Origin of the sequence: Carnobacterium funditum DSM 5970, from assembly GCF_000744185.1 — a bacterium.
GTDB lineage: Bacteria > Bacillota > Bacilli > Lactobacillales > Carnobacteriaceae > Carnobacterium_A > Carnobacterium_A funditum.
Window position 1 is genome coordinate 2,261,043 of record NZ_JQLL01000001.1, and the last position, 57,671, is coordinate 2,318,713.

46 protein-coding genes and 2 pseudogenes (1 of these 48 only partly in view) are annotated in these 57,671 nt (G+C 34.7%); 40 read left to right on the plus strand and 8 right to left on the minus strand.

Annotated elements, in window-relative coordinates; translation table 11 throughout:
* Positions 1-1,115: 1,115 nt before the first annotated feature.
* The 8 genes from BR44_RS10570 to BR44_RS10605 all read left to right on the plus strand — a co-directional run bounded on the left by BR44_RS10570 (position 1,116) and on the right by BR44_RS10605 (position 14,160).
* Positions 1,116-1,382, plus strand: a complete 267-nt coding sequence (locus BR44_RS10570; protein WP_034552609.1) for a P-loop NTPase family protein — start codon at positions 1,116-1,118, stop codon at positions 1,380-1,382.
* 211 nt (positions 1,383-1,593) lie between these two features.
* Positions 1,594-3,573, plus strand: coding sequence for a 1,4-alpha-glucan branching protein GlgB (gene glgB, locus BR44_RS10575; RefSeq protein ID WP_051912695.1), 1,980 nt, complete (start codon positions 1,594-1,596; stop codon positions 3,571-3,573).
* Between the two features lie 53 nt (positions 3,574-3,626).
* Complete coding sequence (locus BR44_RS10580; protein ID WP_034552612.1) at positions 3,627-4,778, plus strand: glucose-1-phosphate adenylyltransferase; 1,152 nt, start codon at positions 3,627-3,629, stop codon at positions 4,776-4,778.
* Positions 4,765-5,940 carry a glucose-1-phosphate adenylyltransferase subunit GlgD gene (gene glgD, locus BR44_RS10585; RefSeq protein WP_034552613.1) on the plus strand — a complete coding sequence of 392 codons (1,176 nt, stop codon included), beginning with the start codon at positions 4,765-4,767 and terminating at the stop codon, positions 5,938-5,940. Before BR44_RS10580 ends, glgD begins: the two co-directional genes overlap by 14 nt.
* Before the next feature lie 6 nt (positions 5,941-5,946).
* The gene (glgA, locus tag BR44_RS10590) at positions 5,947-7,383 is read left to right on the plus strand and encodes a glycogen synthase GlgA (protein ID WP_034553316.1); all 1,437 of its coding nucleotides are present in this window, start codon (positions 5,947-5,949) and stop codon (positions 7,381-7,383) included.
* 169 nt (positions 7,384-7,552) lie between these two features.
* On the plus strand, positions 7,553-9,988 hold the full coding sequence (locus BR44_RS10595) for a glycogen/starch/alpha-glucan phosphorylase (RefSeq protein ID WP_034552616.1): 2,436 nt from the start codon (positions 7,553-7,555) through the stop codon (positions 9,986-9,988).
* Between the two features lie 25 nt (positions 9,989-10,013).
* Complete coding sequence (locus BR44_RS10600; protein WP_034552618.1) at positions 10,014-11,846, plus strand: glycoside hydrolase family 13 protein; 1,833 nt, start codon at positions 10,014-10,016, stop codon at positions 11,844-11,846.
* A gap of 634 nt (positions 11,847-12,480) precedes the next feature.
* Positions 12,481-14,160 carry a peptide ABC transporter substrate-binding protein gene (locus tag BR44_RS10605; protein ID WP_034552621.1) on the plus strand — a complete coding sequence of 560 codons (1,680 nt, stop codon included), beginning with the start codon at positions 12,481-12,483 and terminating at the stop codon, positions 14,158-14,160.
* 90 nt (positions 14,161-14,250) lie between these two features.
* Here the strand turns inward: BR44_RS10605 and BR44_RS10610 are convergent, their stop codons facing one another.
* The gene (locus BR44_RS10610) at positions 14,251-14,625 is read right to left on the minus strand and encodes a DUF4828 domain-containing protein (protein ID WP_034552624.1); all 375 of its coding nucleotides are present in this window, start codon (positions 14,623-14,625) and stop codon (positions 14,251-14,253) included.
* Positions 14,626-14,879: 254 nt separating this feature from the next.
* On the opposite strand from BR44_RS10610, the gene BR44_RS10615 reads away from it, so the two are divergent.
* The gene (locus tag BR44_RS10615; RefSeq protein WP_034552626.1) at positions 14,880-16,229 is read left to right on the plus strand and encodes an aspartate kinase; all 1,350 of its coding nucleotides are present in this window, start codon (positions 14,880-14,882) and stop codon (positions 16,227-16,229) included.
* A gap of 187 nt (positions 16,230-16,416) precedes the next feature.
* Here the strand turns inward: BR44_RS10615 and BR44_RS10620 are convergent, their stop codons facing one another.
* Entirely contained in the window at positions 16,417-18,312 is a 1,896-nt protein-coding gene (locus BR44_RS10620; protein ID WP_034552629.1) for a heavy metal translocating P-type ATPase, read from the minus strand.
* 512 nt (positions 18,313-18,824) lie between these two features.
* On the opposite strand from BR44_RS10620, the pseudogene BR44_RS11400 reads away from it, so the two are divergent.
* The 4 genes and pseudogenes from BR44_RS11400 to BR44_RS10645 all read left to right on the plus strand — a co-directional run bounded on the left by BR44_RS11400 (position 18,825) and on the right by BR44_RS10645 (position 23,295).
* A pseudogene (locus BR44_RS11400) lies at positions 18,825-19,888 on the plus strand (DUF871 domain-containing protein).
* A gap of 16 nt (positions 19,889-19,904) precedes the next feature.
* Entirely contained in the window at positions 19,905-20,792 is an 888-nt protein-coding gene (gene murQ, locus BR44_RS10635) for an N-acetylmuramic acid 6-phosphate etherase (RefSeq protein ID WP_034552634.1), read from the plus strand.
* A gap of 34 nt (positions 20,793-20,826) precedes the next feature.
* Positions 20,827-22,307 (plus strand): annotated as a pseudogene (locus BR44_RS10640) (PTS transporter subunit EIIC).
* 118 nt (positions 22,308-22,425) lie between these two features.
* On the plus strand, positions 22,426-23,295 hold the full coding sequence (locus tag BR44_RS10645; RefSeq protein ID WP_034552636.1) for a MurR/RpiR family transcriptional regulator: 870 nt from the start codon (positions 22,426-22,428) through the stop codon (positions 23,293-23,295).
* Positions 23,296-23,406: 111 nt separating this feature from the next.
* Here the strand turns inward: BR44_RS10645 and BR44_RS10650 are convergent, their stop codons facing one another.
* Positions 23,407-24,231, minus strand: coding sequence for an undecaprenyl-diphosphate phosphatase (locus BR44_RS10650; RefSeq protein WP_034552639.1), 825 nt, complete (start codon positions 24,229-24,231; stop codon positions 23,407-23,409).
* 280 nt (positions 24,232-24,511) lie between these two features.
* Between BR44_RS10650 and BR44_RS10655 the strand changes: the two genes are divergently transcribed.
* Complete coding sequence (locus tag BR44_RS10655) at positions 24,512-25,021, plus strand: PTS sugar transporter subunit IIA (protein ID WP_034552641.1); 510 nt, start codon at positions 24,512-24,514, stop codon at positions 25,019-25,021.
* 101 nt (positions 25,022-25,122) lie between these two features.
* Here BR44_RS10655 and BR44_RS10660 read toward each other — a convergent pair whose 3' ends face one another.
* A complete protein-coding gene (locus tag BR44_RS10660) occupies positions 25,123-26,157 on the minus strand; it encodes a lactonase family protein (RefSeq protein ID WP_034552643.1) in 1,035 nt (344 codons plus the stop codon).
* Between the two features lie 146 nt (positions 26,158-26,303).
* On the minus strand, positions 26,304-28,418 hold the full coding sequence (locus tag BR44_RS10665) for a CDP-glycerol--glycerophosphate glycerophosphotransferase (RefSeq protein WP_034552645.1): 2,115 nt from the start codon (positions 28,416-28,418) through the stop codon (positions 26,304-26,306).
* Positions 28,419-28,650: 232 nt separating this feature from the next.
* On the opposite strand from BR44_RS10665, the gene BR44_RS10670 reads away from it, so the two are divergent.
* Both BR44_RS10670 and BR44_RS10675 read left to right on the plus strand, forming a co-directional pair.
* Positions 28,651-29,019 carry a PTS glucitol/sorbitol transporter subunit IIA gene (locus BR44_RS10670; protein ID WP_342668077.1) on the plus strand — a complete coding sequence of 123 codons (369 nt, stop codon included), beginning with the start codon at positions 28,651-28,653 and terminating at the stop codon, positions 29,017-29,019.
* Between the two features lie 39 nt (positions 29,020-29,058).
* Positions 29,059-30,276 carry an AI-2E family transporter gene (locus tag BR44_RS10675; protein ID WP_034552649.1) on the plus strand — a complete coding sequence of 406 codons (1,218 nt, stop codon included), beginning with the start codon at positions 29,059-29,061 and terminating at the stop codon, positions 30,274-30,276.
* Between the two features lie 63 nt (positions 30,277-30,339).
* On the opposite strand, the gene BR44_RS10680 is transcribed toward BR44_RS10675, so the two are convergent.
* On the minus strand, positions 30,340-30,612 hold the full coding sequence (locus BR44_RS10680; RefSeq protein ID WP_051912697.1) for an NADPH-dependent FMN reductase family protein: 273 nt from the start codon (positions 30,610-30,612) through the stop codon (positions 30,340-30,342).
* Between the two features lie 319 nt (positions 30,613-30,931).
* On the opposite strand from BR44_RS10680, the gene BR44_RS10685 reads away from it, so the two are divergent.
* The 8 genes from BR44_RS10685 to manA all read left to right on the plus strand — a co-directional run bounded on the left by BR44_RS10685 (position 30,932) and on the right by manA (position 40,307).
* On the plus strand, positions 30,932-31,570 hold the full coding sequence (locus BR44_RS10685) for a TetR/AcrR family transcriptional regulator (protein ID WP_245592972.1): 639 nt from the start codon (positions 30,932-30,934) through the stop codon (positions 31,568-31,570).
* 14 nt (positions 31,571-31,584) lie between these two features.
* Positions 31,585-33,306, plus strand: coding sequence for an ABC transporter ATP-binding protein (locus tag BR44_RS10690; RefSeq protein ID WP_034552651.1), 1,722 nt, complete (start codon positions 31,585-31,587; stop codon positions 33,304-33,306).
* Positions 33,306-35,153 carry an ABC transporter ATP-binding protein gene (locus BR44_RS10695; protein ID WP_034552653.1) on the plus strand — a complete coding sequence of 616 codons (1,848 nt, stop codon included), beginning with the start codon at positions 33,306-33,308 and terminating at the stop codon, positions 35,151-35,153. Before BR44_RS10690 ends, BR44_RS10695 begins: the two co-directional genes overlap by 1 nt.
* A gap of 191 nt (positions 35,154-35,344) precedes the next feature.
* The gene (locus BR44_RS10700) at positions 35,345-36,538 is read left to right on the plus strand and encodes a GNAT family N-acetyltransferase (protein ID WP_034552654.1); all 1,194 of its coding nucleotides are present in this window, start codon (positions 35,345-35,347) and stop codon (positions 36,536-36,538) included.
* Positions 36,539-36,792: 254 nt separating this feature from the next.
* Positions 36,793-37,032: a VOC family protein gene (locus tag BR44_RS11745; protein ID WP_211249880.1), complete on the plus strand. Its 240-nt coding sequence runs from the start codon at positions 36,793-36,795 to the stop codon at positions 37,030-37,032.
* Between the two features lie 375 nt (positions 37,033-37,407).
* On the plus strand, positions 37,408-38,145 hold the full coding sequence (locus BR44_RS10710; protein ID WP_034552657.1) for a glucosamine-6-phosphate deaminase: 738 nt from the start codon (positions 37,408-37,410) through the stop codon (positions 38,143-38,145).
* Positions 38,146-38,239: 94 nt separating this feature from the next.
* Positions 38,240-39,262: a serine hydrolase domain-containing protein gene (locus tag BR44_RS10715; RefSeq protein WP_034552659.1), complete on the plus strand. Its 1,023-nt coding sequence runs from the start codon at positions 38,240-38,242 to the stop codon at positions 39,260-39,262.
* A gap of 88 nt (positions 39,263-39,350) precedes the next feature.
* Positions 39,351-40,307: a mannose-6-phosphate isomerase, class I gene (gene manA, locus BR44_RS10720; protein WP_034552661.1), complete on the plus strand. Its 957-nt coding sequence runs from the start codon at positions 39,351-39,353 to the stop codon at positions 40,305-40,307.
* A gap of 47 nt (positions 40,308-40,354) precedes the next feature.
* On the opposite strand, the gene BR44_RS10725 is transcribed toward manA, so the two are convergent.
* Both BR44_RS10725 and BR44_RS10730 read right to left on the minus strand, forming a co-directional pair.
* The gene (locus tag BR44_RS10725; RefSeq protein ID WP_034552663.1) at positions 40,355-41,032 is read right to left on the minus strand and encodes a type 1 glutamine amidotransferase; all 678 of its coding nucleotides are present in this window, start codon (positions 41,030-41,032) and stop codon (positions 40,355-40,357) included.
* Between the two features lies 1 nt (position 41,033).
* Positions 41,034-42,383, minus strand: a complete 1,350-nt coding sequence (locus tag BR44_RS10730) for a Mur ligase family protein (protein ID WP_034552666.1) — start codon at positions 42,381-42,383, stop codon at positions 41,034-41,036.
* Between the two features lie 620 nt (positions 42,384-43,003).
* Here BR44_RS10730 and BR44_RS10735 point away from each other — a divergent pair.
* The 16 genes from BR44_RS10735 to murA form a co-directional block, all read left to right on the plus strand.
* A complete protein-coding gene (locus BR44_RS10735; protein WP_034552668.1) occupies positions 43,004-43,573 on the plus strand; it encodes a thymidine kinase in 570 nt (189 codons plus the stop codon).
* A 114-nt stretch (positions 43,574-43,687) separates the two neighbouring features.
* Positions 43,688-44,764: a peptide chain release factor 1 gene (prfA, locus tag BR44_RS10740; protein WP_034552671.1), complete on the plus strand. Its 1,077-nt coding sequence runs from the start codon at positions 43,688-43,690 to the stop codon at positions 44,762-44,764.
* Entirely contained in the window at positions 44,754-45,596 is an 843-nt protein-coding gene (gene prmC / locus BR44_RS10745) for a peptide chain release factor N(5)-glutamine methyltransferase (protein ID WP_034552674.1), read from the plus strand. Before prfA ends, prmC begins: the two co-directional genes overlap by 11 nt.
* A gap of 79 nt (positions 45,597-45,675) precedes the next feature.
* Entirely contained in the window at positions 45,676-46,698 is a 1,023-nt protein-coding gene (locus BR44_RS10750) for an L-threonylcarbamoyladenylate synthase (protein WP_034552677.1), read from the plus strand.
* A 65-nt stretch (positions 46,699-46,763) separates the two neighbouring features.
* Positions 46,764-47,993 (plus strand): serine hydroxymethyltransferase, encoded by a 1,230-nt coding sequence (glyA, locus tag BR44_RS10755; protein ID WP_034552679.1) that lies wholly within the window; start codon positions 46,764-46,766, stop codon positions 47,991-47,993.
* A gap of 700 nt (positions 47,994-48,693) precedes the next feature.
* Complete coding sequence (upp, locus tag BR44_RS10760) at positions 48,694-49,323, plus strand: uracil phosphoribosyltransferase (RefSeq protein ID WP_034552682.1); 630 nt, start codon at positions 48,694-48,696, stop codon at positions 49,321-49,323.
* A gap of 794 nt (positions 49,324-50,117) precedes the next feature.
* On the plus strand, positions 50,118-50,831 hold the full coding sequence (atpB, locus tag BR44_RS10765; protein ID WP_034552685.1) for a F0F1 ATP synthase subunit A: 714 nt from the start codon (positions 50,118-50,120) through the stop codon (positions 50,829-50,831).
* A 41-nt stretch (positions 50,832-50,872) separates the two neighbouring features.
* Entirely contained in the window at positions 50,873-51,091 is a 219-nt protein-coding gene (atpE, locus tag BR44_RS10770; RefSeq protein ID WP_034552687.1) for a F0F1 ATP synthase subunit C, read from the plus strand.
* A 124-nt stretch (positions 51,092-51,215) separates the two neighbouring features.
* A complete protein-coding gene (gene atpF, locus BR44_RS10775; RefSeq protein WP_034552690.1) occupies positions 51,216-51,731 on the plus strand; it encodes a F0F1 ATP synthase subunit B in 516 nt (171 codons plus the stop codon).
* The gene (gene atpH, locus BR44_RS10780) at positions 51,718-52,260 is read left to right on the plus strand and encodes an ATP synthase F1 subunit delta (RefSeq protein ID WP_034552692.1); all 543 of its coding nucleotides are present in this window, start codon (positions 51,718-51,720) and stop codon (positions 52,258-52,260) included. The genes atpF and atpH overlap by 14 nt, the downstream gene beginning before the upstream one ends.
* Positions 52,261-52,293: 33 nt before the next feature.
* The gene (gene atpA, locus BR44_RS10785; protein ID WP_034552695.1) at positions 52,294-53,841 is read left to right on the plus strand and encodes a F0F1 ATP synthase subunit alpha; all 1,548 of its coding nucleotides are present in this window, start codon (positions 52,294-52,296) and stop codon (positions 53,839-53,841) included.
* 15 nt (positions 53,842-53,856) lie between these two features.
* Positions 53,857-54,774: a F0F1 ATP synthase subunit gamma gene (locus tag BR44_RS10790; RefSeq protein WP_034552697.1), complete on the plus strand. Its 918-nt coding sequence runs from the start codon at positions 53,857-53,859 to the stop codon at positions 54,772-54,774.
* 23 nt (positions 54,775-54,797) lie between these two features.
* On the plus strand, positions 54,798-56,228 hold the full coding sequence (gene atpD, locus BR44_RS10795) for a F0F1 ATP synthase subunit beta (RefSeq protein ID WP_034552700.1): 1,431 nt from the start codon (positions 54,798-54,800) through the stop codon (positions 56,226-56,228).
* A gap of 18 nt (positions 56,229-56,246) precedes the next feature.
* On the plus strand, positions 56,247-56,666 hold the full coding sequence (locus BR44_RS10800; RefSeq protein ID WP_034552702.1) for a F0F1 ATP synthase subunit epsilon: 420 nt from the start codon (positions 56,247-56,249) through the stop codon (positions 56,664-56,666).
* 138 nt (positions 56,667-56,804) lie between these two features.
* Positions 56,805-57,035, plus strand: coding sequence for a DUF1146 family protein (locus BR44_RS10805; RefSeq protein WP_034552705.1), 231 nt, complete (start codon positions 56,805-56,807; stop codon positions 57,033-57,035).
* 127 nt (positions 57,036-57,162) lie between these two features.
* On the plus strand, positions 57,163-57,671 hold the 5' end (the start) of the coding sequence (gene murA, locus BR44_RS10810) for a UDP-N-acetylglucosamine 1-carboxyvinyltransferase (protein WP_034552707.1). Its footprint extends 802 nt past the window's final position; the window shows 509 of its 1,311 coding nt (coding positions 1-509); its start codon is at positions 57,163-57,165; its stop codon lies beyond the right edge, outside the window.

Consider the following 57,671-nt stretch of genomic DNA (forward strand, 5'->3'; position numbering starts at 1 on the left):
AATTAGATTTCTCTATATAATAAATAGTAAAACAGGATAACATTTAGAAAGTCTTTTTTAGCATCTCAGAAGTAAAAAGATTTAAAATAGATACAAGCAGTTTACCATTCCTATAAAGATTATGCACATCTTTAGATTTTTTTTTTGATAAAAAGATAAAATGAGTAGTGAAGCTTTGATAAATAGCTTGATTCAGTCTCGTTGGTAAATCATTTGATGCATTTTTAGAGCCAATTGGATTTTAAGTAACTCGTCTGTATCTTTAAAATCAAGTAGATTAACAGGGCGGTTTTTCAATTTAATAAAGTAAGCCTTTGCGATGGATATAGAGTTATCTAGAGGTTTTGGTAATAGTAAATGGATTGTAAATCCTTCACTCAAGAGTCGCAATTAATGCATTATGAAACTTTTGTTATGGTCGTATAATGTACTCAATGTGTAGATGGAAATCTTTTGTCTTTCTTTTTGAAGCACATCGTTCTTTTAAAAAGGGTGAATGATAAAATCATCAAAGACATAAAAGGGTGATTGGTTAAATTTTGTGTGATTTTCAAAGCAATTAACAGTTTCAAAAAGGAAAACTAATCTAGTGCATCTAGATTAGCCATAATAGTAACACTAGAAATTTTATTAACTAGCCTTTTAAAACGGGGAATAACGTTAGATTATTTGAATGGAGCTAATTGTAAAGATTATAGACCGTCAGCATAGTATAGTCTCCTCATCTTATCAGATAATAATAGAAATGAAACCGCTTGCTATACGCATAGTATACCATTTTAATGAAGATAACCCTATATTTTTCATTCTATATAATGGCTAAATAGCTAAAAAATATAGAAAAATTTAATTTGGGTTTGGATAGATATTATTTATAGCGTGTTTCTTCAATTGACATGGAGTTGATTGATTAAGAATTATTATTCTACGTTACTAATTTAGGTTTCTCACATTGTAAAAGCAGCTGATTCATTAAAAACCAAAGTGTTTAATTTTGTAGCGAGCAGGGATTATTTCTATGGTCCTATATGGATGCTCTTATGTAAATGTGCATTAGATGCAGCAAATGGCATTGGAAAAATAGGGCAATGGTCCCTTTAGTTGGGAAGCAATGAATGATTTTGAAAGAAATGCTAAAAATCATAACAATAGAAAATCCTAACGTTCCTATTCTAGTTTTAGAATTTAGGGGTGTGCTAACAAGAATCGACGTAAGAAAGATGATAGCAACTGGGAAAGGTCCAATTAGTAATATAACTATTGCCCACAAAGATTTTGCTATCGCAGTGATTGGTGAAGGTATCCAGAATCCTCCATTTGAAACTTTCGAAAAAGCTACCAAAGCATTAAAAGAGACGAATCATCATAAAAAGATTAAATAAGTTAATGGAAAATGAGAGAAAATGAAAATAAACTCAGAAACATTAGAAAAAATAAAAAATTTTCACTTTAAGAAAACGTTGTCATTGCGGAGTTTTTTAACAATTAAACAGGAGAAAAATGTTGATAGAATTAGTGTTTGGGGAGGGTAACTAGTTAAATATGAGAGAAAATAGATATAGGGTGTCATTATGAAGGAAAAATGATAAAATAATGAGTGTAAGGTTTACTTATCATTCTTTTGTACAGAAAGGAGTCCGACAATTGGTTAAACAAGTGAATAAAGAATCAAATCTAGAATTATTAGAAAAGGAAATGTATTTTTTCAATACAGGCCAACATTTTGATAGCTACTTGGCGTTAGGTTGTTCTTGTGAAATTTACGAGGGAACTGAAGGTTTTCGATTTACTGTATGGGCACCTCATGCAAAAAAAGTTTCTCTGGTAGGAGATTTTTGTAGTTGGACTGATGGAATAGAAATGGAAAGAGTAGCCGAGACCGGTACGTGGACAGTTTTTACACCTGTTGCACAAGAAGGACAGTGTTATAAATATTTAATCGAACAAGCAAATGGAAAAATAAAATTAAAAATTGATCCTTATGCTTATGCGTTTGAAGTGCGTCCTAAAGACGCGTCAGTAGTAAAGGATTTGCCACAAAAGAAATGGAAAGATAGTTTATGGATGGCCAATAAAAAAAGATACAACAACACAACACGTCCGATGAACATCTACGAAGTTCATCTAAGTTCGTGGAAATGTCATGCCGATGGTTCGTGGTATAGCTTAGTAGAATTACAAGAAGAACTTATCCCATATGCAAAAGAAATGGGGTACACACATATAGAATTCATGCCGTTAATGGAACACCCTCTTGATGCTTCATGGGGCTATCAATTAACTGGGTATTACGCTGTTTCATCTAAATATGGAACGATGGAAGAATTTCAAAACTTTGTAGAAGCAGCTCATCAAGCACATTTAGGCGTCATTATGGATTGGGTTCCGGGTCATTTTAACCGCAATGATTATGGAATGGCTTATTTTGATGGGACGGCTCAATTTGAATACACAGATACAAATAAAGCTCAAAACTTTAGATGGGGAACCATGAATTTTGACCTTGGAAAAGCGCAACTACACAGTTTCCTAATTTCTAATGCTTTATTCTGGCTCGAACAATTTCATTTAGACGGATTACGAGTAGATGCCGTTTCAAGTATGTTGTACTTAGACTATGATGAAGGCCCTTGGACACCTAATGAAGATGGAAGCAACCACAATCGTGAAGGTGTGGACTTTATAAAAAAACTAAATACGACTATTTTACATCGCCACCCTCAAACACTGATGATCGCCGAAGAAAGTACAGCGTGGTCTAATGTAACTAGCCCTGTCGATCAAGGCGGATTAGGTTTTAATTACAAGTGGAACATGGGATGGATGAACGACACCTTAAAATTCTTCGAATTAGAACCACATCAAAGGAAATATCACTTCAACTTAATCACTTTTTCATTTATGTACGCTTTCAATGAACAATTTATTTTGCCTTTTTCTCATGATGAAGTTGTCCATGGAAAGAAATCACTGATGCATAAAATGCCAGGGGATCGCTACAATCAATTTGCCGGTTTACGAGTGATGGAAGTTTATAAGATGACTCATCCAGGTAAAAAATTAGATTTTATGGGAAATGAATTTGGCCAATTTTTAGAATGGCGTGTTCATTCTGAATTAGAATGGACGAGCCTAGAAGATGAGATGAACAAAAAACACCAGTATTTTACAAAAACGATCAATGAATTGTATAAAAAAGAACGAGCTTTATGGGAAATTGACCATGACTCATCAGGTATTGAAATTCTAGATGCTGATAATGCAGAGCAAAGTATTTTGACCTTTATCAGAAAAGGCCAAAAAACACGTGACTTCTTAATTGTACTTTGCAACTTTATGCCGATTGAGCGGCCCAGATTTAAAGTAGGGGTTCCTTATGAAGGAACGTACGAAGAGCTATTGAATACAGAAATGATTGAATTTGGAGGTGTATGGACAAAGAATCAAGGTCCTCTAAAAACAGTCAATGAGTCTTTTAACCGACAACAGAATCATGTTGAACTAATTCTTCCAGCTATGAGTGTAGTAATTCTAAGACCTAAAAGAATAAAAGGAGTTCCAAAAGCTAATTAGACTTAAAAAGGAGGGTAGAGGAAGAGTAGTTTAAAAATACTCTTCCAAGTGATATGAGTAAAATTGAAACATTAGCGATGATTTTAGCAGGTGGGCAAGGTTCGCGTTTAGGAAAATTAACGAAAGAAATAGCCAAACCGGCAGTACCTTTTGGTGGAAAATATCGGATTATTGATTTTGCTTTAAGTAATTGTGTTAACTCAGGTATAAAAAATGTTGGGGTAGTTACACAATATCAACCCAGAGAGTTAAATAAACATGTAGGAAATGGTGCATCGTGGGGGTTAAATATTCATAATGGTGGAGCGACGATACTCCAACCTTATGCCAGTGTCGACGGTGAAAAATGGTTTAAAGGAACCGCTAATGCGATTTATCAAAATATTAGTTTCATTGACCAACACAATCCTGATTATGTCTTAGTTCTTTCAGGAGACCATATTTATAAAATGGATTATCAAGAAATGCTGGACTTCCATAAACTAAAAAAAGCGGCTTTGACCGTTGGGGTAATACCTGTTCCTATTGAAGAAGCACCTCGCTTTGGGATTATGAATACGGATCAAACAGGTCGGATTATTGAGTTTGAAGAAAAACCAAAAGAACCAAAAAGTAATTTAGCTTCAATGGGTGTTTATATATTCGATTGGGCTTTATTGAAGAAATACCTCGTTGAAGATCAAGCAAAAAGAAGAGAATTAGAAGATTTTGGCAAAGACGTTATCCCAGCTTATTTAGGGAACGGTGAAAACATTTTTGCTTATGCCTTTACAGATTACTGGAAAGACGTTGGAACAATTGAAAGTCTATGGGAAGCTAATATGGAATTTCTAGATCCGACACATGCATTGAATATTCGAAATTCAGATTGGCGCATTTATTCTCAAAATCCATCAGCCCCACCTCAATTCCTGACAGAAACGTCAAAAGTAACGGATGCGATGATTGTTGATGGCTGTTATATAGCAGGAGAAATCACACATTCTATTTTGTCACATCATGTTAAAGTAGGAAAAGGATCGATTGTAGAAAATAGTATTGTTATGTCGGGTGTCACAATTGGAGAGAATGTTGTCATTAAATATGCCATTGTTGGAGATAACGCTCAAATACATGATGGAGCTTATCTTGTTGGAAAAGAAAAAGAAATTATGGTTATCGGGTATAACGAAGAGATAGGAGGACTAAAAGATGAAGAAGCATAAAATTAGTGCCATTTTAAATTTAAACGAGGATGATTTAAAACTGTTTCCTCTAACAGAAAAACGTTCAGTTGCATCCTTACCTTTCGGCTGTCGTTACCGCCTGATAGACTTTCCTTTTACTAGTCTTCACAATGCTGCAATTGATTCTGCTGCATTTTTCATAGCAGGGAGTGGACGCTCGTTACATGATCATATCCGTAGTGGAGCTTCTTGGGGTTTGGATTCATCCATTGGTGGGGGCTTGTTTCCTCATACACAAATGACGATAAGAGAAGCTGTAGAGAGGGAAAAAGGGGGTGCAATCAATAGTTTTTACCATGATCAAATTCATTATGTGATGCGTTCAAAATCAGAGTATGTTGTGATGATGGGCAGTAAAATGCTATGTAATATTGATATTCAGGCACTCTTACGCTACCATCAAGAAAAAGAAGCGGATATCACGGTTATGTACAAAAATATGAACTTACCTTCATACATTGGAAGTGATGATGAAACCTATCTCTTATTTGAAAATCAGACGACCGATAGAATAACGGATGTGGTTTCTTTCGATAAGTTAGAATCAAATGTACAAAAAGTAGCTGTAAATATGGATGTTGTGATTATGGATGCTGAGAAGTTTATTGAATTAGCGATACAAGCTCGTAAAAGTAAACTGAATAGTGAGACCATGCTCCTTTTCAAAGACCACTTAAAGGATGTTAAAGTATTTGGATATGAGTATACCGGTTATTTGAAAAATATTAATAGCATCCAAAGTTACTTTGAGGCCAATATGGACATGTTGAATGAGACAAATTACAACGCGTTATTAAACAGAGGAGATTCGATCATTACAAAAGTTAAAAACGGGGCTCCCACATTTTATTCTAAAGATGCGCAAGTTAAAAACTCACAATTTGCTAGTGATTGCTTAATCGAGGGAGAAGTTGAGAATTCATTGATTTTCCGTAAAGTGACAATCGCTAAAGGTGCTAAAATAAATCATTCAATCGTTATGCAAGGAAGTCGAATCGGTAAAGGCTCTTCTCTAGAATACGTTATTCTAGATAAAGGCGTGAAAATAGGTGAAAATGTGCATTTAAAAGGGACGGCAGATAATATTAAAGTGATCAAGAAAAATACGGTCGTTGAACCTGAGAAAGGAGTTAAAGCGTAAATGACAATGAAAGTACTTTTTGCAGCAGCAGAGTGCGCTCCTTTTTTTAAAACAGGGGGATTAGGAGACGTTGCTGGCGCTTTACCAAAAGAGCTCACCCAGCAAGGTGTTGATGTTCAAGTTGTTTTACCTTTCCATACTACAATGCCTCAAAAATTCAAAGATAAGCTAGAGGATGTATTGCAATTTGAAGTAAAAGTGGGTTGGCGAAATCAATTTTGTGGGTTAAAGCGCTTGGTTAAAGATAACGTAACCTATTACTTTATTGATAATCGTTATTATTTTGATCGTCCTAATCTATATGGATACGATGATGATGGAGAGCGGTTTGCTTTCTTTTCTCAAGCCGTCTGCGAAATGATGGAAAAAATTAATTTTATACCAGATGTCCTTCATTTAAATGACTGGCATACAGCCATCATTCCGGTGTTGTTAAAAGATAAATACCATTGGATAAAAGACTACCAAAAAATTAAAACCGTATTGACTATTCACAACCTTCAATTTCAAGGTATATACAGTCAAGCAGTTTTATCCGATTGGTACGGCATTGGTTATAATGCTTATCACGAACAAGGTTTGAAGTATTATGAGGATTTGAATGTACTAAAAGGTGGAATCTTCTTTGCAGACCAAGTAACAACTGTTAGCCCAACATATGCTGAGGAAATTCAAACACCGTATTTTGGTGAGAATTTAGATGGAGTCTTACGTCAAAACAAGTATAAGTTGAGTGGAATCTTAAATGGCATCGACTATGATGAATTCAATCCTGAAACAGACAAAAAAATTCAACATCATTTTACTGTTAAAGATTTAAGTGGAAAATCAAAAGACAAAGCTCTTTTACAAGAAAAAGTTGGGTTGCCGGTTGATCCGGATGTGCCACTTATATCAATGGTTAGTCGTTTAACGGCTCAAAAAGGCTGTCATTTATTGCGTGAACAAATGGATGAATTGATGAAACGTGATGTGCAGTTGTTGATTTTAGGAACTGGTGAAAAAGAGTATGAGGACAGTTTCCGTTATTTTAATTGGCGGTATCCAGAAAAATTCAAAGCAATCATTGATTTTGACGTAACACTAGCACAACAAATATATGCTGGCAGTGACTTGTTTATTATGCCATCAGCCTTTGAGCCTTGTGGCTTATCACAGTTGTATTCTCTTAGATATGGGACATTACCGATTGTTCACGAAACAGGCGGTCTAAAAGATACAGTCATACCTTATAATGCCGTTATTGGAGAAGGAACGGGGTTTAGTTTTTATGATTACCGTAGCCATGTGATGCTAGAAACCATTGACCAATCTATCGCCGTTTATTACGATGAACCTAAACGGTGGAGGGCATTAATCAAACAAGCGATGAGTCAAGATTACAGTTGGAAAAAATCAACGAAAATTTACATTAAACATTATCAATCATTAATAGAAAAATAAGGCTAAAAAATATAGGAGCTTATGAATTATATTGAATGACAGAGTATAAAAAGTTCTGATTTAATGAGTAGTTGTAAGAGAACTTGTGACTTTACTCTAAATCAGGATTTTTTTATTCTAAAAAGAATAAACGAACCCGTTGACTGTTCAATGGAGATGGAGGATAGGAATGGACTTAACAATAAATCAGTTTAAACAAGAATTTAGTCAGACATTTGAAAATATGTATGCATTTGATCTTGCAAATTCATCTCCAATACAACAATACACAGCTTTAGGAAATTATTTAAGATTTTCTTATTCAGACGATTGGAATAAAACTAAGCAAAAATACTTGGGTGAACAAGTCAAACAAGTCTATTATTTTTCAATAGAATTTTTACCAGGCCGTATGTTGAAAAGCAATTTACTAAACTTAGGTATTTTAGATACTGTACGAGACGGATTAAATGATATGGGTTTAAATTTTGAAGAAATAGTAAAATCAGAAACTGATCCAGCTCTTGGAAACGGTGGTTTGGGGCGTTTAGCATCTTGTTTTATGGACTCAATTGCCTCGTTAGGCCTTCCAGGAAACGGAAATGGTATTCGTTATCGCTATGGATTATTTCAACAAAAATTTGTTGACGGTTACCAAGTTGAATTACCAGATAACTGGTTAAGAAATGGAAATGTCTGGGAAGTACGTAAAGAAAATAAAGCAGTAATTGTTCGTTTTGGTGGCCAAGTTGGCTTAGTTGAAGGAGCCAATGGAAATCTAAAAGCAACTTATTTTAATACTCAAAATATTTTAGCAGTTCCTTACGACACGGGAATGGTCGGTTACCAAAACGATGTCGTAAACAATTTACGACTTTGGTCGGCTGAAATTCCGCCTGAAGAAGAAATCCACTACCATACAATAGCTGACAGAGAACAAGTGAGTCAGATTACGGAAGTATTATACCCAGATGATTCAAATCATGAAGGTCAAATTCTTCGATTACGACAAGAGTACTTTTTTACATCAGCTGGAATTCAAAGTATTGTTTCGTATTATAAACAAACAGGTCTTTCATGGCAACACTTTCCAAATAAAATAGCGATTCATATTAATGATACCCATCCATCATTGGCTATCCCAGAATTGATGAGAGTTCTTCTGGATGACGAAGACTTAAGTTGGGGACAAGCTTGGGAAATCACTAAAAAAACAATGAGTTATACCAATCATACCGTTTTACAAGAAGCTATGGAGAAATGGTCTATTGAGATGGTTAGAAAGTTATTGCCGCGTATTTATCAGATCATTGAAGAAATCAATCACAGACACATCGAAAAGAAATTGCCTTTGTATGGATCAGATTTGACGTACCGAACAGCGATCATCGCAGACGGCTACGTTAAAATGGCGCACTTAGCCATTATTGGAAGTCATAGTGTAAATGGTGTAGCAAAACTGCACACCGAAATTTTAATGCATGATGTACTAAATGATTTTTATCAAATGTATCCGGCCAAGTTTAACAATAAAACAAATGGCATCACGCAAAGACGCTGGTTGCATCTAGCTAATGAAGAATTAACAAAACTAATTGATGATAAAATTGGAATAGATTGGAAAACGAATCCAGCAGAATTGAAACTCTTTAAAGCATTTATGACAAACCAAGAAACGTTGGACAAACTAGGAGCAATTAAATTAAAGAATAAAGAGAAGTTTGCAGCTTACGTGAAAAAAGAAATGGACATTGAATTAAATCCCAACGCATTGTTTGATGTGCAAATTAAACGATTGCACGCTTATAAAAGACAACTGTTGAATGTACTGCACATTATCAATCGGTATTTGCAGATCAAAGAAGATCCAATGGTAGCTATCCAACCGCGAGTTTTTATTTTTGGAGCAAAAGCAGCACCTAGTTATTCATATGCAAAACAAATAATAAAATTAATTAATGCCCTTGCTAACTTAGTGAATAACGATAAAACGATTGGCGATAAATTAAAAGTTGTATTTGTTGAAAACTATGGCGTTTCATTGGCTGAACTTATTATTCCGGCTGCTGAAGTCAGTGAACAGATTTCGTTAGCAGGTAAAGAAGCATCTGGTACAAGCAATATGAAATTGATGTTGAATGGGGCATTAACGATTGCAACCCTAGATGGAGCCAATGTAGAAATTCGAGATTTTGTGGGAAAAGACAATTTATTCTTGTTTGGCTTGAATGATCAAGAAGTTCAAGCTTTTAATGAAAATGGATCGTATCACCCAAGAGAAATATACGAGACCAATCCACGATTAAAGCAAGTGTTAAATACGCTTATTGATGGAACCATTCCGGATATTGAAACGGAAGGACGCGCTATTTTTGACTCTCTCGTTTATCATAATGATGAATATTTTTTATTGAAAGACTTTGATAGTTATATCCAAGCACAAGAAGAAATTGATCAGTTGTACCAAAATAAAAATAAATGGAACCAAAAATCACTAATGAATATTGCCAGTTCAGGACCGTTTTCAGCAGACTTTACGATTCAGCGGTATGCTGAAGAAATTTGGAAAATAGATTCTCCGTTGACGGATGCGCATCAAAAATCATTTTTGACAGAACCCATTTAATTAGTGTATAAGAAAGGGTTAAAACGTGGAAAAAATATCCTATCACTCTTGGCAAAGTAAATATAAATCGCCATTTGGAGCGGTTAAAGTAGACAGCGAAATAACGTTTCATCTAGATTGTCAACTAGCTGATGTAAAATCTGTTTATTTGATGATTCATAAAGATTTTGGCGAGAGCTTTCAAATCGAAATGATAGCCATTAACCAAACACGGTACAAGGCTGTCTTTAAAGGATCAAATGATAGTGGGCTATATTTTTATCATTTTAAAATTGATTATCAAGAAAACCATCACGTAAGAACTATTTACTATGGAAATAACCAATACAACCTTGGTGGAGCGGGTACGATCTATTACGAAAAAGAAGACATAAAAAAATACCAATTAACAAGTTATCTTTTTGATGACCCAGCTCCAGAATGGTATAAAAAAGGTGTGGCCTATCAAATATTTGTGGATCGTTTTTATAATGGAAATGAGAATGGAGAAATAACAGAACGAAAGAAAAATTCATTTATCTATGCTTCTCCAGAAGACTTGCCAATGTATATAAAAGATGAAGCAGGTAAAATTATCCGCTGGGAATTTTTTGGTGGAAACTTAACAGGTATTATTAAAAAATTACCGTATCTCGCTAAATTAGGGGTCACTATTTTATACCTTAATCCCATCTTTGAAGCACGTAGCAACCATAAATATGATACAGGCGATTTTATGAAAATAGACCCAATGTTTGGAGATGAAGCAGTATTTAAAGAATTGATTGTGCAGTCTGAGTTAGTAGGGATGAAAGTTATTTTGGATGGTGTGTTTAATCATGTCGGTTCAGATAGTCGTTATTTTAACCAATACGACTCTTACAATAGTGTTGGCGCTTATCAATCTCTCGACAGTCCCTATAAGGATTGGTTTACATTTGATCACTTTCCAGATGGCTTCAATTCATGGTGGGGTATTAAAGACTTGCCAACGCTAAATAAGGCAAATCAAAAAGTACAAGAATTTATTTATGGGAATGAAAATAGTGTGATCCAACATTGGTCAAAGATGGGGATTGGTGGCTGGAGAATTGATGTAGCTGATGAACTAAATGACGATTTCTTGTTGGGAATCAGAAATAGGTTAGATCAAACAGCAGATGACTTAGTATTAATTGGCGAAGTGTGGGAAGATGCTACCAATAAAATTGCCTACAAAAAACGTCGGCATTATCTTGAAGGTGGAATATTGCATGGAGTAATGAATTATCCTTTCAGAGATATCATTATCGGATTGTTGGATAATCAACTGACGACCCAAGAAGCCGTTTTAATGTGCATGAACTTAAAAGAAAATTATCCACCAGAAGCCTTTAAGAATAATTTAAATAATATTGGAAGCCATGATACAACCAGAATATTTACAGCTCTTCAATCGAACAGCGAAAAAGTGAAACAAGCATGGTTGTTGCTGTTTGTTCTTCCTGGCGTCCCTTGTATCTATTATGGTGATGAAGTTGGCTTAGAAGGGGATATGGATCCTGATAATAGACGGAATTATCCCTGGGGTAATGAAAATAAAGAGATTCAGTCATTTGTTACTCAGTTAATTAAACTAAGAAAAAATCAAAAAGCTATCTTAGAAGGAGAATTCTATACTTTTTCAACAGAATACATTTTTATAGTACTACGGCATTTCTCAGATGAAGAGTATGTTCTTGTTTTGCTTAATTGTTCAGATAAAGAAAGAGCATTTAAGCCAAGTGAAATAGTGTCTAGCAGTTCTTTTGAACAGGTTAACTTTTTTGCGAAGCAGGCTATTAAGCACCAGCAAATTCCAGCACAAGGTATAAAAATTATTACAAGTAGAGAAGAATGAAAAAGTCTTGATAGAAAATAAGGTTGGGAAGCTTAACTAGCTTTCCAACCTTATTTTAGTAGTTAAATTTGAAGCAGTTATAGTTTTTTTTGCAAAAATAGTTGAATCGTAACTGAATAAATAGGATTTTAGAGAATGAAAGCATAAAATGTATTCTCGACTTCTCTTTTTTATTTGCTGTGACATTGAATTGACATGACGGTTACCTTATCGCTAACTTAGTCCGCTAAAAGAGCAAATTGTGAAGCGCTCTGTTTCTTATCTAAAAATAGGTTACAGAGCGGTTCTTCTTTAACAGAATAGCCGATGATTCTGCGGTAGAACGAGCAACCAGATGGAAATAAGTTGCTCAAGCAAGAAAATAGTATCAAGAAGTACAATAAAGCCATTCCTATTTTATCTGTAACGTGTGAACAAAAATCAAATGAAAAATAGTTTAGCAATAGCCATGTAACAGCTTTCATATAAAGTTATAAATTATCCAGGTTAAAGACTATTCTTTAAAAGAATTAAAAAAATGAGATAAAACTATTGCATTATGTGTTTTTTATGTGTATATTATTAGAAAGTTCTCATTTAAATAGAATCTAATTCTAATTTAATTGAACCAAAACAAATAAAGGGGATTAGGTATATGAAAAAGAAATGGTGGTATGCAGGTGCAGTTTTATTAACGGCTAGCTTATTAACAGCTTGCGGAAATGATGAGGACAAAGGTGCAGCAGAAAGCTCAAAAAGCTCAAAAGATTCAAATTTAGCAGATGAACAAATATTAAATTTAGTTGAAATTGCTGAATTACCTACAGGAGATACCGCTCTTGCGACGGATACCGTCAGTTTTACTGTATTTAACCAAATAAATGAAGGTCTTTATCGTTTAGATGAAGACAGTCAACCGATTCCAGCCCTTGCTTCCCAAGAAGTTCAAGTTAGTGATGATGGACTGGAATATAACTTTAAATTACAAGAAGATGCAAAATGGTCTAATGGAGATCCTGTAACAGCTCAAGATTTTGTTTATGCATGGCAACGAGTAGTTGACCCTGATACTGCAGCACCGTATTCTTATTTATTTGATGGAATTAAAAATGCAGCAGCAATCATGGAGGGAGAAGCTGATAAAGACACATTAGGAGTAGAAGCAGTAGGGGATAATGAATTTAAAGTAACAATGGAAAAACCTGTTCCATACTTTATTTCACTGATGGCATTCCCGACGTTCTTTCCACAAAATCAAGAGTTTGTAGAACAACAAGATTCTAAATACGGGACTTCTGCAGAGACGATGATTTTTAACGGACCCTTTACATTTAGTGAATGGGATGGAACAAACTTAAATTGGTCATACGAAAAAAATGATGATTATTGGGATGCTGAGAATGTTATTTTAGATAAAATTAATGTTCAAGTTATCAAAGAAACATCGACAGCCTTAAACTTGTATGATTCTGGACAACTCGATCGTGTGAATTTAACAGGTGAATTTGCAAAACAATTCCAAGCAAACGATGATTATGTCATCGAAACAGAAGCTAGATCATCTTATCTTCAGTTTAACCAAGAAAAGAATGGTGAAAAGACTCCTTTAGCAAATGAAAGTTTACGTAAAGCTATTGCTACATCTTACAATCAAGAACTACTAGCTGATGAAATTTTAGCAAATGGTTCTCAAGTATTAGGAGGATTGGTTCCAGCTGAATTAGCTGCAAATCTAAATTCACAAAACGATTTCCGTGAAGAATCTGGTGACTACTTGTCTTACGATAAAGAAGCTGCTTTAGAAAATTGGGAAAAAGCAAAAACTGAATTAGGTGTTGATAGTGTAGAATTAGAACTACTTGGAGACGATGATGAATCAAATAAAAAAATTTCAGCTTACATGAAAGATCAAATTGAAACGACTCTACCAGGTCTTAAAATTACAGTTAAAAACGTTCCATTTAAAGTTCGTTTAGAATTACAGACGAAGCAAAATTATGACTTCGCTTTAGGTGGATGGGGTGCAGACTTTGCAGATCCAGTAAACTTTATTGATTTATTAACAACAGAAAGTCCTTATAACAGATCTAGTTATAGCAATGCAGAATTTGATAAGTTAGTTGAAATGTCTAAAGGTGAAAATGCTACAGACGTAGACGCACGTTGGACGAACTTATTAGATGCAGAAAAAATTCTATTAGATGAAGCAGGAGTTGCACCTCTCTTCCAAAGAGCAGCAGCAACACTTCAAAAACCACATGTTAAAGGCATCTACAATCACCAAGTAGGAGCGAAATACACATACAAAAATGCTTATATCGAAGCACACGAATAAATAAAATAAGAACCGAAGCCACAATCATTACAACTGTGGCTAGGTTCTTATTTTTTTTAAAGATTAAACGATTACTATTTATAAATACACTTAGTATAATAGCTCAGTTTCTCGAATGAGTTGATAATTTTTTTCATCTGCTTCATCAAAGAGATTTAGTGTAGTTGATGAAAGCTTAGTGACGACTAATTCATAGCCAAAATGATCTTTAAAAATTAATTTATCGTTTTTAATAGAGACTAATTGACCGTTTATCAGCTGTTTGTTTAGATAAACTTGTCGATCTTCTTCTATTTGAATAGACATTTCAACAGGTATATCTGGCTCTGAGATATGCCAATTGCCAATAAAAAAGGTTAAGGGATCTATTTTTGAATGAGATTTCCGAGTATTTTTAATGATACAAAACAGTTTGCTTACAACAGTAAAACTAATGAATGTATTGATAATAAATTTTCGTTGCATATTTCTATCTCCTTTTTGAAATAAGCGACTTTCCAAAGTACTGTGTGGGTGTATTTATCTACCAGGAAGTCGATTAGCGCTGCTTCTATTATAGCGCTATTTTAACTAGATACATAGAGACTAAAGTTGCAATTTGATGACTATAAGCAAAAAAATAGGAATAAAGTGGGATTTATTTTTTTGAAAAACTTGCTTCTTTTTCAAAAAAAAGAGAAAATAGAAAAATAATTTAAGAAAAGAAAGAAGTGTGTTTGATGAATGTTATAAAATTCGGAGGAAGTTCTCTAGCTTCAGGAGAACAATTGAAAAAGGTACTTCAAATTATTAAAGATGATCCAAATCGTAAAATAGTAGTTGTTTCAGCCCCGGGCAAACGTTCATCTGAAGATGAAAAGGTAACGGACTTATTAATAAATTTAGGAACAGCAGCATTAGAAGGACAAGACTTACAAAGGGATATGGAAAAAGTTTTATCTCGCTATCGTACGATTGCTGAAGAACTAAATTTAGATTTAGCGATAATAGATGAAATTAAAGCTAATTTATTGATGTTTACAGCAGGTAATAAAAAAACTCCAGATTATTATTTAGATGCATTTAAGGCAAGTGGAGAAGACAATAATGCAAAGCTTATAGCTGCTTATTTTAATAAAGAGGGTGTGCCAGCTCGTTACATTAATCCAAAAGAAGCAGGATTATTTGTAACGAACGAGCCAGGTAATGCTCAGATTTTAACTGAATCTTACTCTAATTTGTACCCGTTACGAGAAACAGAAGAAGTCATTATCTTCCCAGGTTTTTTTGGCTATACCAAAACGGGAAAGATATGTACTTTCTCTCGTGGAGGATCAGATATTACAGGGGCTATTTTGGCAAATGGTGTGCAAGCTTCTGTATATGAAAATTTTACGGATGTAGATGCGATTTATGTTGCTAATCCAACAGTTGTAATGAACCCTTGTGGGATTAAAGAACTCACTTATCGAGAAATGCGGGAATTATCTTATGCTGGATTTTCAGTATTGCATGATGAAGCACTTTACCCAGCGTTTAAACAAGGAATTCCAGTTCAAATAAAAAATACGAACAATCCAAAAGCACCTGGAACAAGCATCTTGAAAAAGCGGCAATTAGCAGATCAAGATGTTGTTGGAATTGCAAGTTCCACAGGATTTTGCAGCATTTATATCGAAAAATACTTAATGAATCGTGAAATAGGATTCGGTCGTCGTGTACTAGAAATTTTAGAAGATCAAAAACTGAGTTACGAACATATGCCATCAGGAATTGATGATTTGACAATTATTTTGAGAGACAATCAACTGTCTAAAGAAGGAGAAAAAGTGTTATTAAATAGATTGAAAAATGAACTTTGTGCTGACAGTGTCGTAGTTGAACGGGACTTAGCTTTGATAATGATTGTAGGTGAAGGGATGCGCCGAAAAATTGGGACTATGTCTAAAGCGGCGACAGCATTTGCCGAAAATCATATCAATATTGAGATGATTAACCAAGGTGCATCTGAAGTTAGTGTGATGTTTGGCGTCTCTGCAGCTCAAGAACAACTAGCCGTTAAAGCTCTTTACCATGCGTTTTTTGAGTGAGTTTATCTTTTTAAATAGGTAGTTGCAGATGCAAGCAAGAGGTGGATACAACAAACCTTTGAAAACAACGCACTCCCAGAACTAATGGATTATTTACTCATTAGTTGTGAGAGTGTATTTTTCTTTATTTCTATTTAACTTTAAAGAAATGGGTTGATTTAAAAAAGCGATTATTTCGCTGACTTCGTTATTTTTCTTTTGTATCAAGTGAAGCAGAAGATGATTTTAATAATCTCAACCCATTTAAAATAACTAAGATAGTGCTTCCTTCATGACCAACAACGCCTAAAGGCAAAGTGATGACTTGAAATAGATTGCTGACGATTAAAATGAGAATGACGCTAATAGCAAAAATGATATTTTGAATGGTTATTTTTTTAAGACGATTTGACAACTGATAACTATAAGCTAACTGAGCCAAATCATTCTTCATTAGGACCACATCGGCCACGTCCATAGCAATATCTGTCCCGGCCCCCATTGCGATACCAATAGACGCATTTGCTAGAGCAGGTGCATCATTAATACCATCACCGACCATTGCAATTGAACCATATTCTATTTCTAGACTTTTGATTATTTCAGCTTTTTCATCTGGGAGGCAATTTGCCTTGACGTCATCAACACCAACAATGTTCCCAACCGTTACTGCCGTAGCAGCATTATCGCCAGTTAGCATGACGGTATGAACACCTTGGGATTTAAAATAATCAACCATTTTTTTAGCTTCATCTTTAGGCGCATCTAGTAAGCCAAAATAAGCTACGACTTGGTCATCTTTGCTCACATAAATAACTGTTTTTCCTTCTTTTTGAAGAATTTCAGCGTTGTTGATAAAATCAGATTCGTTTTCTGCAACAGCATAGTCTTCTTTACCAATCTTCCATACACTGTCATAAGCACTGCCAGATAACCCGTGGCCCGTCAAATCTTTCATATTATCGACGACAAAATTATGATGACTAGTCTCACTAAAAGCAGTGACGATAGCACGAGCAATTGGGTGTGTAGAGGTTTTTTCCATAGCAACACAGACATTGATAATCGCTTGTTCATCTTCTCCCGATTTAAAATAAGATTCTGTTACTACTGGTTTTCCTTCTGTCAAGGTTCCTGTTTTATCAAAAATAATGGCACGAATTTGTCCAAAATTTTCGAGATAAGAACCACCTTTAAATAAAATACCTTTACGTGCGCTGTTTGAAATAGCGGATAGTGTAGCTGGAGCAGCAGATGCAACTAGCGCACAAGGAGAGGCAACTGTAAGCAACACCATTCCACGATAAAATGACTCATTCCAACCCCAATTCAACATAAAATAAAAAACAGCAATCATTAAAGGAACAAAAACTAAAACAGTTAGAACATATTTATTTTCAATCGCTTCAATCATTGTTGCTGTTTTAGATGGTGTACTGTGTGCTTCATCAACCATCCGTAAAATTTTAGCGAATAAAGTGTCTGAGCTATCTTTAGATACTTGGATAGTAATAGCTTCCTCTAAATTTATTGTTCCCCCGATGACTTCTTCACCAGCTATTTTTTCAGATGGGATAGATTCTCCTGAAATTGCGGATTCATCAATTAATCCATTTGCACTTAATAAAACACTATCGATAGGAATACTAGTTCCTTTGGCAACCATTAATTTATCCCCGATAGACAAAGAGGCAGTAGGGACTTCTTTAATTGATCCATCTGATTGAATCAACATAGCACGTTCAGGGGTTAAGTTCATCAACTCTGTGATAGCTTTAGTACTTTTATTTGTAGCATAGACTTCAAGTGATCCACTAAGAGAAAAAATAAAAATTAATAAAGCACCTTCCATCCAATAACCAATAGCTGAGGCTCCTAGAGCAGCTAAAACCATTAATATATCAACGTTTAATTTTTTGTTTTGAATGGTATCTTGTAGGCCTTCTTTTGCTTGATGAAAACCACCAATAATAAAAGAAGAGATATAAATTAATGCTGCTATAGTATGGTAGTCAGCGAATGTGAAAAAAAGTCCAATAGTTATTAACAATCCGCTGATCACGGTTGCGACCATAGGCTTATTATCTTTAAATAGTGTGTTCATCTTATTTGCTCCTTTTTCGTTGTAGCTATGTTTAAATACATCATAGCACAAATCACTCCTAGATTGTAATGATTATAAACAGTTGAGAATGATTATCGTTATCAGTACAAATAATTAAGTGTTTTTGTTTATTTAGTTAGATTAAGTTAGATTTAAAAAAAGCTGAATTTCAAAAAAATAAACAAGCCCTTTTTAGAGTTAATTATTCAGCTAAAGATTTAGCGGTAAATAGAGTAGCCACAAATTACTTAGTTAAATTTAAATACGATGCTTTATTGAAATTTTATTTCATATAAATCTAAAAAAGAGGGTTGTAACTTTTTGTATTCTTTAGATTTAAATGAAATAAAAAAATAAAAAAATAAATAATCAAAGGAATGAAGCTTAAAATATAGTGTTATGCGTAAATGTGAAACCAGTTTTTTGTTTTAAATGAAAAAATAAATTGAAATTTTATTTTAAAGTGTTATGATGAACTTGTAAATAAAACGATTACATCGAGGTGGGGTTTTGTGCTAGGAACTTCAATTTTTCTTGGAGAGAATCTTAATGGAACGGTTAAAGAAAGTTTGCTTTCAATGAAAAAGCATGGGTTTACAGGTATTTTTTCATCTTTGCATATTCCAGAAGATGAAAGCGCACACTACTTTAAACGAATGAAAATCTTAGGAGAGTGGGCAACTGAATTAGAAATGGAAGTCATGATGGATATTTCTGGCTCTGCATTACCAAAAGTCGGTTTATCTTTTGATAAACCACAAGAAATCCTGGCAATAGGCATATCAGGACTTAGAATAGATTATGGTATCAGTAACGAAATAATTATTAACTTATCACACGTTATGAAAGTTTCTTTGAACGCTAGCACTCTTACAGAAAAAGATCTAACTGAATTAAAAGCAGGAGGGGCAAATTTTAACCATTTAGAAGCTTGGCATAATTATTATCCCAGACCGGAGACAGCTTTAGATAAAGAGAACTTTACAAAAAAAATCAATGGTTAAAGCAGGTTGGTTTTCGTGTTGTAGCTTTTGTTCCTGGCGATGACCTATTAAGAGGTCCTCTTTTTGAAGGACTGCCTTCTCTTGAAAAACATCGTTATAGTCATCCATTGGCTGCGGCTATTGAATTGTTGACTGATTGTTTAGTGGATGATATTTATATTGGTGATCCAGGTTTAAAAAAGAAAACACAAAAGCAGTTCGAATCCTATTTTGAAAAAGATAAGATGCTTTTATTCGCTGAACCAGAACAACAATCCGTTTATGCCCCTTCAGTAGCTGGCTTGCACCAGAATAGATGGGATGCAGCAAGAGACGTCATCCGTAGCGCCAACGCAAGATTTAAAAAGATTGATGAAATTATTCCAGAATCCCCCTTAAGTCGAAATAAAGGGAGTATCACGATTGACAACCAATACTATGGTCGTTACATGGGCGAAATTCAGATTTGCTTATCTGATTTGCCAACAGATAAAAAAGTGAATGTTGTCGCTCAAATAGTTCCAGAAGACCTTTCATTATTGAAATGGTGCAAAGGCGGACAGTCGTTTGAAATCACATTAACTAAACAGTAAAAGAGGAGTTTATCAAATGAATTTAGAAAAATTAGCTACAGAAACAAGAAATAAACAAACCATGCACTTAGATGAATTATCCGTATTAGAAATGATGCAACTTATGAATAAAGAAGATCAAACAGTGGCAGAAAAAGTCGCAGATGAAATCCCACAGATTACTAAAGTTGTAGAAGCAATTATAAAATCATTTAATCAAGAAGGACGTTTAATTTATATGGGTGCCGGTACAAGCGGTCGTTTGGGAGTATTAGATGCAGCTGAATGTGTGCCTACATTTAGTGTAGATCCCAGTATGGTGCAAGGATTAATTGCCGGTGGGATGAAAGCGATGACAGTTGCAGTAGAGGGAGCTGAGGATTCAAAAGAACTTGGTGAAGAAGATTTGAAAAAAATTGACTTATCTGAAAAAGATACCGTTATTGGGATTGCAGCGAGTGGTCGTACTCCTTATGTAATCGGCGGTTTAGAATACGCTAAAGAAATTGGAGCGATGACAGCTACTATATCATGTAATAAAGATGCTGAAATCAGCCAGTACGCACAACTTCCAATTGAGGTAGAAGTAGGTCCAGAAGTATTAACAGGATCAACAAGATTAAAATCAGGTACAGCTCAAAAATTAGTTTTAAATATGTTGTCTACAGGCGCAATGATTGGTGTCGGGAAAGTGTATCAAAACTTAATGGTTGATGTAAAGCCATCCAATAAAAAGTTAGAAGAACGTTCGAAACGAATTATTATGGAAGCAACAGCGTGTTCTTATGAAGAAGCAAGCAAAGCTTTCAAAAAAGCAGATCAGCAGGTGAAATTAGCTATCGTAATGATATTGACTGGTTTATCTAAAGAAGCGTCAGAAAAAAAATTAACAAAAGCAAAAGGATTTATCCGTAAAACAATTTAATGTAATGAAAGATAAAACTTAGGAGGGTTTAAAAATGGCTGAAAACAAAGAACAACGCTTAGCTAGAGAAATATACGCACAAGTAGGCGGGATGGGAAATGTAAATAAAGTTATTCATTGTATGACACGAGTTCGGATGGATATTAAAGATACTACGTTAGTTGATATGGTAGGTTTAAAGAAAATTGATGGAGTTTTGGGTATCGTTGAAGAAGAAACGCTTCAAGTAGTTTTAGGTCCCGGTATCGTAAACAAAGTAGCCAAAGAAATGGTGAAAATGGGAGGTGTAGGACTAGGAGAAATAATACCAGTTCAAGCTTCAACACAAAGCAACTCATCAAATGGTTCAGTAAACGGACGAGAAGAAGCTGAACGCAAGACAGCCATCACAAAAGCAGAACAAAAGAAAAAAATAACACGCCATTTAAACGTGCATTAAAATCAATTGCTAATATTTTCGTTCCATTAATTCCTGCATTTGTAGGAGCCGGTATTATTGGCGGAATCTCTTCAGTCTTACAAAACTTGTTAACCGCAGGGGAAATTTCTGCAGATTATTGGGTTACGATTGTTCTTGTATTAAATATCATTAAAAATGGATTATTTGCTTTCTTAAATATTTATGTTGGGATAAACGCAGCAAAAGTCTTTGGTGCTACTGAAGGGTTAGGTGGAGTTGTTGCAGGAATTGTTTACTTAACTGGAATGACACCTGAAATGCCTTTGCCAAACATATTCACCGGTGGAGATTTAATAGCTGGACAAGGTGGTATTATAGGTGTTGTTTTTGCAGTATACCTATTATCTCTAGTAGAGAAAGCATTGCGTAAAGTAATTCCTGACTCATTAGACGTCATTATAACCCCAACGGTATCACTGTTGGTTATTGGATTAAGTACAATTTTCTTTATTATGCCTCTAGCTGGTGTTATTTCAGCAAGTTTAGTTGGAACGATTACTTGGGTTTTGAACGTTGGAGGAGCATTTTCCGGTTTTGTTCTCGGTTTGACATTCTTGCCAATGGTCATGTTTGGCTTGCATCAAGTCTTGACACCCATTCATATTGAAATGATTGCTTCACAAGGTATGACACTACTGTTACCAATTTTAGCTATGGCAGGTGGCGGACAAGTCGGTGCAGCTTTAGCTCTTTGGGCAAAATGTCGTAAAAACAAACAATTAACAAATATGATTAAAGGTTCTTTACCAGTTGGAATATTAGGAATTGGAGAACCGCTAATTTACGCAGTTACATTGCCACTAGGACGTCCATTTATTACGGCTTGTATTGGTGGCGGTATTGGGGGAGCAGTTATCGGTGGTATTGGTGGCATCGGGGCTACTGCAATCGGACCTTCAGGAGTTGCATTGATTCCATTAATTTTTGGTAATTTATGGTGGGGTTATGTGTTAGGCTTATTAGCAGCTTACATCGGAGGATTTGTTGTTACTTATTTATTCGGTGTACCAAAAGAAGCTATGGAACCAACTGAACTACCATCAATTGAGAAATAATAAGATTGACCTAATTGAAATAGATGCTGTAGAATAAATAAGTTGAATGAATGAACAAAAGTCCTCTGAAGTTATTCATTTAGAGGACTTTTGTTCTTCTTAGGAAAGGAGTTTGTCTATGCAAAGCAATCTATTATTTTTAATTCAAGAACAACTGAATGATTTGCCCGAATCGGAAAAAAAAATAGCAAAAAAAATTCTAGAAGATCCGGCTGCGGTGATTCAAATGAATGCTACTAGTTTAGCAGCAAAAGCTGGTTCTAGTTCGGCAGCTGTTATTCGATTTTGTCATTCGATTGGCTTAGCAGGATTCACTCAATTAAAATTAAATTTATCAGCGGATTCTCAAAGTATCCAAGAAAAACTTTACAGTGAAATTCAGCAGGATGAAGATTTAGAGCAAATTAAAAAAAAATTTTTATTACAGACTCATCATGTATTTAAAGAAACAAACCAAAGTTTGTCATCTAAAGATGTATCAAAAGCATCCGATTGCTTTAATGAAAGTACGACAATTTATACCTATGGTTTGGGAGCCTCTCATTTGGTAGCAATGGATTTACAACAAAAATTCAGCCGACTTGGGAAATCAGTTATCTGTTCACAAGATCAGCATCTTCTAGCTACCTCCATGTCAGTAGCCAAAAAAAAAGCGGTGTTTTTTGCAGTATCTAATAGTGGAGAAAAACAGGAAGTGATAGCCTTAATGAAAATAGCGAAAAATCTTGGAATAAAAACTATTTCATTGACGAAAGAATCAGATAATTCGTTAAGTCAACTTGCAGATATTTCTCTGAAAACAGCCAATACACATGAAGCACCATTAAGAAGCGGAGCAACGGCTTCTTTATTGGTTCAAATGTATGCTATTGATTTATTGTTTTATGACTTTGCTACAAAAAATTATCAAAAAACGATAGAAAATTTGGAGAAATCAAAAGATGCCATTCGAAATTTAACTCAGTACCTTGAAAAAGAAAACAAGTAACAAAAAGAGAATTTGCCATAAAGTATTTAGACCCAAATTTCTTCACAAAAAAAAGCGTAAAGCAGCCAGAGACTATTTTATGCTTTTTCCATTTATTGACCTAGTATTTTATTAATTAAACAAAACAAAATAACCGATTACGATTATACCTAAGATAATGCGATACCAACCAAAAGCTTTGAAGTCATTATTTTTGATGTAGCCTAACAAGAACTTAATAGCGACTACTGAGACCATGAAAGCTACAATCATACCCGTTAGCAAAGTCGCAATCTCCATACCAGTAAAGTCAAAGCCAAATTTAACTAATTTTAAAGCGCTGGCTCCAAACATGACAGGAATAGATAAAAAGAATGAGTACTCTGCTGCAATATAACGAGAAGAGCCAAGTAAGATGGCACCTAAGATTGTTGCACCTGAGCGGGAGGTACCTGGAATCAATGAAAGAACTTGGAACATACCAATTAGAAAGGCTGTTTTATAAGTCAAATCACTAAAAGATTGAATGGATCCTTTATGATTTTTATTGCGGTTCTCAATAATGATAAATAAAATACCATAGACAATTAATGTAATAGCCACCGTAATGTAATTGTAAAGATGATCATTCAACCAATCATCAAACAGTAATCCTAAAACTGCAGCTGGCAGGACACCAACGATTACTTTGTACCAAATAGACATGGTTTCTTTTTTCTCAGCGTTTGTTTTTTTAGGAGAAAAAGGGTTTAGTTTATGGAAAAAAAGAAGAACAACGGCAAGTATTGCTCCAAGTTGAATCACAACAAAAAACATTTCTTTGAATGCGGCAGATGCGTCCAATTGAATGAATTCTTCAACTAAAATCATATGCCCGGTACTGCTGATTGGCAGCCATTCTGTAATACCTTCAACGACTCCAAGAAAAATTGCTTTTAATAATTCAATAAAAATCATGTTAAACCCCTTTTAATTTCATTTTAGTAACACGTAAAAATAAGTATACCTGATTTTAAGCAAACATCCAAATAAAAATTTAGCTGAATGACGTTTTCATTACTAATAAAAAAATAAATGGATTTAAATACGACTGTTTTAAAATAACGTTTATTGTATAAATTGAGACCGGTTTATCTTCAAAAAAAAAATGATGTATGGTATTATAGAGTAGAGTTCTAGTTTTTGCTAAACTAACTGAATGAAAAGATAACAAACAATTTAAGGGAGATGGACAGAAATGGGATTATTTGATTTTTTAAAGAAAAAAGATGAAACACCTGAAAATAATTCAATTAAACTATATGCACCAGCTAATGGGAAGTTAGTTTCAATTGATGAAGTTTCAGATCCAGTATTTTCTCAAAAAATGATGGGAGATGGCTTTGCGGTTATTCCAACTGACGGAAAAATTACTTCACCAGTAGCTGGAAAAGTATTAAGTGTCTTTCCAACACAGCATGCGGTGGGTATTTTACTTGAGAATGGAGTAGAAATTTTACTTCATATGGGTCTTGATACAGTGGAGTTGAATGGTGGACCTTTTGAAACAGCTGTTAAAGAAGGCGACGAAGTGAATGAAAATACAGTTGTTTCAACAGTTGATTTAGCAGCTCTTGAAGCAGCAGGAAAAGACAATGCTATTGTTGTTGTATTCACTAACATGGATAAAGTTGCTGACTTTAAATTAGACACAACAGGAACGATTTCTGCAAAAGCAGAAATCGGATCTATCTCAGCTAACGCATAAATAATTGTAAAAAAAGAACTTTCCTATTAAAGGAAAGTTCTTTTTTTGATGAGAACCATTTTTAAAACATGAAAAAAGTAAGTTAGAGTTCTTATTTAGTATTATCTGAAATGGACACAAACACATTCAGGAGCATATACGTCTTTTTGAAGTAGGGATAATTTTCCAGTATCTTGATTTCGTTCAAATAAGGTTAAATTATCCGAATCTTGGTGAGCTACAACGACAAACTTTCCAGTAGGATCAAGGTCAAAATCGCGAGGGATCTTTCCTTCAGAATGTACAATTTCTACTAGTTTCAATAATTGGTCTTTTGATGAAACCTTAAAAACAGCAATTGAATCGTGTCCTCGGTTTGACGCATAAACAAATTTTCCATCTTGCGAAATCCGAATAGCTGCACCGCCATTGAAGCTAATATGTTCAGTTGGAATCGTAGGAGTTGTTTGAACAGGAGTAAACACTCCTGTGTTCAGATCATAATGTAAGGTTATTATTTCACTGCTTAACTCTCCAAACAGATAAGCTGTTTTTTGGTTTGGATGAAAGACTAGATGTCGAGGGCCAGTACCAGGAGTAACATCTAAGCAATTTACTTCGGATAATTGCCCGTTATTATCGACAGAATAAGTATAAACAGCATCTGTACCAAGGTCACAGGCTATTACATAACGACCATCCGGTGAGAGATCAAAATAATGAGCATGTGGAATTTTTTGATTTTCATGGATACTAGAACCTGAATGCTTAACAGTATCTAGCAGAGTCAAATGCCCTTCTTTATCTGTTTTAAAAACAGACACTTCACCTTTATGGTAATTCGCCGTATAAACAAAAGAGCGGACTTTATCATAGCTTACATAACAAGGAGGAGCTCCTTCAGCAGAAACGATACCAGATTGAATGATTTCATTTGATTCATTTCTTTTAAAGGCAACAAGAGCACCATCGCCATTTTCTTTTGAAATAGAATACAACCTATCTTTATCGTCTGATAAAGTTAAGTATGTTGGATTGTCTGCTCTAACAAGAAATGAACTTTCTGTTAGTTTTTTCTTATCTGTATCTAATTGAATTTTATAGATACCTTTACTTTCTTTTTTAGTATAGGTGCCTAAATAAATAGTTTCGTTCATTGACAGTTCCCCCTACAAATTCGTATTCAAACCCAAATTTAGTATAGCATAGAAAAAAAAATAAAAAAATATTCAGAGTAGAAAGAAAAAATTCTTGGAAAGTTAAAAGTGCTGGGACAAAATGTCCCAGCACTTTTAACTTCATATTATTTTTTTTTTGATAATAGATCGCTAACGGCCTCATAAATTCGCTGACTTGAATCGACATCTTTGTATTCAAGTAAAGCATCAGCTTTTTGACGATTTTTACGACTCATTTTAAACTCGTTTTGACCGATTTGATTGAATAGATAAATCAAATCCTCCTCATTAGATGTGATTTCTCCAGGTAATTCATTGGAATACAGGTCATTAACCGATTGTGTGGCTTCATTATCTGGTCCTTGGACATCCGGTTGAAAAAAACAAACGGGTTTAGTTAAAAAACTAAAATCAAAAGCAAGCGGATCGTAATCTGTAATAAATACCTTGCTTTCTTTGAGTAACTGAAGAACATCTGCTTGCTCTTGTAAGATGACGTTGCAGCCTAATTCAACAAATTGATTGAAATAACGAATCATAGCATGTGGTAGAGCAAACGTGATAGTTAACTTATAGGTTGTAAGAAAGGTCTTGAAATCATCGTGTTCTATTACAGAAATGAATCGTTCAGCTGTTCGATCAATGGACTCAGTCTGGTAATGCAACCCTATTTCTTGATCGGCTGGGAAAAATAACAACTGATTATTAGGTTCAAGTTGAGCTTGGGTATCTAGTAGTCTATCGAAACGTGCTAGCCCAGACAAAATGACTTGTTGTTCTGGATAGCCAAGGGTATCAATTGCGTATCGTTTTTCATGTTTTGAACTGACTAAAAATAAGTCTGTTTTAAATAATTTGGTTGAAAAACCATAAGACTGCTTTGAAGGTTGTAAACCTAATACATTGTTTTGTAACAAAACTCGTTTTGCCCCAATGAGGTCAATCCATAAAGGATTACGAGTTGGATAGATATGATAAGGAGCTTGCGTTGTTAAAATAACTTTGGCCTTTAATAAAAATTGAATGTATTTTTTCGACTTGAATAATAAAATACGCTCACTATCAAACGAGATAGCTTTTTCATAATCTATAGAAGCTTTATCTAAAACATAAAAGACATTTATTTCAGGATGGTTTTTACGCAAATAGCAAAAAAAGAGCCAACCGTTATTACGAGCTTCTAATGGTTTTTCACCAATAATCCAACTATCTTGTTCAGAAACAAAAGGCTTGATGAGGCGAGAGAATGGTCGTATTTCTTTATAATACTCATAAACCTCTTTATCATACTTTGTTGCTGCTAAAGAAAGACCGTTGTATTGTTCAGTAAAATTCGGTGAGAAAAGATAAACAGATTTCCCGTAAGCAACATCTTGATCTTTAAATAATTTACGAGATTTCAAATCATGTGGACCGGCAACTCTCACAACAGTAGGTTCAAATAAACCATTTAAATAGACTTCAAAATAAAAATCGAAATCATCATCGCCATTATTACGAATAAATAATTCTTTAGCAAGTAAGTTCAAATCAACAGATATCGTGTAATGATAATGATAAAGATGGGTCCCATGTTCTAATTCTTCTAATTGATGATTTGAATGCAGGACGAGTTTATAATCTGATTTACGTCCAACCATAATGGTATCAATTCGATTAATAGCAATAGCAGTGGTGATTAATTTCCCATTAATCACTAAGGTATTGTTTTTTTGAGGCTCAATATGTTCGATTTGGCTTGAATGAATATAACGAATACTACGTACTGGAATATTTACTGTAAAACAAAATCCATTTGTTTTTCGACTAAAATAGGGATAGATATCATTTTCTTGGTCTTTAAATTGCGATAACCCAATAGAATCGAATTGATCGAATAAATCTAGTGAAAGTGCTTCGTCTTTTTTAATCCAATCAGAATCTTGCAAGTAATGTACGCTAAAATAAAATTCAAAATGAGCTTTTGGGTTTTCGTGAGTATGTTGACGAATAAAATCACGAATGCTTAGCGTAAAACTGTATGTAGATTCATTTTTTTTCTCAGCTAGAAAAGGATAACGTTCTCCTGTTTCTCGATGCAAAATATAAAATTCATCTAGCTTGGCCGATTGAGGTGTTGAGAGAGTTAATGTAGTTGTGATGGTATCTTCAATTTTTTGAATGGTAAAAGATGGATGCTTTACATTTTCTTGTGGTTGGTTAGTTTCTTCTTCAGTTTGAATGTCTTTGCTGGATGACATAAAATCGTACCTCCATTATCGCGTATTTTACGCTCTTTCATTTGCTTTATCATACCAGTCTGTTCATAAGTAGGCAAACGATTTTCGTTAAATGATAAGGACTTTTAAACAGAAGAGCTTAAAATCGATTTAGTCACAAAAGAACAAGTGCAAAATAAGGTTTTCTTTACCATTATAATGATGGATATGCTAAAATAAAAGAGCGGCAATAAAACGATGATTAGAGGAAGGAATGAAACAAATGTTAGTTGGAAAAGTAAAAGCTATTGGAGAACATGCTATTTCTAAGAAAGACCCTATCATTATATTATTCGGAGAACAAGCAACGGAGGATCTTCGTTCCGTTTCAATTATCCAATCCTTTAAAGAGGATCAAAGTAGAGTAGAGTTGAAACCAGGATATTCAGTTTTCTTTGATGATCAAGAATATACGATTTTAGAAGTTGGCAGCTTAGCGAATGAAAATTTAAATACCATAGGACACGTAACATTAGATTTTTCAGAAGTACCTAGTGAAGATAGATTAGCTAGTGGTGTTTACTTAAAGCCTTTTAAATTGCCAAAAATAGAAATCGGAACAATCATCCATTATGCAAAATAACTAGATTTTATTTTTTAGTCATTAAAGGGGGTGAGACGGATGAAACAAGAGGAATCAGTCACCGTAAAACATGCAACTACTTGGTTTTGGAAATGGATTTTAAACAATAAAGTTGTATCTATTTTACTTATATCATTGTTGATATTATTAAATGTATTGGCATTTTCAAAGATTTCTTACATTTTTAATCCGTTAAGAGATTTTATCAGTGTTGTAGGTTTGCCAATTTTAATGGCCGGGATAATTTATTATTTAGTAAATCCTCTTATAGAGTGGATGGAAACTAAAAAAGTCCCTCGTATGGCAGCCATTTTTCTTATCTTTATCATTATTATGGCTCTTATTGTATGGGGAGCAACGACACTGATTCCGATTATTAGAGAACAAACGATGAGTATAATAAAGAATTGGCCGACTTATTGGGATACCTTAGTATCTCAAGCTGGTAGTTTGTTGAGAAGTGACATTCTTTCTCAATTTCAACAACAAGTAAATGAAATCACTCAAACCGTTATGTCTTCTGTTTCAAAACAATCATCAAATTTGTTTAATACGACAGTTTCTGGAATAGGGAATGTAGTTGGAGCAGTCACCAACATTTTTGTGGCTTTAGTTACGATGCCGTTTATTCTGTTTTATCTCTTAAAAGATGGCGAAAATTTGCCTTATCATATTATGAAAGTTGTACCAACAAAATTGAGAATGCCTACCTATAAATTATTGGGAGAAATTAATAATAAAATTAGTCAATATGTACGTGGGCAACTCGTGGTGGCATTCTTTGTAGCGTTGATGTTCTGGCTTGGTTTTGCAATTGTTGGATTAGAATATGCGGTAACGCTAGGTGTTCTGGCAGGGTTCTTAAATTTAATCCCTTATTTGGGATCCTTTATAGCGATGGTTCCTGTTCTTATTATAGCGTTTGTTACTTCACCAGCCATGTTGATAAAAGTTCTAATCGTTTTTGGAATTGAACAAACGATTGAAGGAAGAGTTATCCAACCTCAAATTCTCGGGAGTAATTTAGATATTCATCCTATTACGATTATTATTGTTTTATTAACAGCTGGGAGATTATTTGGAATACCTGGCGTCATCTTAGGCATTCCTGGATATGCAGTTTTAAAAGTTATCATCGAGTATGTTTTTTCTTGGTATAAAAACGTTTCAGGGTTGTATGAAGGTAACTTTAATCCAGCGTATGAACCAAGCGTAGCAAATAAAAAGAAAGTAAAAAATAAGGAAAAAATGAAATAAGAAAAAGGAGTTGAGGCAGAGTGCTTCAATTCCTTTTTTTTATTTCACTTTTTCTTATTTCAATTAAAAAAATTTTTCTAAAGTAACAGCTTCTTTCATTGCATCAGCCATAATTTGAGAAGCAGATTCAGGAGCATAATCCATCTCTTCAGCAAATAGCTCATGAAAGTCAGATACTCTAATAAAGGTAAAGATTGTTTTGATGTAGATACTAGCAGGACCTTTCCTTGCATATGCTCCACCACTCAATTGGATAGGAAGAACTTTTTTATCAGTAACGAAACCAATTGGTTGACCTAATTCATCAAAAGGGCACCCTCTCCTAAAGATTTCCAAGCACTAAGCAAATGACAATCAATCTCAGGAACCGCCATCGAACGTCAAAATTTTCCTGTAAAGGGATGTGCTAGAACAACTAACAATTTAGTCATAGTTAAAATTCTACTTTCTTTAGGTTGTTTTGTTATGTAAAAAGCTCTAATTTGTAATATGTATGATTTATTTATTTTACTAATAATAAGTGTGTTTTTCAATATTATTTTTGCAGAAAAAATTCATACGAATTAAGGAGCAAAAATGCTTGATTTTATATTTTCCATCCCCTATAATGACAAAGTGTCACTATGACAACTTGTCACTTTTAGAGCTGGAAGGAATGAAAAAGATGCCGACTAAAACATTTTTTAACTTGTCAAAAGAAAAACAAAGTAGATTAATTGCAGCAGCAGCAGAAGAATTCTCTCGAGTTTCTTTAAACGAAGCATCTATTAATAATATTATAAAAAAAGCTGAAATTTCACGGGGCAGTTTTTATCAATATTTTGAAGATAAAGAAGATTTATACTATTATTATTTAGGCTTACTTAAAAGGGATACTCAAGTGATGCTATTAAACAGTTTTAAAAAAGCTGATGGCGATTTATTTGAAGGATTTAAAATTTTTTTCCCGAAAATTCTTGGTTTGATCATGCATAAAGAAAATAGTGCTTTTTTTAAGCATTTATTCTTGCACATGGATTATCGGACAGGTACGGAAGTAGCTCCTGATACGATTAAACACTGCGGATCAAAAAAAGAATCAAAAGATAGGTTGAGAGAATACATTAATATGGAAAAATTAAATTTAGTAGAACCAGAAGATTTTCCTATCTTGATTAAATTTATGATGTCGACATTATTTGGTACAGTAGGTGAGGGATTTAAGGAAAAAAAATCACAAAAAGAAATTATTTCAAGATTTAATAAAAAACTGAAATGGATTGAATATGGTGTCAAAAAAGACCCATCCAAATAGGAGGAAACACTAGTATGATTAAATTAGCTAAACGGATGAATGGCTTAGCAGTAATGGGGGCAATCATATTTATGATTATTCAAGTGGTCAGTGATCTATACTTACCAAACCTAACTGCAGACATTATAGATAACGGAATAGCAACAGGAGATATTGATTATATCATCTCAGTAGGGTTCAAAATGCTTGGTTTTTCTTTATTGAGTGTAGCTGCAGCGACAGGAAACGTATATTTAGCATCACAGCAATCACAATTATTAGGAAAGAATATTCGAAGTAGTGTTTTTAAAAAAGTATCTTATTTTTCAAATGATGCGATTGATGAAATTGGGACTTCTTCGCTTATTACAAGAACAACTAATGATGTCGTACAAATTCAAATGGTTGTTATGATGGCTTTAAGAATGATGATACAAGCACCCATTATGTTGGTTGGAGCAGGAATAATGGCTTATACTAGAGAACCAAAGTTAGCTAGTATTTTCTTATATGTTCTTCCAGTTTTGGCTATTTTTATGATTACAATTATGTATTTTGCAGTACCTTACTTCAAAAAAATGCAAAAGAAAACAGACCGTTTAAACTTAGTTTTTCGTGAAGGTTTAACAGGGATACGTGTCATTCGAGCATTTAATCGAAATGAATCAGAAACAAAAAAGTTTGATGAAGCCAATAAAGATTTTGCAAACAACTCTATTAAAGCCAATACAATAATGAGCTTTATGTTGCCTGTTATGACACTAATCATCAGCGCAACCAATATTTCAATTATTTGGTTTGGTGGTCAATATATTGGTGATGGTCTGATGGAAGTAGGTAACCTGATTACCTTTATGACTTATGCATTCCAAATTTTGATAAGCTTTATGATGCTTGCTATGATCTTTGTTTTTATCCCAAGAGCACAAGTATCTGCTGCTCGTGTCAATAAAGTTCTAGCGACACAGAGTGTGGTTAAAGATCCAGAAAAACCGACTAAAGTAAATAGGGTAGATAAAGGAACATTAGAATTTGAACATGTTGATTTTCGTTATACTGGAGCTGAACAGTTAGCTCTTGAAAATATTGCTTTTAAGAGTACTAAAGGAGAAATGGTAGCTGTTATTGGTGGGACGGGTTCCGGTAAATCAACTTTAGCTAACTTAATTGCACGCTTTTATGACGTTGAGTCGGGCAGTGTTAAAATTAATGGCGTAGATATTCGAGATATAAATCAAAAAGAATTGCGCAATATGATGGGTTATGCTCCTCAAAAAGCAGTTCTGTTTACTGGAACGATTCGCTCAAATATACAATACGGGAAATCTAATGCAACAGATGAAGAAATTTGGCATGCATTAGAAGTAGCGCAAGCTAAAGATTTTGTTTCAGAATTACCAAAAGGGTTAGATAGTCACGTAGAACAAGGCGGCGGAAATTTCTCTGGTGGTCAAAAACAACGATTAAGTATCGCTCGTGCATTAGTTTCTAAAGGCGATATATTAATTTTTGATGATTCTTTTTCTGCTTTAGATTTTAAAACAGATGCAACATTAAGAAAAGCATTGATTGAAGAAGCAAAAGATTCAGTTGTCGTTATTATTGCACAAAGAATTAGCACTGTAATGAACGCTGATGCAATCTTGGTAATGGAAGCTGGCCGAGTTGTTGGAAAAGGCACACATGAAGAATTAAAAGAAACGAATGTAACCTATCAAGAAATCATGAACTCTCAAATGAGAGAGGAGGAACGTTAATGAGAAATGCAGGACCAAAAGGTGAAATACGTAAAGCTAAAAATTTCTGGGGCACATTGAAAAGATTGCTTGGTTATATGTCTAGTCGCATGCTTGCGATAGTTTTGGTCTTTATCCTGGCTATCATAGGAACAGTATTACAAACGAGAACACCAAAAATTTTAGGAGAAGCAACTACAGAAATTTTTAAAGGTGTGATGTCAGGCATGAAAATGAAAGAAGCTGGCCAAGTTGTTGGGAAATTACCTATTGATTTTGATATTATCGAAAATGTATTGATTACTGTGGCTATCTTATATGTCGTATCTGCTATTTTTCAATATTTCCAGCAATTTACAATGACACGTGTAGCTCAAAAAACCGTATATGATTTACGAAAAGAATTAAAAGATAAAATGAATAAAGTTCCAATGAGCTATTACGATACCCATTCCAACGGAGATATCATGTCGCGTGCGGTCAACGATATGGACAATATTGCGAATACGCTGCAACAAACGTTAACTCAATTCGTGAACAGCTTTGTTTTGTTTTTTGCTGTATTGTATATGATGTTAAGCATCGACTTACAAATGACGCTAATTGCTTTTGTGACAGTTCCATTGAGTGTGCTAGTTATCAGTTTAATCGCACCGAGGTCACAAAAATTATTTGCCGCGCAACAAAAAAAACTAGGTTTATTAAACAACCAAGTTGAAGAGACATATGCGGGTCATGTCATTGTTAAAATTTACAACCGTGAAGAAGCGGAAATTGAATTATTTGAACAGCAAAATGAGGAACTGTATCAATCATCATGGAAAGCTCAATTCTTTTCTGGCTTTGTCATGCCCATGATGAATTTTATTAAGAATGTTGGATACCTATCGGTAGCTGTTGTTGGAGGAATTAAGGTAGCAAATGGAACAATGACCTTAGGGAATGTCCAAGCATTTTTACAATATACAAACCAATTTAGCCAACCCATGAGCCAAATGGCAAATTTAGTTAATACGATTCAGGCAACCATTGCTTCAGCTGAACGAGTATTTGAAGTGTTGGATGAAGAAGAAATGATAGAAGAAAAATCAAATGTCACACCGATTCCAAATTCACCATACAAAGTTTCATTTGACCATGTTCAATTTGGCTATGGAGACGACGATGAAGAATTATTGATGAATGACTTTAACTTAAACGTCAAAGAAGGACAGATGATTGCCATTGTCGGTCCAACTGGTGCGGGTAAATCAACGTTAATCAATTTATTAGAACGATTTTACGATGTTAAAGATGGAAGCATTAAACTAGATGGTGTGGATACAAGAGATAGGACTCGTGATGAATTGCGTTCACACTTCAGTATGGTGTTACAAGATACTTGGTTATTTAATGGAACTATTTTGGATAATATCAAGTACGGTAGTGAGAAATATGGTCAAGATGAAGAACGTGTCTCAGCCGCTTCTAAAGCCGCCCATGTAGATGATTTTGTTCATACTTTACCAGATGGTTATGATACTGTTTTAAATGAAGAAGGCAGCAATATTTCTCTTGGTCAGCGTCAATTAATTACGATAGCCAGAGCCTTTTTGGTTGATCCAGAAGTCTTGATTCTAGATGAAGCGACCTCAAGTGTAGATACCAGAACAGAAGTTTTGATTCAAAAAGCCATGCGTAAACTGTTACAAGGTAGAACAAGTTTCGTAGTTGCTCATAGACTGTCAACGATTCGTGATGCGGATAACATTATCGTTATGAACGAAGGAGATGTAATGGAAACCGGAACACATGATGAATTAATGGCACAAGAGGGGTTCTATGCTGATTTATATAATAGTCAATTTGCTGAGAAACCAGCTGTATAGAAAATGGTTTAACGAATCCCACCCTCTACACATAGTCTTTATATGTGTAGAGGGATTTTTTGTTAGCTTATTTTAAAAAAAATCAACTATCAAAAATTAGCAAAAAATGTAAAGGGGAATAAAAATTCACGGATATTAGGGAGTATGTTAAACTAAAAGAAAAAGACAAAGTAAGGAAATGAGGGAAATAAATGACTGAATACAAAACAATGCAGTTTGAACAGTACAAAGAGATGTTAGATTTAGCAAACTATGCATTTAATAAAGATAAAACAGCAAGTCGTGAAAAAAAATTTAAGCAACTTTGCTTAAATTCAGACTGTTATGGTGCTTTTAAAAATAATACCTTACTGAGCCAACTGATTGTACGCCCAATGGAAGTTTATTTACATGGACAAACCTTTAAAATGGGAGGGATTGGATACGTTTCCAGTTATCCTGAAAATAGAGGTGGAGGAGATATTGCTCAGTTAATGGCGTTATCTTTAAAAAAAATGAATGAACAAGGGCAAACATTGTCTTACTTGGATCCATTTTCTTATTCTTTTTATCGCAGATATGGTTATGAACAGTGTTTTGACGAGCTAAACTATACGATTGATGTAAATGAATTGCCAAAAATACAAAAAACTATTGGATCTATTCGACGGGTTAAATGGGAAGATGCAAAAGCAAGTCTCAAAGAAATTTATAAAAATCGTTACCGAACAAGTGTAGGACCTTTAAAACGTAGTGAGTGGGATTGGGAATTTTTGATGTTATCAAGAGAAGACTCTTCTATTGCTTTATATTATGATGAAAAAGGAAAAGCTCAAGGTTATTTGATTTATTCTTTCAAAGGACAAACAGAAGGAACGTTTGTCTTACAAGAGATGGTTTACCTATCACAATCAGCTTTTAAAGAGTTATGGAACTTTGTTTCATCACATAAAGCGAGCTTTCATACCTTTATTTATAAAACAGGAGAACATGAAAAGATAGCTTATCTATTTGACAACCCAAGAATCAAACAAGAATTCATTCCTTCTATGATGGCTCGAATCGTGAATGTTGAACAATTTTTATTAGCTTATCCTTTCAAAAAACAAGCTCCTCAAACCTTTTATTTGAAAGTTAAAGATGAACAAGCTGATTGGAATGCAGGGCTTTGGAAAGTAGAATTGCATTTGACAGATAGAAAAGTGACTCTAATAACAAGAGAGGAAGAAATTCTCCAAGAGTCTATATTGACTGGAACAATTCAAACTTGGACTCAAGTTTTTATGAACTATCGAACAATTAAAGAATTACACTTTTTCGAGCAAATTGAAGGGGATAAACAATTAGTTGCTGAGATTGCAGAATACATTCCAGAAGGCACTCCAGTTTTATATGATTATTTTTAATTGAAATAGGTCACCAATTCTTCGTGCACATGAATCATTTTTTATCAAACTTATAAAAGTATGTGGATAAGAAGGGTGAAGTAAAGGAAATTAAAAAAGAAATTGAAAAAGGGATAAATTTAAATAAAAACACACCTATTTAAGGAGTAGTTTTAACTATTGAAAATCTAAAGGATATGAAATGATTCTAGTGGTATTGCACGCTACACAAGTAAAAGGCAGCAAAGTTCTTTTACAAATTTTTTTTAACAGGATTGTATCATTTAGTCTTATTGTTGCCTACTCGAAAAAATTTAGGTGAGAGGTTGAAACCTATCTTTGTTTCTGATTATCTATTAACAGGTAATAGGAATCATGGCTATAGCGAAGCCTTTTATTTAGATGGTCCAAAAAAATTAGAAGGTAAACAATATGTTTATCAATTGGACAAAACACCGCATGTCCTTTCATTGAAGAGTACTAACGGAAGTGGAGTAAAAACCGTACAAGAATAATTCAAATAATAGACCTTAAAAGGCAGTATTCTTTTATGGTCTATTATTTGAATTATTCTCTAGCCGATAGAAGATAAAAATGCTATCTCTATTGAAAACACCTATGTTCCATTTTTTTTAAAACGATTTCTATGCTACTATTAAACTGAGGACAGAAAAGGCTAGATTATAATTAAAAAGGTGGTTATCACAAAAGGAAAACGCCTACTTATACAGAGGAAATCATACTTAATGACTGAATCAGAAAAAGAATAATCGGTAGAATTTTTCTGGAAAATAGGACCAAGTATGCAATGAAAGTAAACCGTTCTCTTGAAAAATGAGAGAAGATAAAGATAAAGATAAAGATAAAGATAAATAAAAGGAGAAAATAAAATGGACGTTATTCAAACAAAAAACTATGCAGAGCTATCTCAAGCTGCTTACAAAGTAATAGAAGAGACAATTAAAAAAAATAATGGAGCCGTTATTAATACAACAACTGGTGCAAGTTATGATGGCACATTTGAATTGCTTGTTGAAGCAATAAACGAAGACAAATTAGCCATTGATCAAGCGATTTTCACAAATTTAGATGAATATGTTGCAGAACGGGATAAACCATTTACTGTCTATACGTATATGCATGAAAAGTTTTATGATTTAATTAAAACACAACCTAAATATAGTGGCTTGCTAGATGGCAGTACAAAAAATTTACAGGCTGAGATTAACCAGTATAATGAACTGTTGAAAAAATACTCTAGAGATTTACAGATTGTTGGTTTAGGTGTTAACGGACATTTAGCTGCCAATGAACCAGGGACACCCTTTGACTCTCGTCTGTTTATAGCAGACAGCGATGAATCAACCATTCAGAGCACGATTGCCTATCAAAAGTTAACTTCTGAAGAAGCACCCACTCAAATGTTGACAATGGGTTTAGCAGACATTATGGAAGCTAAGCACATATTGGTAGCTTCATCTGGGATACGAAAAGCTCAAGCAGTTAAAGATACACTAGAAGGCCCTATTAGTGAAGATTGCCCAGCATCTATTTTGCAAACCCATCCAAATGTGACATTCATTATGGATGAAGACGCAGCATCATTGCTAGAAAAAAACTACCGCTAAATTAGTGAGATAGTTAAGCTTATGGAAAAGATACCCATAAGCTTTTTTGATTCATTCATTCATAATAAGATATGCGTATCTGGTAATAGAAAGGATGACAGGAGTGTACCCTAAAACAAGAACAGCGGTTAAAAAATTAATTAAAGATACAATCATACCTGGGGCAAGCTATGCATTTATTAAAAATGGCCAACAGGAAAGTTACCGAGAAGGACTAGCAGCAATTTATCCAAAAGAAGAACGCATTCAAAAAAATCAGCAATACGATGTGGCGTCTTTGACAAAAGTGATGCTGACAACAACGGTCATCTTACAATTGTTGGAAAATGAAAAAATAACCTTAGAAGATTCGGTGTATAACTATTTGCCAAGCTTTAAATCAGATGAAATAACGATTCGTCACTTGTTAACCCATACTTCCGCACTAAACGGATTTATCCCCAATCGAGATAATCTATCAGCTAGTGAATTGAAATTAGCGCTTTTATCTTTAACACCAGATACCACTTTAGGAAAAAAGGTTAAATATGCGGATATTAATATGATTTTATTAGGATACATCATAGAATTTATCGAAAAGGATGCACTATATTCTGTTTTTGAAAAGAAAATTCTTAATCCATTGGGATTAACCAATTCTACTTATCACCCCAGTAATCCAGTTCAATGTGCACCAACTCAAAATCATCCTCAACGAGGCATAATTAGAGGAGAGGTTCATGATCCTAAGGCACGGGTACTTGGCGATCACTGTGGCAGTGCCGGTTTATTTTCTACACTCGATGATGTCACTCGTTTTAGTCAGATGATGCTTCAAAAAGGTGAATTAGAGGGCACTCGGATACTAGCAGAAGCAACGATTTCTAACTTGACAAAGGATAGAACACCCAATGGGAAATTAAGTCGTTCTTTAGGTTGGGATTTAATACTAAGAAAAGAAGAGAGCTTTCTTTTTCATACTGGCTTTACAGGAACATTTATTATTCTAAATATAAAACAACAAGAAGCTTTTATCTTTTTGTCCAATAGAGTTCACCCTACTAGTGATAAGGAAATTTATCTAGCAAACAGGAATCACCTAATAGAGACGTACCTTTGGGAAAGTGAAACAAAATAGAAAGCCTATTTGTAATGAAAGCAATATAAAATCGTTTTCAACTGTGGTAAGATAAATAAGAAGTATGCATATGGGAGGAATTTTAAAAATGACTGAACCTTTGTTTTTAGAAGCCGTTTTACAAGAAAGAATTTGGGGCGGGACGAAATTACACGACGTATTTGGCTATGATTTGTCTAGTGATAAAGTAGGAGAATGCTGGGCAATTAGTGCACATCCTAATGGTCCAAGCACAATACAAAATGGACAATATAAAGGAATGACTCTAGAACAACTTTGGGAAAAGCAGCGCGCTGTTTTTGGGAATGCTAAGGGAGAGGTTTTCCCGTTATTAACGAAGATATTAGATGCAAACGATGACTTATCTGTACAAGTTCACCCAGATGATGCTTACGGATTAGAGCATGAAGGCGAACTGGGTAAAACAGAGTGTTGGTATATTATCGATGCTGATGAAGGAGCAGAAATTATTTATGGACATCATGCTAAAACTAAAAAAGAACTAGAAAAAATGATTCGTGAAGGCAAATGGGATGAGTTATTGCAACGGATTAAAGTAAAAAAAGGTGATTTTTTCTTTGTACCAAGTGGGACCATTCATGCTATTGGAGCAGGTATTCTGATTTTAGAAACACAACAATCTAGTGATACGACTTATCGTCTTTATGATTACGACCGCAAAGATGATGCAGGAAAATTGAGAGAACTGCACATCCAACAATCGATTGATGTGACAACAGTTCCACACGTAGATGCAACAAAAGAAAGCAAGATAGAAAAATTAGAGAATGTTGACATCACAACATATGCAAAAACAGACTTCTTCAATGTTTATCAATGGGAGATTAAAGGGAAAGCAGCCTTTGAAGCTAGTGCTCCATATACATTGGTGAGTGTATTAGAAGGAGAAGGGATGCTTTCTGTTGAATCGGGTGATTATTCATTAAATAAAGGAACAAGCTTTATTTTACCCAATGATATTGAGAACTGGTCTATTGACGGCAGACTACAAGTCATCGCTTCAACACCAGGAATAAAACTTTAATAGATCAAAAAAGGATTCAGACAATTTATTTTGTCTGAATCCTTTTTTTAAGCGAATAACTCTTCAGCTTCTTGAGGGAAACGTTTTTTAACGGCTTCTTTTAAAATTCGATCGGTCAGTGTAACATTTTGAACTAAGAGTGGCCCGTGAAGATAAGAACAATAAGTTTGTTTGTAATGGGCCCCTTCAGTTTTGTCTTCACCATTGTTACCTTGACCTTTTTCGACGATTCCTAGTGGTTTAACGTGATCGCCTAAAAAAGTTCGACCATTGTGATTTTCAAAACCCTTATAGGTTTCATCAAACTCGTCATTTTTGATAACAATATCTCCAATAAAACGACTATGATCTTGATTAAGTGTGTAACAATCAATTGCGCCAGCGCCATTAATTTTTGTTCCAGCAGCGTCAACATAATAATGCCCCAGTAATTGGAACCCACCACAAATGCCAACCATTACTCCATCATTTTCAATGTAAGATGAGATATCCGTTTTTTTTGTTTGCAAATCCTTGGAAACGATACGCTGTTCGAAATCTTGTCCTCCTCCAAAAAAAACTAAATCATATTTAGAGGGATCAAACGTTTGATTTAAGCTGATAATTTCAACATCAAATAAAATACCCTGCTGTTTAGCACGATGCTTAAGCATCAATAGGTTGCCATTATCCCCATACGTATTTAATAAATTACCATAAAGGTGGCAGACATTTAATTCAATCACGTTACATGCCTCCTTTAATATAGTGCTGATTAGCTAGCTCTTTTCGTAACTGTAAAACAGCTGTATAGGTCGCCAAAATGTGGACTTTTTTAGTAGGAGCTTGTTTGAAACTCTTGATTAAATCACTAATATCGGGAATGACTTGCAAGTCATCCGGTAAAATACCAGCAACTTCCAAACGAGTCTTGATATCCGTTACCCGTTCGCCACTGACGGTAACTTGTTTGATGTCCATCTCAGAAATACTTTCATAATCGGCATCCCAAATCCAACTGATATCTGTTCCATCAGCTGCGTTGGCATTTAAAATAGAAACTAAAGAGAATGGCTCTGGATCTCGACCAATCATATCTAGAACTTGATTTAGTCCCACAGGATTTTTGACAAGATTAACAGTAATTTCTTTATCTTCAATTTGGATAACTTCCTGACGGCCAAAAACGCGCTTAGAAGATTGGAAACCCGCACGAATTTGATCAGCTGAAACGTCAAAAATCCTGCCAATGCTGTAAGCAGCTAAAGCGTTATAAATATTGTATTGTCCGCCAATGGTGATTTCAAACGTCTCACCATCGATAACAAAATGAGAAGATTGGTGATCCATTTTAAGAATATCCGTCATACGATAGGTTAATTCAGGACGATTAAAGCCGCATTCAGGACAATAATATTTACCTAAATTACTATAAGAAATAAATTTATAGTGTAAAATGTTGTGGCAATGAGGACAAAGTACGCCATCCGTATTATAATGAGCCTGCGTTTCACCATCCGGTAAATGATCAAACCCAAAGTAAACTCGTTTATTCACAGTTTCTTTTGAATTAAAAATGGGAGCATCTCCATTGCTAACGATTAAAGCATCAGGTGCCAAGGCCGCTCCATCTAGCATAAGTTGATAAGTGGTGTAAATTTCACCATAACGGTCCATTTGATCGCGAAAGACATTCGTAAAGACGATAGCTTTTGGTTTCACATATTTTGTTACATGAACCAAGCTGGCTTCATCGACTTCTAAAATAGCTACTTTTTTCTTAGATGTCGTTTTATAAGAATGGTGTTCTAAAAAAGTTGAAATAATGCCTTGTAACATATTTGCGCCTGTTGGGTTTGTAATAATGTCTGGGTATTTTTGTTTTAAGACTTGATAAGTTAAAGCTGTAGTTAAAGTCTTTCCGTTTGTTCCGGTCACAATAACCACTTCATAATCTTTAGATAGAGCTCCTAAGACGGTTGGGTCTAATTTTTGGGTTAACATTCCAGGATAGCTGCTTCCACCTTTAAAAAAAGTGTGAAGTCCCCAGCGGGTTGTTTTTCCTACCATTGTGGCAAAAGTGTTACGTATACTCAATTGAGTTTCCTCCAATAATAAATAAAATGGTTTACTAATACTATTAGCTATTCTAGCATAATTTTTTTGATAAGCTATTAAAATTCCTTAACATGTTCTATTATACCTGAAAAATGTATCTATGTTCTTGAAATCTACTAAATGTCTCAAGGGTCATGTTAAAACATGCTCCTCTCAAAGGAATTCTGGCGGCTAAAATTTAAAATATTGGTAGCGTACGCTTTAAAATGGACAAGTTAGAGATAAGAATGGACGAGTGAAGAAGAAAATGTTGAAAACTTGTCTATTTTCGTGAATAAGATACGACAATTGATAGTATCAATTTGAAGTTGTCGCAAAGAAGAAAGGTTAATCTGGCATTGTATGATTGTGTAATAGGAAGTTATATTTCTTTACTAGTACTAAAAGTAGTTCTGTAAAAAATAGTAGAAACAATTTAGAATAGATAAATTGTTTTGCTAAATCCTAAAATCAAAGTAGAAACAAAAAAACAAAAGAAGGTTTAGTTTATAATGGAAATCAGACTCATTCTATTTTTCTTTTACAAATTTAATGCATTATCCCTAAAACTACCGTATAATTCAAAGAGATTCCCTATGAAAGAAAAGAGGATATAAACTATGGCTCAGCTTTTTTTTAAATATGGTGCAATGAATAGTGGCAAAACGATTGAGATACTTAAAGTTGCCTATAACTACGAAGAACAAAATAAACCTGTTGTAATCATGACAAGCGGATTAGATGACCGGGATGAAGTTGGAATGGTTTCGAGTCGAATTGGGTTACGTCGTGAAGGTATATCTATTTTTGATGATACAGATATCTTTGAAATAGTTCAAGAACTTGATTTTACTCCTGCTTGTGTTTTAATAGACGAAGCGCAATTCCTGAAAAAAGCGCATATTTTACAACTAGCCAAAATTGTTGATGACCTAGATATTCCAGTAATGGCATTTGGCCTAAAAAATGATTTCAAAAACGAATTATTTGAAGGGTCTGAGTATTTACTTTTGTACGCTGATAAAATCGAAGAGATGAAAACGATTTGTTGGTACTGTCACAGAAAAGCAATTATGAATATGCGTTTAATTGATGGGAAGCCCGTATATGCAGGCGAACAGATTCAAATAGGTGGGAACGAAAGTTATTTCCCGGTTTGCCGTAAGCACTACTTCAATCCACCATTATAGTAAATAAGGTGACGGTACGAATAAACAAAAGAGTAAAAAACGATTGTATTTCTGTCCGGAAATTTAAGGATAAATAAATACGAAATACAACGAAAAATAAAGGAGAAATTCAGTATGTTTGATAGACTAGCAAGCGTCGAAGGACGTTATGAAGAACTAAACGAATTGTTAAGCGATCCTGATGTGGTTAGCGATACAAAACGTTTAATGAAATTAACAAAAGAAGAAGCCAGTCTGCGCGAGACGGTAAAAAATTACCGTCGTTATAAAGAAGTCGAAGCGGATATCGAAGACACCTTAGAGATGTTATCAGAAACGTCTGATCCAGAAATGACTGAAATGGCAAAAGAAGAGCTATCAGATTTGAAAAAAGAAAAAACAGAAATTGAAGAAAAAATGAAAGTCTTAATGCTACCTAAAGATGAAAATGATGATCGTAATATCATCATGGAAATTAGAGGAGCTGCTGGTGGAGATGAAGCAGCGTTATTTGCTGGTGATTTATTCGGAATGTACCAAAAATATGCAGATGCTCAAGGTTGGAAAACAGAAGTATTGGATGCAAATATCACTGGAATTGGTGGCTATAAAGAAGTAACCATCATGATTACAGGAGAAAATGTGTTTTCAAAATTAAAGTATGAGAACGGGGCACACCGTGTTCAACGCGTCCCTTCTACTGAATCACAAGGGCGTATTCACACGTCAACTGCAACGGTTGTCGTGATGCCAGAAGCAGAAGAAGTGGAATTAAATCTTGCTGACAAAGATATCCGTGTAGATATTTATCATGCGAGTGGAGCTGGTGGACAGCACGTAAATAAAACAGCATCTGCTGTAAGATTGACTCATTTACCGACAGGCATCACAGTGGCTATGCAAGATGGTCGCTCACAAATTCAAAACCGGGAAAAAGCGATGAAAGTTCTACGAGCTCGTGTGTACGACCATATTCAAACAGCAGCTCAAGATGCTATTGATACAGAGCGTAAATCTGCAGTTGGTACTGGAGATCGTTCAGAACGCATTAGAACCTATAATTTCCCTCAAAGTAGAGTAACCGATCATAGAATTGGTTTAACTATTCAAAAATTAGAACAAATTTTGGGTGGTAAACTGGATGAGATTGTAGACGCATTGATCCTTCATGACCAAACAGAAAAAATGGAGCAATTGAAGAATGAAGATTAATGAAACATATAGAGAAGTCCTAAAATGGGCTTCTTCTTTTTTAGAAGAAGCTGGACAAGACAGCTTAGCGGCTGAGATGTTAGTGAGAGAAAGACTTAACTGGTCTAAAACGGATTTTATTGTTCATTTAGATCATTGCATTACTCCAGAAATAAAACAACAATGGGTAGTTGATGTTAAACAACACAGCACAGGTATTCCAATTCAATATTTATTAGGATATGAATGGTTTTTTGATAATAAGTTTAAGGTGACTTCGGACACATTGATTCCTCGTCCTGAAACAGAAGAAATAGTCGATAAATTTTTAAAAGAAGCACCAAAAAAACCTTTAAAGATAGTGGATATTGGAACAGGTACTGGAGTTATTGCTATTACGATAAAAAAAAAGCGCCCAGAAGATGATGTAACAGCAATCGATTTATCTGAAAAGGCTTTATTAGTTGCTAAAGAAAATGGCAAAAACCTTCAAGTAGAAGTACGATTTCTTTTGGGAGATTTAACTGAGCCTGTGGAAAAAGAACAATTCGATGTTATTATTTCTAACCCGCCTTACATTGGTGTGGATGAAAAAAAATACATGGATGATTCAGTTTTAAACTACGAACCCGAATTGGCTTTATTTGCTGAAAATGAAGGTTTAGCCGTTTATCAAAGATTAGCAAAAGAAATGCCAGTCATTCTAAAACCGGATGGACAAGTATTTCTAGAAATCGGATTTAAACAAGGACCTGCAGTAAAAGCTATCTTCCAAGAGGCTTTCCCCACAGCAGATGTAACAATTGAAAAGGATATGGGTGGTCAAGACCGACTGCTTAAAGTGAAGTTGTGATAAAAAATCACATACCTTTGAATAAATAAGAGTATAATAAAATAATTAGCAACGAAATATAAAAGATGGAGGTGGTTTTGTGAACACCAAACTATTTCAACTAGATGAAATAGAACAAGCAGCGCAATTACTAAAAGAAGGAGAACTAATTTCTTTCCCAACAGAAACCGTTTATGGACTTGGAGCGAATGCTATGGATGAAGCAGCAGTCAAAAAAGTTTATGCAGCCAAAGGAAGACCAAGTGATAATCCTTTAATTGTTCATGTAGCTTCTGTTGAAGAAGTAGCTAATTATGTTGAAGAAATTTCAGCACAATCAAAAGAGTTAATGGCTAAGTTTTGGCCAGGCCCTTTAACGTTGATTTTTAAAACAAAACCAGGCGTATTTTCTGAGATCGTAACTGGAGGTTTAACTAGTGTAGGGATACGCATGCCAGATAACCGTGCAACACTAGCTTTAATTCATTATGCAGGAGTACCTTTAGTTGGACCAAGCGCAAATACGTCAGGTAAACCTAGTCCAACAACGGCAGCTCACGTTTACCATGATTTGAACGGGAAAATTGCCGGTATATTAGATGGTGGTGAAACAGGTGTAGGATTGGAATCAACTGTTTTAGATATGACAAATCCTGAAAAGCCGACCATTTTAAGGCCAGGAGCTTTGACAAAAGAAGAATTGGAATCTGTTGTAAAAAAAGTTTATCTAGATCAACACCTTATTACTAAAGAAGAAAGTCCCAAAGCACCTGGGATGAAATACACCCATTATGCGCCTAATGAAACCGTAGTTATTGTGAATGGTGCAGATGAGCAGTGGCAAGAAGCGATTACTTACTATCAAAGCCAAGGCGAAAAAATAGGGTTATTAGCTAATGAAAACCGAATAAACCAATATAAATCAACCGTAACAGCCGTGTTTTCTTTAGGAGATAAAAACGATGCAACAGCAGCAGCTAAGTTACTCTATGCGGGCTTGCGTTTTTTTGAAAAAACAGCAGTCACATTAATATTAGCCGAGTCTTATGAGAATAAAGGTATAGGTGGAGCGTATATGAACCGTCTAGAAAAAGCAGCAGGAAATCGTTTTTTTAGAAAATAGTCCTAAAACGTAGTTAAAACATAGTGTTATACTAAAATGAACTTATTAGAGGATGTGGGTTAAAAATGGAGTTTAGAGAATTTGATAAAGAAGTATTTGACGCAATTGACCAAGAAAAAAAACGCCAGGAACAAAATATTGAATTAATTGCATCAGAAAACTTTGTTTCAAAAGGAGTACTTGCCGCACAAGGTAGTATTCTAACAAACAAATACGCCGAAGGGTACCCAGGAAAGCGGTATTACGGTGGGTGTGAATACATTGATGTTATTGAAAATTTAGCAATTGAGCGTGCTAAAGAACTTTTTGGAGCTGAATACGCAAACGTCCAACCCCATTCTGGTTCAGGAGCTAATATGGCTGTTTTTAATGCCTTTTTAGAGCCCGGAGATACTGTGTTAGGAATGGATTTGACACATGGAGGACATTTAACACATGGTTCGCCAGTTAACTTTAGCGGAAAAACATATAATTTTGTTGGCTATGGAGTCGACAAAGAAAACGAGTTACTTGATTATGATGAAGTAAGAAGGCAAACATTAAAACATAAACCAAAAATGATTATTGCCGGCGGAAGTGCTTATGCAAGAAAAATTGATTTTTCTTTATTTAGAGAGATAGCAGATGAAGTTGGAGCTTATTTAATGGTAGACATGGCGCATATTGCAGGTCTAATCGCTGCTGGATTGCACCAAAATCCCATTCCGTATGCTGATGTTGTAACGTCAACAACTCATAAAACATTAAGAGGGCCTCGCGGGGGATTGATTTTGGCAAAAGAACAATACGGCAAAGCAATTAATAGCGCAATTTTCCCAGGTATTCAAGGTGGACCATTAGAACACGTAATAGCTGGAAAAGCTGTTGCTTTTAAAGAAGCATTAATGCCAGAATTTAAAGATTACGCAGCACAAATTATAAAAAATGCCAAAGCGATGGAAAATATTTTCAATGCATCAGCTGGACATTTAGTCAGCAAAGGCACAGATAATCATTTGCTATTATTAGAAGTAACGCAATTTGGATTAAATGGAAAAGAAGCAGAAAATCTGTTAGATGAAGTAGGCATCACAGTAAATAAAAATACCATTCCATTTGAAACATTGAGTCCATTCAAAACAAGTGGTATCCGAATCGGAACACCCGCGATCACGACACGTGGATTTAATGAAGACGATTCAAAAAAAGTAGCAGAACTAATTGTAGCAACTCTAAAAACAAAAGACCGACCAGAAAAACGTCCAGCCATAAAACAAGAAGTACTAAAACTAACCCAAAAAAACCCACTGTACTAACAAGATGTGGAGGACTCTGCTCAGTCATGAAAGAAAAATAGGAAATGGCAAAGAGGATGTTTTTTATCCTCACAGGCATTTATCTTTTTTCCGAATGACTAGAGTACGCAACTCAATTAAAACAAGATGTGGAGTGCCGCTTGGTAGTTTTGATTCAAAATTAGGAATCTTGCCGGAAATGTTGCATTTCCAAAAAGAGTATCTATTTTGACGAGAAACTGCGGTACGCAACTCAATTAAAACAAGATGTGGAGGACTCTGCTCAGTCATGAAAGAAAAATAGGAAATGGCAAAGAGGATGTTTTTTATCCTCACAGGCATTTATCTTTTTTCCGAATGACTAGAGTACGCAACTCAATTAAAACAAGATGTGGAGTGCCGCTTGGTAGTTTTGATTCAAAATTAGGAATCTTGCCGGAAATGTTGCATTTCCAAAAAGAGTATCTATTTTGACGAGAAACTGCGGCACGCAACTCAATTAAAACAAGATGTGGAGGACTCTGCTCAGTCATGAAAGAAAAATAGAAAATGGCAAAGAGCTAACTTTCCCCTCTCAATCAGAGAAAGATGAGGTTAATAGCCTATAACTTCTGCATTGAAAAATTAAAACGAATAGAAATGGTAAAACTTCTAGCCTTTAAACAGAATTTCCTTTACAATAGAATTGTTTGAAATCTAAAGAAAATGAGGGCTGAAGATTATGGGAAAATTTCATGTAATAAACCATCCATTGATTCAACACAAGGTTACAATTCTTCGCGACAAGAATACAGGAACGAAAGATTTTAGAGAAGCCGTGAATGAAATTGCACGTTTAATGGCATATGAAGTTTCAAGAGATATGCCTTTGCAAGATGTTGAGATCGAAACGCCTTTAGTTAAAACGACTCAAAAACAATTAGCAGGTAAAAAAGTCGCTATTATACCTATCCTAAGAGCTGGTTTAGGAATGGTTGATGGTACCTTAGATTTAATCCCAACAGCTAAAGTTGGACACGTCGGAATGTACCGAGATCATGAAACATTAGAAGCAGTAGAATACTTTATTAAATTACCTTCAGATATTAAAGATCGTCAATTACTAGTAGTTGATCCAATGTTAGCAACAGGTGCTTCAGCTATTGCAGCAATTGATGCATTAAAAAAACGTGGCGCAAGCTCCATTAAATTTGTTTGTATCGTAGCAGCACCTGAAGGGGTAAAAGCATTAAAAGAAGCACATCCAGATATTGATATTTATACAGCAGCACTTGATGAAAAGTTGAACGAAAATGGCTATATCTTACCTGGCTTAGGTGACGCAGGCGATCGCCTATTTGGGACCCTGTAAAAAAAGATGTGAAGAGCTCTGTCTAGATAGGACAAAAAAACAGGAAATGGCAAAGAGGGTGGTTTTATCCTCATAGCTATTTTCTGTTTTTTTGTCAAAATCTACTGAATACAGCTAAGACACTAGGGTCTGACAAGGCGGAAACAAATTTTTTGAACTTGTCCATTTCCATATAGACGATCAGTTAATCAGTATAATCAAATCGTCATAGTATATAAGCAGGGAAGAAAGGTTAAACAGATAGTGTATGAATGAACATTCCAAAACCTCACTTTTTACTAATTCTGATAAAAATATCTCTATAGAGAAGTATATAAATAATTCAGGTATTAGTTACCTTGTTAATATTAATCAAACATATAAGGACTGTAAAAAAAATTCCTAGAATAAAATGATGATTATTTTATTCTAGGGGTTATTTTTTATTCGTTAAACTAACTCATATCAAGCTATTAAAACCCACAATGCAAATAAATAGATAAAATTTACATGGAAACAGAAATTCATTTCACAATGTTTTGTATTCCGAACTAAATGGTGGTAAGATAGCATTTGTCAACAAGGCTAAACGAAAAACAACTAATAAACCTTTACTTGTCCTTATAATAGGAAGAATTTCATCATAGCTGACAAAAAAAGATACAATAAACATGGATATGTTATGAGAGAAATCAAATAGTATGGTAAAATTAATATCGAGCTTGAAAAAATTCGAGAGGTTACAAACTCGATTTAAAACTAGCTAGTTTTGTTGAAAAAAATAATAAATCAAACGTGGAAAAGAGGTGAACGTTGTGGAACAGGAATCTCCAATACTATATTTATTTGGTTTGAGTTTTAATGTAACAAACATGATTATGACTGTTATAGCCTGTGTTATTGTTTTCTTAATAGCCTTTATTTCTACCAGGAATATGAAGCTCAAGCCAACCGGTAAGCAAAATTTTATTGAGTGGGTTGTCGATTTTGTCAAAAATATTATTTCTAGTTCAATGTCGAAAGAGCAAGGAGATAAGTTTGGTCTGCTAGGTTTTACGCTAATTATGTTTGTATTTGTTTCAAACATGATGGGATTGCCATTAGTTTTAAATGTAAATGGTCAGCAGCTTTGGAAGAGTCCAACAGCTGATCCAATAGTTACATTGTCATTAGCTTTTATGGTTATTATACTGTCTAACTACTTTGGTGTAAGAGAACAAGGATTTAAAAACTATTTCATGAATAGTTTTATTAGACCAGTCCCTTTCTTATTACCTATTAAAATATTTGAAGAATTTACAAATACGTTAACATTAGCTTTAAGGTTGTACGGAAATATTTATGCCGGAGAGATTCTAATAGGCTTAATTGCCACCTTGGCACAAAGTTATGGTGTTTTTACGTGGATTGTCGGTATACCTTTACAAATGGTCTGGCAAGGCTTCTCTATATTCATTGGGAGTATCCAAGCATTCGTATTCACGACCCTGACAATGGTGTACATTTCTCATAAAGTTGAACATGAATAAAAAATAAAAAAAAGTAAGTTAAAAATAAGGAGGAAATTAGTATGGGTTTAGGTTTAATAGGAGCAGCAATTGCAATAGCGGGAGCAGCAATGGGTGCAGCATATGGTTCAAGTAAAGTAATTTCAAAAACAATCGAATCTATTGCACGTCAACCAGAAATGAAAAGTGAATTACAAACATTAATGTACATTGGTGTAGGTTTAGTAGAAGCCATTCCAATCATGGCAGTTGTTATCGCCTTTATTCTAGTATTCAGCTAATAAAGCGAATTAAAATTCCAATTGATATTAGCTAAAAAATAAAAAAGTAAGAGGTAGAGGTAGCAAAGGCGTCTCTGCTTTTTTCGTGGTAGGTTAATCTGAATAGGATAAGGAAGTGAAATTAATGTTCAAACAGTTAGTTTTAGGAGCAACAACTGCAGGAGATACAATTGTTGTACTAGTATCGTTTTTATTATTGATGGTTTTGTTAAAGAAATTTGCATGGAAACCGTTGATGAATATTATGAATCAACGTGAGGAAAATATTGCAAGTAACATAGAAAATGCTGAAATTGCAAAAAACGAAGCTGAACGCCTAGCTGCAGAACGTCAAGAGAAATTAGATAAGACAAGAGCCGAATCGGCTAGTGTTTTAAATAGAGCTAAAGTCTCTGCTGAAAGCGCAGAAAAAGAATTGTTGGATGCAGCCAGACATGAAGCTATACGATTAAAAAAAGATGCAAAAAAAGAAATCGAGAACGAACGTCAAATGGCAATGGCAAGTGTTCGTAATGATGTAAGTTTGCTGTCTATCCAGATTGCTGAGAAACTAATTAGCAAGGAATTAACAAATGAAGGACATGCGGAACTAATCGATAAGTACCTTGAAAGGCTGGCAGATACGAATGAGATTAAATAGAAATATGAATCCATGCCAATTAGCTAAAGCTTTTTATTATGATGCAATTGAAAAGAATACGGAAGATATTGTTTTTGATAACTTAATGGATATCCGTCAAATATATTACGGCAACCAAAATTTGAGTGATTTTTTTAATAATCGTGATGTCGTACAAACGGACAAAGAGAAGATTTTATCAGAAATCACAGAATATTTTATTCCTGATGTCAAACAATTTATTCAAACGATTTATGATTTCCGGAAAATGGATAATATGTTATCCATTATTCATGAGTATGAAATACTACATGATCATGAAAATCGTACAATAGTGGCTAAAGTAACTACAGCTGTCCCGCTTCAAAAAGAACAAGAAGAAAGAATAAAAAAAGTATTCAGCAAAAGATTTAATGCTAAAAAGATATTATTGAATAAAGTTCAAGACAGTGAAGTTATAGGCGGAGTTGTAGTAGAAGTTGAAAATACGGTTTTTGATGGCAGTATCCGTACTAAATTAGACAAACTAAGAAAACAAATGATGAAATAGCTCAAAAAGAAAAAGTTGAAGAGGTGAAAATTTATGGGGTTAAAAGCTGAAGAAATCAGTAAGCTCATTAAGCAACAAATTGAAGGTTTCAGCAGTGAGTTGATTATTGATGAGGTTGGAACGGTAAGTTATGTTGGAGATGGTATTGCTCGAGCTTATGGATTAGAAAATGCGATGGCCGGAGAACTACTTGAATTTTCTAACGGCGTTTATGGGATGGCTTTGAACTTGGAAACGAATGATGTCGGAATTATTATTTTGGGTCATTTCGAAGGCATAGTTGAAGGAGATACAGTTAAGCGCACAGGACGCATTATGGAAGTTCCTGTAGGAGAAGCCATGATTGGTAGAGTAGTTAACTCATTAGGACAACCTGTAGACGGTATGGGAGAAATTCATACAACTAAAACACGTCCTATTGAAAGTCCAGCTCCTGGAGTAATGGATCGACAATCTGTTTTTGAACCGTTACAAACAGGAATTAAAGCTATTGATGCATTAGTACCAGTAGGTCGAGGACAACGTGAACTCGTAATCGGAGATCGTAAAACAGGTAAAACTAGTTTAGGGATTGATGCCATTATTAATCAAAAAGGAAAAGATACGATTTGTATTTATGTAGCGATTGGACAAAAAGAATCAACTGTCCGTTCTCAAACTGAAATATTGAAAAAACACGGTGCAATGGATTATACAATCATCGTAACGGCAAGTGCTTCACAACCAGCACCATTGTTGTATATCGCTCCGTATGCTGGTTTGGCAATGGCGGAAGAGTTTATGTACGATGGGAAACATGTTCTGATTATTTTTGATGATTTAACGAAACAAGCAGTGGCTTACCGTGAATTATCTTTGCTACTCCGTCGTCCGCCAGGTCGGGAAGCCTATCCAGGAGATGTGTTCTACTTGCATTCACGGATGTTGGAACGTGCAGCTAAATTAAATGATGCATTAGGAGGCGGCTCTATCACGGCTCTCCCAATCGTTGAGACACAAGCAGGAGATATTTCTGCTTATATTCCAACAAACGTTATTTCTATTACAGATGGACAAATTTTCTTAGAAAGTGATTTGTTTTATTCAGGTGTGAGGCCAGCTATCGCAGCCGGTTTATCTGTTTCTCGTGTAGGTGGAGCAGCGCAAATTAAAGCAATGAAAAAGGTATCTGGAACGTTGCGTTTAGATTTAGCAAGTTTCCGTGAGTTAGAAGCATTTACTCAATTTGGTTCAGATTTAGATGCTGCTACTCAAGCTAAATTAAATCGTGGACACCGAATAGTAGAAATTTTGAAACAAGGATTACATGAAGTAATCAGTGTGGAAAAACAGGTATTGATTTTCTATGCATTAACGCATGGTTTTTTAGATACGGTCGGTACTAATGAATTAGGACGATTTGAAAGAGAATTTTATGATTATGTTGACAACCAACACCAAGAAATAATTGTTGAAATAAACGAAACAAAAGAATTGCCAGATAGTAAGAAATTAGATGCTGTTATCTCTGAGTTCATAAACAACTTTTTCACGAGTACAGTTGAATCTGATAGCTCAAATTACATTCCAGAAACGATGTAAAGGCGGTGAATAGGAATGGCAGAATCATTAAATGATATTACAAAAAAAATTGCTTCGACTAAGAAAACAAGCCAAATTACTAATGCTATGCAGATGGTTTCAGGTGCTAAATTGTCAAAAGCTGAACAAAAAGCAAAAGGATTTCAAATTTATGCAAGCAAAATTAGAGAAATTGTTACCCATCTAGCGCATACTCAATTATCACTACTTGAAGACAGCACATTGATTGGTACAAATTCTCCTTCAAATATCGATTTTCATGACATGTTGATTGAACGTACTGTAAAAAGAACAGGGTACATTGTTATCAGTTCCGATAAAGGATTAGCGGGAGGATACAATAGCTCTGTCATTAAAGCTACGATTGATATGATTCAAAAAGATCACAAATCTCCTGATGAATACATTTTTATGGCTGTCGGCAGCACTGCTGGAGATTTCTTTAAAACAAGAGGAATGAATGTGGCATATGAACTAAATGATATTAGTGATCATCCAACATTTGATGAAGTTCGAGGTATTGCTCGGACAGCAACAGAAATGTATAAAAACGCCATATTTGACGAGTTATACGTTTGCTACAATCACCATATTAATACAGTTAGTTTTGAATACCGTGCGGATAAAATGTTGCCTCTAAATGATCTTGATTCAGCAGAAAAAGTTGAGTATGAAAGTGATTATTTATACGAGCCATCAAAAGAAGAAATTCTAGATATTTTATTGCCTCAGTATGCAGAAAGTTTGATTTATGGTGCTATTTTAGATGCTAAAGCTGCTGAACACGCAGCACGTATGACAGCTATGAAAGGTGCAACCGATAATGCTAGAGATATTATTGATGATTTAACGGTACACTATAATAGAGCTCGCCAGGCTGCTATCACAGAAGAAATTACTGAAATTATAGGCGGAGCCTCCGCACTAGGATAAGAGTAATGAATGGAGGGAAACGAATGAGTATTGGTCAAATTGTTCAAATTATTGGTCCGGTTGTTGATGTAGAATTTCCAGTAAATAAAGAAATTCCAGAAATTAATCACGCTCTAATAGTCAGAAGAATCAAAACTGGTAATGAAGAACAAGATTCAAGAAAAGAAAATACAGTCGTCTTAGAAGTAGCTTTGCAGCTAGGCAATGGTGTGCTTAGAACAATTGCTATGGAATCAACAGATGGATTGCAACGTGGAATGGAAGTAATCGATACAGGTGGATCTATCGATGTTCCTGTTGGTGAAGAGACATTGGGCCGAATGTTCAATGTTTTAGGAGAAACAATTGACTTGAAAGAGCCATTTGGAGAAGATGTTCGTCGCGATCCTATTCACCGCTTTGCTCCGTCTTTTGATGAGTTGAGCAGTAACAGTACTATCCTTGAAACTGGTATCAAAGTAATTGATTTGTTAGCACCTTATTTAAAAGGTGGTAAAACTGGTTTGTTTGGAGGAGCTGGAGTAGGTAAAACAGTATTAATCCAAGAATTAATTCATAATATAGCTGAAGAACATGGTGGTATCTCAGTGTTTGCTGGGGTTGGAGAGCGGACACGTGAAGGAAACGACTTGTACTTTGAAATGCAAGAATCTGGTGTAATTGAAAGAACAGCTATGGTATTTGGACAAATGAATGAACCTCCAGGCGCTAGAATGCGTGTAGCATTGACCGGTTTAACCATTGCAGAATATTTCCGTGATGAAGCCGGAAAGGATGTATTGTTATTCATTGATAATATTTTCCGGTTTACCCAGGCAGGATCAGAAGTTTCAGCGTTACTTGGAAGAATGCCTTCAGCAGTTGGGTATCAACCAACATTAGCTACAGAAATGGGTCAATTACAAGAACGAATCACATCAACAAATAAAGGTTCGATAACGTCCATTCAAGCTATTTATGTTCCAGCCGATGACTATACCGATCCGGCTCCGGCGGCTGTATTTGCTCATTTAGATGCAACCACCAACTTAGAACGTAAATTGACTGAACAAGGAATTTATCCAGCAGTCGATCCATTGGCTTCAACATCAAGTGCACTTGCACCTGAAATTGTTGGGGAAGAACACTACCAAGTTGCTATTGATGTTCAACAACTATTGCAACGCTACCGTGAATTGCAAGATATTATTGCTATTCTTGGAATGGATGAGTTATCCGATAGCGAAAAAATTACTGTTTCACGTGCTCGTCGTGTCCAATTCTTCTTGTCACAAAACTTCCATGTAGCCGAAGCTTTTACAGGAATACCAGGCTCATACGTACCCGTATCCGAAACCATACGAGGCTTTAAAGGAATCTTAGATGGTCGTTATGACGATTTACCAGAAGATGCTTTCCGTAACGTCGGACGTATTGAAGAAGTAGTAGAAAAAGCTAAGGCATCTGGTTATTAGTAGAGGAGGACAACTATAATGGCGGAATTACAAGTACAGATTGTGACCCCAGCTGGTATTGTTTATGATCATCGCGCAAGTCGTGTGATCGTTAGATCTATCGATGGACAATTAGGTATCCTTCCAGGCCATACACCCATCATTGTTCCTTTAGCAATTGATAGTGTCCGAATTGAACGTGTATCGGTTGATGAAGAAAACTTAATTGCAGTAAATGGTGGGATAATGGAAATGCGTGATAATGTTTGTTCGATTATTGCTGATAGTGCCGAAAGAGCGAGAGACATTGATGTTGAACGTGCCTTTGCAGCTAAGCAACGAGCAGAAGAGATAATAAGGAAATCAGAAGCTGTTCATAATAATAAACAACATAGAAGAGCAGAAATTTCATTGCGCAAAGCCATTAACCGTATTTCTGTTTCCAAACACAAAAAGTAGCAAAATAAGAAACTTTTAGCGAAAGCTGTGAGTTTCTTATTTTTATTTGCTGGAAAAAAGAAATGAAAATAAAAAAGCACTCGAAAATTTCTTTTAGAATAGGACTATGTTAAGATAATGACAAGAGGAGCAAAAAGAATGAATTTTATAGGCACGCAGGCTTTAATAAGTCTTATTTCGCATATTTCGTTTACATTATTAACTTTTTGGGCATTAAGAGGATTGATGATTGAAAAATGGATTAGAAAAAATCATGTCAAACAAGCTCGTTTGCTCTATTTATTTTTATCCATTGCAATTGGTTATTTAGTGAGCTCATTTATGATTGAATTTATACTAATGTCCAGAAATTTGATTTTTTTGTTTTGAGAACAATCTAATTAATATAGGGTTTGGAAATGATAAAGCATGTGTGCTATAATATCAAAGATTGCTGTAAATTTTTAGAGCAACGAGCAAAGGTTGTTGGCAACAGAAATTTCGGAGGGATATAATCATGGAAAAAATGATTGTTCGTGGCGGTAAACGTCTCGAAGGAACAGTAAAAGTAGAGGGCGCAAAAAATGCTGTTTTACCCATTTTAGCAGCAACCATCCTGGCAAGTAAAGGTAAAAGCAAGTTAAGCAATGTACCTATTTTATCAGATGTTTTTACAATAAATGAAGTATTACGTCACTTAAATTTAACCGTAGACTTTAATGAAACCGACAAAGAGATCACACTAGACGCTTCAGGAGAGCTAAATTTCGAAGCACCGTTTGAATACGTTAGCAAAATGAGGGCATCCATTGTTGTAATGGGTCCGTTATTGGCACGTTTAGGACATGCGAAAATAGCCTTACCTGGAGGTTGCGCAATTGGAACACGACCAATCGAGTTACACTTAAAAGGTTTTGAAGCAATGGGAGCCGTAGTATATATCGAAAATGGCTACATTGAAGCCTTTGCAGATAAATTATTAGGAGCTCATATCTACTTGGACTTCCCAAGCGTAGGAGCAACCCA

Bases quoted from the DNA above. Each gene is read 5' to 3' on its own strand.
- BR44_RS10570 (WP_034552609.1), top strand. From the start codon at position 1,116: ATGATTTTGAAAGAAATGCTAAAAATCATAACAATAGAAAATCCTAAC.
- glgB (WP_051912695.1), top strand. From the start codon at position 1,594: ATGAGTGTAAGGTTTACTTATCATTCTTTTGTACAGAAAGGAGTCCGA.
- BR44_RS10580 (WP_034552612.1), top strand. From the start codon at position 3,627: ATGAGTAAAATTGAAACATTAGCGATGATTTTAGCAGGTGGGCAAGGT.
- glgD (WP_034552613.1), top strand. From the start codon at position 4,765: ATGAAGAAGCATAAAATTAGTGCCATTTTAAATTTAAACGAGGATGAT.
- glgA (WP_034553316.1), top strand. From the start codon at position 5,947: ATGAAAGTACTTTTTGCAGCAGCAGAGTGCGCTCCTTTTTTTAAAACA.
- BR44_RS10595 (WP_034552616.1), top strand. From the start codon at position 7,553: ATGGACTTAACAATAAATCAGTTTAAACAAGAATTTAGTCAGACATTT.
- BR44_RS10605 (WP_034552621.1), top strand. From the start codon at position 12,481: ATGAAAAAGAAATGGTGGTATGCAGGTGCAGTTTTATTAACGGCTAGC.
- BR44_RS10610 (WP_034552624.1), bottom strand. From the start codon at position 14,625: ATGCAACGAAAATTTATTATCAATACATTCATTAGTTTTACTGTTGTA.
- BR44_RS10615 (WP_034552626.1), top strand. From the start codon at position 14,880: ATGAATGTTATAAAATTCGGAGGAAGTTCTCTAGCTTCAGGAGAACAA.
- BR44_RS10620 (WP_034552629.1), bottom strand. From the start codon at position 18,312: ATGAACACACTATTTAAAGATAATAAGCCTATGGTCGCAACCGTGATC.
- murQ (WP_034552634.1), top strand. From the start codon at position 19,905: ATGAATTTAGAAAAATTAGCTACAGAAACAAGAAATAAACAAACCATG.
- BR44_RS10645 (WP_034552636.1), top strand. From the start codon at position 22,426: ATGCAAAGCAATCTATTATTTTTAATTCAAGAACAACTGAATGATTTG.
- BR44_RS10650 (WP_034552639.1), bottom strand. From the start codon at position 24,231: ATGATTTTTATTGAATTATTAAAAGCAATTTTTCTTGGAGTCGTTGAA.
- BR44_RS10655 (WP_034552641.1), top strand. From the start codon at position 24,512: ATGGGATTATTTGATTTTTTAAAGAAAAAAGATGAAACACCTGAAAAT.
- BR44_RS10660 (WP_034552643.1), bottom strand. From the start codon at position 26,157: ATGAACGAAACTATTTATTTAGGCACCTATACTAAAAAAGAAAGTAAA.
- BR44_RS10665 (WP_034552645.1), bottom strand. From the start codon at position 28,418: ATGTCATCCAGCAAAGACATTCAAACTGAAGAAGAAACTAACCAACCA.
- BR44_RS10670 (WP_342668077.1), top strand. From the start codon at position 28,651: ATGAAACAAATGTTAGTTGGAAAAGTAAAAGCTATTGGAGAACATGCT.
- BR44_RS10675 (WP_034552649.1), top strand. From the start codon at position 29,059: ATGAAACAAGAGGAATCAGTCACCGTAAAACATGCAACTACTTGGTTT.
- BR44_RS10685 (WP_245592972.1), top strand. From the start codon at position 30,932: ATGAAAAAGATGCCGACTAAAACATTTTTTAACTTGTCAAAAGAAAAA.
- BR44_RS10690 (WP_034552651.1), top strand. From the start codon at position 31,585: ATGATTAAATTAGCTAAACGGATGAATGGCTTAGCAGTAATGGGGGCA.
- BR44_RS10695 (WP_034552653.1), top strand. From the start codon at position 33,306: ATGAGAAATGCAGGACCAAAAGGTGAAATACGTAAAGCTAAAAATTTC.
- BR44_RS10700 (WP_034552654.1), top strand. From the start codon at position 35,345: ATGACTGAATACAAAACAATGCAGTTTGAACAGTACAAAGAGATGTTA.
- BR44_RS10710 (WP_034552657.1), top strand. From the start codon at position 37,408: ATGGACGTTATTCAAACAAAAAACTATGCAGAGCTATCTCAAGCTGCT.
- BR44_RS10715 (WP_034552659.1), top strand. From the start codon at position 38,240: ATGACAGGAGTGTACCCTAAAACAAGAACAGCGGTTAAAAAATTAATT.
- manA (WP_034552661.1), top strand. From the start codon at position 39,351: ATGACTGAACCTTTGTTTTTAGAAGCCGTTTTACAAGAAAGAATTTGG.
- BR44_RS10735 (WP_034552668.1), top strand. From the start codon at position 43,004: ATGGCTCAGCTTTTTTTTAAATATGGTGCAATGAATAGTGGCAAAACG.
- prfA (WP_034552671.1), top strand. From the start codon at position 43,688: ATGTTTGATAGACTAGCAAGCGTCGAAGGACGTTATGAAGAACTAAAC.
- prmC (WP_034552674.1), top strand. From the start codon at position 44,754: ATGAAGATTAATGAAACATATAGAGAAGTCCTAAAATGGGCTTCTTCT.
- glyA (WP_034552679.1), top strand. From the start codon at position 46,764: ATGGAGTTTAGAGAATTTGATAAAGAAGTATTTGACGCAATTGACCAA.
- upp (WP_034552682.1), top strand. From the start codon at position 48,694: ATGGGAAAATTTCATGTAATAAACCATCCATTGATTCAACACAAGGTT.
- atpE (WP_034552687.1), top strand. From the start codon at position 50,873: ATGGGTTTAGGTTTAATAGGAGCAGCAATTGCAATAGCGGGAGCAGCA.
- atpF (WP_034552690.1), top strand. From the start codon at position 51,216: ATGTTCAAACAGTTAGTTTTAGGAGCAACAACTGCAGGAGATACAATT.
- atpH (WP_034552692.1), top strand. From the start codon at position 51,718: ATGAGATTAAATAGAAATATGAATCCATGCCAATTAGCTAAAGCTTTT.
- atpA (WP_034552695.1), top strand. From the start codon at position 52,294: ATGGGGTTAAAAGCTGAAGAAATCAGTAAGCTCATTAAGCAACAAATT.
- BR44_RS10790 (WP_034552697.1), top strand. From the start codon at position 53,857: ATGGCAGAATCATTAAATGATATTACAAAAAAAATTGCTTCGACTAAG.
- atpD (WP_034552700.1), top strand. From the start codon at position 54,798: ATGAGTATTGGTCAAATTGTTCAAATTATTGGTCCGGTTGTTGATGTA.
- BR44_RS10800 (WP_034552702.1), top strand. From the start codon at position 56,247: ATGGCGGAATTACAAGTACAGATTGTGACCCCAGCTGGTATTGTTTAT.
- BR44_RS10805 (WP_034552705.1), top strand. From the start codon at position 56,805: ATGAATTTTATAGGCACGCAGGCTTTAATAAGTCTTATTTCGCATATT.